The organism is Capnocytophaga canimorsus (assembly GCF_002302565.1).
GTDB classification, from domain to species: domain Bacteria; phylum Bacteroidota; class Bacteroidia; order Flavobacteriales; family Flavobacteriaceae; genus Capnocytophaga; species Capnocytophaga canimorsus.
The window spans coordinates 2,270,343-2,320,000 of record NZ_CP022382.1 but is presented as its reverse complement, the minus strand read 5'-3'; the positions used below and the strand labels follow the sequence as shown (position 1 = coordinate 2,320,000).

The window sequence follows — 49,658 nt, the reverse complement described above, 5'->3', positions numbered from 1 at the left end:
AATACCCTACAATTACTCCCATAAAGGTATTTCTCTAGAAAGGAGGTGTTCCAGCCGCACCTTCCGGTACGGCTACCTTGTTACGACTTAGCCCCAGTCACTAGTTTTACCCTAGGCAGCTCCTTGCGGCAACCGACTTCAGGTACCCCCAGCTTCCATGGCTTGACGGGCGGTGTGTACAAGGCCCGGGAACGTATTCACCGGATCATGGCTGATATCCGATTACTAGCGATTCCAGCTTCACGGAGTCGAGTTGCAGACTCCGATCCGAACTGTGACCGGCTTTATAGATTCGCTCCTGCTCACGCAGTGGCTGCTCGCTGTACCGGCCATTGTAGCACGTGTGTAGCCCAAGATGTAAGGGCCGTGATGATTTGACGTCATCCCCACCTTCCTCACGGTTTGCACCGGCAGTCCCGTTAGAGTGCTCGACTTGACTCGCTAGCAACTAACAGCAGGGGTTGCGCTCGTTATAGGACTTAACCTGACACCTCACGGCACGAGCTGACGACAACCATGCAGCACCTTGAAAAACGTCCGAAGAAATATCTATCTCTAGATACGTCGTTTCCCATTTAAACCTTGGTAAGGTTCCTCGCGTATCATCGAATTAAACCACATGCTCCACCGCTTGTGCGGGCCCCCGTCAATTCCTTTGAGTTTCACACTTGCGTGCGTACTCCCCAGGTGGGATACTTATCACTTTCGCTTAGCCACTCAAAATTACTTCCAAACAGCTAGTATCCATCGTTTACAGCGTGGACTACCAGGGTATCTAATCCTGTTCGCTCCCCACGCTTTCGTCCATCAGCGTCAATAATTTGTTAGTAACATGCCTTCGCAATCGGTGTTCTGTGTAATATCTATGCATTTCACCGCTACACTACACATTCCAGCTACTTCACAAACATTCAAGACCTACAGTTTCAAAGGCAGTTACTCAGTTGAGCTCAGTGCTTTCACCTCTGACTTATAAGCCCGCCTACGGACCCTTTAAACCCAATGATTCCGGATAACGCTCGCATCCTCCGTATTACCGCGGCTGCTGGCACGGAGTTAGCCGATGCTTATTCATACAGTACCGTCATCAATCTACTCGTAGACCTTATTCTTCCTGTATAAAAGCAGTTTACAACCCATAAGGCCGTCATCCTGCACGCGGCATGGCTGGATCAGTCTTCCGACCATTGTCCAATATTCCTCACTGCTGCCTCCCGTAGGAGTCTGGTCCGTGTCTCAGTACCAGTGTGGGGGACCTCCCTCTCAGGACCCCTACCCATCGTAGCCTTGGTATGCCGTTACCACACCAACTAGCTAATGGGACGCGTACTCATCTTTTGCCACCAGAGCTTTAATTATTCAGTGATGCCACCAAACAATACTATAAGGTATTAATCCAAATTTCTTCGGGCTATCCCTTAGCAAAAGGTAGATTGTACACGTGTTACGCACCCGTGCGCCGGTCTCAAGTGCCGAAGCACTCTACCCCTCGACTTGCATGTGTTAGGCCTGCCGCTAGCGTTCATCCTGAGCCAGGATCAAACTCTTCATCGTTAAAAATCTTTAATATCGCAACCTTTAACAAAAAAGTAATCGACTCTTAGGATAATTCTTTAAATCTTATTCTTGTGCTGTCAACAATATTTTCAATGAACTTCTCATTTCTTTTTTTCGCTCTCTAGCCTTACGCTTTCAAAAGCGAGGGCAAAGATAAAAACTTTTTCTTTACCAACAAAACTTTTTAAAGTTTTTTTTCAAAATATTTTTTTTGAACTTTTTCGCTTTATTACTAATCACTAATCTCTATTAACTAACGACTTTCTCAAAGCGGGTGCAAAAGTAATACTTTTTATTTAATCACCAAAACTTTTTAAAGTTTTTTTTTCAAAATATTTTTTGAGCTTTTCGCTTTTCATCTATTCACTAATCTCTATCAACTAATGACCTCCTCAAAAGCGGGTGCAAAAGTAATACCTTTTATTTAATCACCAAACTTTTTTAAAGTTTTTTCTAAAATATTTTTTATTAAACAAAATAAAATAATGAAAAACAAAAAGTTAAACCCAAAAAAACAATTCTGTCAAAATAATTCAAAAACAAATCCTTCCCCACAATAACAACAAAAGACTACTCATTCAAGTAGCCCCCTATACCTATATATACCTAATAAATAACATTACATATTCCCATTTGCAAAACTCAAAGACAAAAATACTTTCGCAACCTCATTTTCATCCTTTGTCTTCATCCTTATATTCTTTTACTTCTTAGTTTGACTCATATAATTGTTTGATAAATTTGTTAATAGAGTCCTTATAGTAACATCTTTCTTCGTCAAAAGAAAACATTTTATTGTGGTGGAAAATTTACCTTAGAAAATTTCTAACCAAATTTGTATTATCTTTACCTCCAAAATTGACAGGCAATGATGGTTAGTGAATATTTTTCAAAACTGGTGGAGCTCTCTACGGAGGAAAAAAATTTAATAGATAACAGCTTTGAACTGAAATCTTTTTCCAAAGGAGATTTTCCTTTGCGTTCGGGAGAGGTTTGTGAGTCTGAGTTTTTTGTAAAACAGGGCTGTCTTAAAAATTATTATATCGACTTTCAAGGCAATGAAATTATCTTGTCGTTTGCCATAGAGCATTGGTGGATTGGTGATTTTGAAAGTTTCAATCGTCGTACCCCGAGTAAAATGTTTGTAGAGGCTTTAGAAGATAGCGAAGTGTACACCATTTCCTACAACAAAAAACAACAGCTCCTCAAAGATATTCCGCAATTGGAACGAGCCTATCGCATACTTTTAGAACGACATCTGCAAAATTATCAGGAGCGAATTTATTCTGTATTGGCACTCTCCGCACAAGAACGCTACGAACGATTTTTAGAAAAATACGCCAAATTGGTACAATGCGTTCCGCAGTATTCCATCGCTTCCTTTTTGGGCGTAACTCCTGAAACGCTAAGCCGTATAAGAGCTAAACAAGCTAAGAAATAGAAAAATTCGTAGAAATAAGAACCACATAGAAATATAGGAAAAAATCTATGTTTCTATGTGGTTTAAAAATATAATTTCCGTTATTGTCCTATGTCAATGGTTGGGAATGAAAAATACGCTACTTTTGCATCATAGAACGATTAAAATCAAAAAAATATGTCAAACGTCGGAATTATATTAGAAGAAAAAGCAGCAGATATCGGCAACTTTTTGGTAGGAAGATTACTTCCTTTTCGCGAAAAACGAGCAGTAGGACCTTTCGTGTTCATCGACCATATGGGACCTGCCGACCTGAAAGATTATCAGAATTTGGATGTGGCACCGCATCCGCATATTGGGCTTTCTACGCTCACTTATTTGTTCGAGGGGTCTATTTTTCACAGAGATAGCATCGGTTCGCAAATGGAAATTCAGCCTGGAGCGGTCAATTGGATGACGGCAGGAAAAGGCGTAGTGCATTCCGAAAGAACACCTGATTACCTAAGAAATACGGAGAAAAAACTACACGGACTCCAAATTTGGGTGGCTCTACCGAAACATTTGGAAGATTGCGATCCAAGTTTTCATCACATCGAAGCGGAGGAGCTTCCGCATTGGGAGGAAAATGGCGTACAGGTAAAACTGGTTGCTGGAGAGGCTTTTGGGAAAAAATCGCCCGTCCCTGTACATAGCCCGTTGTTTTTCATTGAACTGAAAGCCAAGGAGAAAACAAAACTCCACATCGGCGAAGACCTCTATGGAGAAGCGGCAATGTATGTACTGGAAGGCACAGTGAACATTGAGGGGAACGACTATGGCTCTAAACAATTGTTGGTGGCTAAAAACAGTAAGTTATGCGAGTTTGAGATGAGTGAAAATTCGGTGGTGTATATTTTCGGTGGAGAGCCTTTTCCTGAAGAACGATTTATGTTTTGGAATTTCGTAAGCTCCGACAAAGAAAAAATAGAAAAAGCCAAACAAAACTGGAAAGAACAAAACCACGAAGCCTTCCCAAAAGTCATTGACGATGAAGACGATTTCGTGCCACTGCCTACTTATCCGTTGAAAAGCAAATAATTTTAATTAAAAACCGTCCTGAATAGGATGGTTTTTTGATTTTTTGGTGCATTTTATAATATTTAAGTTTTTTTGGTAAGGGAGTATATTTATTTTTGCAAAATCTATACACAAATCTATTATTCAGTAGGTAATGGTTTCGAAGTTATGAAAGTTTTTTTAATTTATTAATAAAAAATATATTATAATATGAAGAGAAATCATTGGATTATACATCAGGATTTATACATTCGTAAATAGTACTCCAATAATCGACCAACAAAGGATTGATAAAATGGAAAAAGTAATTGAGCCGAATGAGGTAAAAATATTCGGGTATTGAACATAATTTGATAATTCACATCCATTTTTCTTAAAACTTACGCCCATTTTTATATTCGTTAACAAGCTTTTGAAATTTGTATATCATATTGCTAAAGAACTTTCTTGACCCATATCAATGAAAAATCTAACGAAAAGAAGTACCTTTACACCCTGAAAAATTTAATATTAAAACAATGAAAATAGTAGCTTTTGCAGGAAGTACATCTTCTACTTCCATCAACAAAAAATTAGTAGAACACACCCTAACGCATTTCGGGGAAAGCGACATCAACTTGTTGGATTTGAACGACTATTCTATGCCGATTTACTCTTCCGATGAGGAGAAAAAAGGAACTCCGGAACAGGCACATAAATTTTTGCAGTGTATAGAAGAAGCTGATGCCATCGTTTGCTCGTTTGCAGAGCATAATTCAAATTTTGCCACGGCTTTCAAAAATGTTTTCGATTGGGCTTCGCGTATCAATAAGAGCGTTTTCCAAGATAAACCAATGCTGATTATGGCAACTTCACCGGGCGGATACGGCGGAAAAAATGTTTTAGATGTAGCTCAAAAAACGCTTCCTCACTACGGCGGAAATATCAAAGGGGTATTCTCTTTGCCGAAGTTCGGACAGAATTTCGATGCCAATGAAGGAATTACCAATCCTGAATTGAAACAAGAGCATATCAACACGATAGAAAACTTTAAACAACAAATCTCACAATAGTGAAACCCGAATTAGAACATTTACCACTGGTGAAAAACGATGAAAAAAATCGTTTTGAACTCGAAAACAACGGTCATCTTGCCTTTATCGATTTTGAGGAAAGAGATAGTTTCATTGCCCTGACACACACCGAAGTGGCAGCGGAATTGGCAGGAACGGGAACAGCTGCAGCATTGGTAGAAAAAACGCTACACTACATCGAAGAAAGCGGAAAACAACTGATGCCGTATTGCCCGTATGTGTTTGCATTCATCCAAAAACATCCCGAATGGAAACGCATCGTAAGTCCGAAATTCCCCGCTTACGATAAATTGTAGAAATAAATAAACCACATAGGTACATAGAAAAAAATAAAATCCTATGTTTTCTATGTGGTTCAAACCTTAAAAAAAACAACCTCATAAGTATAAAGTAATCTCTATGCCTATGCGGTTTGACCTAAAATCTAAACCAATCTCATAAGTACGTAATAATCTATGTTTCTATGTGGTTTAAGAAAAAATGAATTAGGTATTTAAAAAACATATGACGATTACCAAAACATATTTGGATAGTTTGACTTACGAAATTATCGGAAGTGCGATAGAAGTTCACAAAATAATGGGAAGCGGACTACTCGAAAGTGTGTATCATCAATGTATGCGTGAAGAACTGAAAATTAGGGGTATTGATTTTCTAACCGAAATGCGTATCCCTATTATTTATAAAGAAAAGTATTTGGATATAGATTTTCGGTGTGATTTATTAGTGAATCAATCAATTGTAGTAGAGTTGAAAGCCGTACAGGAGCTACTGCCTATACACGAAGCTCAATTGCTCACTTATATGAAATTGCTGAAATGTCCGAAAGGAATTTTAATAAATTTCAATTGTTCAAATATTTTTAAAGAAGGACAAAAAACATTCGTTAATGAATATTTTAGTCGATTACCAAGATAGCAAATAGTAGAAATGTAATAGGTACATAGAAAAAAATTAAAATCCTACGTTTTCTATGTGGTTCAAACCTTTAAAAAACAACCTCATAAGTATAAAGTAATCTCTATGCCTATGCGGTTTAACTTAAAATATAAACCAATCGCATAAGTACATAAAATAATCTATGTTTCTATGTGGTTCAAAATCTTAGAAAAATGAAAGCAAGTGTAAAAGCAACATTAGGAAAAACCAATTTCTATACGGAAATTGTAGCAGGCGAAAATAAGATAATTACCGACGAACCTGTAAGTTTGGGCGGACAAAACAAGGGTTTTAATCCGCTGGAAGTATTGGCGAGTTCATTGGCAAGTTGCACGGCTGCCACTTTGAAAATGTACATAGACCGCAAGGAATGGGAAGTGGAAAGCATTGAAATAGATGTAGATATAGAAAACAACACCACCGAACGCCAAGCGGTATTTACCCGAAAAATACATTTCAATGGCAATCTGGACGAAAAACAAATCGAAAGACTGCACAAAGTAGCAGAATCTTGCCCAATACACAAGCTACTTACCAATCAGATAGAAATACAAACCGAAATCGTATAAGTTTAGGTTTTCGTAAAGTTTATAAATTTAAAAGTCGGTCAAAAACCGACTTTTTTGTTTTTAAAACACCCCCTTGCATATAATCAATAAAACTTCTACATTTGCCTTGTTTATACAGATTTTGTTCTTTTAGATTGAATAAGTAATTGTTTATATTTCAACATATTAGAATACTGAGGGAATAAGTTATTTCAGAAGATATTCTTTCTTGATTTATATCAATGCTTGGCGGTGGATGTCCGTAGTATCTTTGCATCATCAATAACGAAGTATTAAAAAATTAAATCGATGCGAAAAATTTTACTATTTTTAAGTGTAGCTCTTTTGAGCAGTTACAGTTTCGGACAAAAAACAAAATCAAACAATAAAAACAACAAACAAATGAAAGCAGTTTATCATAAAGCAGACAGCAGAGGACACGCAAACCACGGATGGTTAAACAGTTATCACACTTTTAGCTTTGCAGAATATTACAATCCACAGAGAATGAACTTCGGTGTTCTTCGTGTATTAAATGACGATACCGTAAAAGGTGGAATGGGCTTCGGAACGCACCCACACCGTGATATGGAAATCATCAGTATTCCTTTGGAGGGCGACCTAAAACACGGCGATAGTATGGGTAATGAAGGTATCATCCGCAAAGGAGAAATCCAAGTGATGAGTGCCGGAACGGGAATCATGCACAGCGAAATGAACGGCAATCAAGGTGAAACTGTGAAATTCTTGCAAATTTGGGTTTTGCCTCGCCAAAGAGGAGTTAAACCTCGTTACGATCAAATCAATATCGAAAAAGATAAGAAAATCAACGATTTCCAACAAATTTTATCGCCTAACCCTGATGATGCAGGCGTATGGATTCACCAAGATGCGTGGTTCAATATGGCGAACTTTACCTCTGGAAACTCAAAAACATACAAACTAAACAAAGAAGGTAACGGAGTATATGTATTCGTTATCAAAGGGAAAGCAAAAATAGGCGACCAAGTATTAGACCAAAGAGATGGTTACGGAATTTATGATACTTCGGAATTTAATTTACAAGCTCTTGAAGATTCACAAGTTCTGTTGATGGAAGTGCCAATGCAATTGCCATAAAAAAATTAAAGTACAATGAACATATTTCAAAACAAAGATTTAGGACTTTTAATTCTTCGTCTGTCCGTAGGATTGCTAATGATTCCACACGGAATTCATAAATTACTGAACTCAGGAGCGTTGGGGTACATTCAGTCGCTTTTGGAAGCCAAAGGATTACCGGCATTTATCAGCTATGGTGTTTTTGTGGGAGAAATTATTGCACCGCTACTCATCGTAATTGGTTTCCGTACACGTATCTCGGCTTTGGTATTGGCAGCCACAGGTTTAATGATTCTGTTCTTAGGATACGACAACCTTTTTGCCCTCACGCAGCACGGCGGTTGGGTAGCAGAACTTGCAGGATTGTTCCTCTTCGGAGCCTTGGCATTAGCTTTTACGGGCGGTGGAAAATACGCTCTATCCACGAATAATCAGTGGGATTAAAAATAAATAAAATCAGAATTATAAACGCTCCATAATTGGAGCGTTTTTTGAATAATTTTATTGTATTTTGAAAAACATTGTACTTTTGTGAGAAAAACACTCCAACAATGAATTACCAAACTTTTGCTCCTCATAAAGATTTATCCGATTTTATAAAATGTTATTGGACGTTGGAAGTCCCCGCAGAGCCTAATCCCGAAAAGCAACGAGCCATTGCCGATGGATATATTGAAATGATTTTTCATCTTGCTGAAGACGTAAAATCTTATACTGATGAACAAGGTTATACGCTCCAACCTCGTGCAATGATATTGGGACATACTATAAAGCCCTTTTTCTTCGAGCCTACAGGAAATGTAGATACTTTTGCTGTGAAATTTTTCCCCTACGGATTTGCTAATATTATTCAATGTCCTCTGAAAGATTTAACAGATAAAGTGTTGCCTTTACATCAGATTTTCGACAAAAATTTCTCCCAAAAAGCAACACTACAAATCAACCAAGCGACCAATACTCAACAGCGAATATCCGTCATTGAAAGTCTTCTTTTCGAGATGCTTAGCCAAAAGAAAATTTCCGATTGTATTGTAAAAAATACGATTGATATGCTCTTTGCTACAAAAGGCAATAGTTCCGTTAGTTCACTATTGAAAGAAACCCCAAACTACCAACGTCAATTACAACGTAAGTTTTCACAAAAAATCGGGCTTACTCCCAAGCAGTTAGGAAAAATCATCAGACTACAAACCGCCTTGCGAATGCTTCTTAACAATCCCACTGACAAACTTTATCATATTGCTTACGATGCCGATTACTACGACCAAGCCCATTTTATTCGTGATTTTAAAGAATTCACAGGGATTTGTCCAAAAACTTTTTGGAAAGATACCTCGATGGAAGTTGCCTCATTGATGTATGCTAAGGAATAATTGTCGCATTTGTACAATTTTAATAATGACAAACCCGCTAATTTTGCATTCGAAATAATAAAAATTAGCATTTATGAAGAATTTAATTTCAATAGTAGAAATTCCAACAACAGATTTTTCTCGGGCAGTAACTTTTTACAAAGCACTTTTAAATATTGATATTGAGGAAATTGATATGGACGGAACCCAAATGGGAGTGTTGTTGAGTGAAAATGAAGGTGTAAATGTCAGTTTAATAAAAGACGAAAATGTACAGCCTTCCATCAATGGTACAATGGTTTATTTCAATGCCGAAACTGACTTACAACCTATTTTAGATAAGGTGGAACCCAATGGTGGAAAAATTATATTACCCAAAACAGAAATCAGCCCCGAAATGGGATTTTTTGCTCTGTTTTCAGATACTGAGGGAAATAAAATCGGATTACATTCTCAACAATAGTTGTTACTTCTATAAAATCACGATGATGGTTTTGAAAAATTATAACCAAACAATAGAGGGTATTTTTCAAATAATTTAGGATTAACATCTAAACTACAAAAAAATGGCACAATCAAGGAACAACATCGTAACCCACGGATTAACTTAAAACATACATAGTAAAAAGACACAAAAAACGCTCCTTAGTTGGGGCGTTTTGTGAATAATTCTAATCGTATTTTGAAAAACATTGTACTTTTGTGGGAAAAACACTCTAACAATGAATTACCAAACTTTTGCTCCTCATAAAGATTTATCTGATTTTATAAAATGTTATTGGACGTTGGAAGTCCCCGCAGAGCCTAATCCCAAAAAGCAACAAGCCTTTGTTGACGGATATGTTGAAAGTGGTATCACTGATGTATGCGAAAGAATGAAAACATTATCTATAAAACTGATTTTCAAACCCAAGAAACAATTAATAATAACGGAAAAGCTACTTTTATAAGTTGAATCTAAGCCATTTTATAACACCACAGTAATGAAATACAGAGAAATTAAACCGAATGGATTTTTGAACAACTTTGTGCAATGTTTTTGGTATTACGAAACTACTAACACAGCATTACAACACACCATTTTACCTGACGGCTACTTTGACTTAATTGCAGAGTTTGAAAACGAAACATTGACAACTGTTAAACTCACAGGAATTTGGACAAAACCAAAAGATATACAAATCTCTAAAAACACTAAATTTTTTGCGATTAGGTTTAAACTCTTAGCCATTGAATATATCTTCCAAAAAGAGATCAAATCAATTTTAGATTCAATCGTAAATTTACCTTTTTCATTTTGGAGCATTGACAAATATAAAACTGATGAATTTGAAAAATTTACTTATGAAATCTCGAATAATTTAGAGACCTCAATAAAGCATTTAAAGCAAATTGACAGTAGAAAATTAAAACTGTTCGACTTCGTTTATGAACAAAAAATTAAAACAGTTGCCGAAATTTCAAACAAAGTTTTTTGGAGTAGCCGACAAATAAACAGGTATTTTCAAACACGATTTGGAATTACTCTAAAAGAGTTTTTAAACATTGTGCGTTGCAACGCTACATACGAAGAAATTTCAAACGGCAATCTAAATCCAAATCCTGATTATTTTGACCAAGCTCATTTCATAAAAGAAATTAAGAAATATACTGGCGTAACTCCAAAAGAATTAAACCAAAATAAAAACGACCGATTTTTACAATTATCAAAGATGGATTGAAAGTAATTTTGTGACCTAATTTTAAATTCAAATAAAAATGAAAATTAGCAAACTTTCACCAAACTTTGAAGTATCCGACATCAAAAAAACGGTTGCTTTTTATGCAGAAAATTTCGGTTTTAACCTCATTATGGCAGTTCCCGAAACACAAGACAGAATTGAACAAACTTTTGCAAAAAACAAAGAATATGTTTACGCAATGATGCAAAAAGACAATGTAGAATTTATGTTTCAACGCTCAGACACATTTAAAAATGATGTTGTTTTTGCAAAAGGACAGACTATTGGAGCAACTGTTTCATTTTATATGGAAGTAGAAGGCATACAAGAATTCTATCAAGACCTGAAAAGTAAAAATATTGAATTAACCGAACTAAAAACGACTTGGTACGGAATGCAAGAGTTTTATGTAAAAGACTTAAACGGTTATATTCTTGGATTTGCGGAAAAAGCTGAATAATTATGAATATAGAAGAAGTAAGAAACTTTTGTTTGTCGTTAAAAGGAGCAGAAGAAAAAATGCCTTTTGACGATAAAACACTGGTATTTTCGGTAAAAGGAAAAATGTTTTGTGCCACTGACATTGAAACTTTTGAGTTTCTAAACTTAAAATGCGACCCAGAAGAAGCGATAACTTTAAGAGAAAAATATAGTGAGGTTACACCAGGTTACTATATGAACAAAAAACTTTGGAACAGCGTAAAAACGACAGGAAAAATTACCGACAAACAAATGAAAGAATGGATATTAAACTCTTATCATTTAGTTGTTGCTGGACTTCCAAAGAAAACACAAAAAGAACTGACCGAAGAATAAAAACGGCAGATAACATCGTTTTTGCAAAACCCAGCGAAGTGGTTCGGCGTAGCCAAACGCAAGAGAAGCCTAAGCGCACAATCCAATAAAAAGCCCCAATGATATAAGGAAGTTCAATAAATTTTAAATGCAAGACCACGCAAAAGATTTATTTTTTAGTCCAAAAGAGATATATTTGAAAACTATCAATAATAACGGAAAGTTGCTTTTACAAGTTGAATCTAAGAAACTATATTAATAACTAATATCAAAAAAATGGCACAATCAAAGAACAACATCGTAACCCACGGATTGAGTGGAAAAGTGGGAGATATTTTAGTCTTCTCGCAACGAAACGGAAAAACCATTGTTTCCAAAGCTCCCAAACGCAAAGCAGAATTTTCAGACAAACAAAAAGAGCATCATCAAAAATTCCAAAAAGCGGTCATTTACGCCAAAGGAGCATTGCAAAACCCTACCACCAAACAAATGTATGATGAGGCAGCCGCCAAAAAAGAAGGCTTAAATAGCTACAACATCGCCGTTGCCGACCTGATGAACGCTCCAAAAATTGAACAAATTGACCTTTCAGCATATACAGGGCAGGTGGGCGACCTTATCAAAATCAAGGCTTATGATGATTTTGCAGTAAAAGCAGTAACCGTTGAAATTCAAAATTCCGAAGGAACATTAGTCGAAAAAGGAAACGCTATTGACAATGGTTTGGAATGGATTTACACCGCAACGGTCAACAATCCCAATCTTTCAGGCGATAAAATTATCGTCCGTGCTACTGATAACCCTGACAATCTAACTGAAAAAGAAGTCCAGCTATAAATTTTTCAAACTACAAAAGAGATAGAGAAACGATAGAGACAGGATAGAGCCATAACCAAAAGATACACAAAAACGCCCTTATCAAGGAGCGTTTTTCTTTTTTAAACAATTCACACAAAACCAAATATTTTTAAGATTTAGCATAACTATAATAGGTACAAACACTTCTTCCCTGCTCAACAAGAAAAATTTCGTGTCAGTCTGAGCGAACTCGAAGACTCTTATCTCAGTAATTTTAAATTCAAAAATCGTATCCCACTTCAAAAAACCTTGTATTTTTGCACCAAAAAAGGATAATATGAAATACATACTTTTTGCCATTGCTTTATGGGGTGGAACTTGCCTTTACGCCCAAACCGATACTTCGGGGAGAACCCTTCACCGAGCGACTTCCGAAATGAAAACCAAACTCCAACATACCAAACTCAAAGTAGGCTTTAACTTTGAGAATCAAACCCTAAATGGTGAAGAATGGCTCACGGCTTCGCCTTATTTTTATGCTACCGATAGCCTAATTTTAGATGCCAAGTCGATGCTCATCCACGAGGTAAAACTCAATGACCAACCGCTGAAATATGCCTATGAAAACGATTTTCTGAAAATAAAATTGGATAAAATCTATCAGAAAAACGAAAACTACACCGTGTACATTCGCTATACGGCACAGCCTGAAAAAGTCATTGAAAAAGAGGGGGCAAGAAGTGATGCCAAAGGCTTGTATTTCATCAATCCGAAAGGAGAAATTCCTGATGTGCCTACCCAAATTTGGACGCAGGGCGAAACCGAATCTTCATCGTGCTGGTTTCCCACTATCGATAAGCCCAACCAAAAAACCACGCAGGAAATTTATATGACTGTTCCCGATAAATTCGTAACGCTGTCCAACGGGATTTTAAAATCTTCCGTAAAAGAAGCCAATCACCTACGCACAGACCATTGGGTGATGGATAAACCTCACGCTCCGTACCTCTTCTTTATGGGTGTGGGCGATTTTGCCGTAGTGAAAGACACACCGTGGCGAGGCACTATTCCCGTAGATTATTATGTGGAAAAAGAATACGAATCGGTGGCAAAGAAAATCTTTGGTCACACGGCGGAAATGATGGAGTTTTACTCTAAAAAATTCGGATACGATTTTCCTTGGCAGAAATACGCTCAAATGGTAGTTCGCGATTTTGTGGCAGGGGCAATGGAAAATACCACAGCGGTAAGTCACGCTGAGTCTGCTCATCAGTCGAGCGAAGTTTTGGCAGACGAAAACTATTGGGAAGCCATCATCGCTCACGAAATGGGGCATCATTGGTTTGGCGATTTGGTAACCACCGAAAGCTGGGCAAACCTCACCATCAATGAATCTTTTGCCAATTATTCCGAATATCTTTGGTACGAATACAAATACGGAAAAGATGCTGCCGACTATCACCTCAACAATAAAGTGGGACAATACCGCCACCGCTCAACGGATTTTCTGAAAAATTTGGTGCGTTTTGGGTACGATGACAAGGAAGATATGTTTGATTTGGTTTCGTACAACAAAGGCGGTGCGATTCTGCATATGCTTCGCGATTATTTGGGCGATGAGGCTTTTTTTCAAGGGATTACAGACTTCCTAAAAACTTATGAATTCGGCACAGGAGAAGCCCATCAGCTAAGACTTTCCTTTGAAAAAGTCAGTGGAAAAGACCTCAATTGGTTTTTCAATCAGTGGTTTTTCTCTCACGGGCATCCTTTCGTGGCTGTGGAAAAAAATTACGATGCAAAAACTCAGAAAGTTCATTTGAAAATCATTCAAAATCAGGAAGAAGATGTGCTTTTTGAGTTTCCTTTGGAAGTGGATATTTATGAAAACGGGAATTACCACCGACACCAAGTTTGGGTAAAAGCTCAAAAGGAAAACGAATTTTATTTCTCGGCGAAGAAAAACCCTAATTTGGTGAATGTCAATCCGAGAGGTGTTCTTATTTGGGTGGAAGCATCGTACAAAACCCCTGCTGAATACGCCTTTCAGTACCAACACGCCAAAGATTTCAAAAGCAGATGGCAAGCAGTAGAATTTGCAGAAGAAAATCAGGATAATCCATTGCTAATGAAAGCGATAAAAGACCCTTTCTATCAAGTTCGAATTAAAGCATTGAATGCTTTGGCAGGTCAGAAATTGAGCAAAAAAGAATTTGCAGAGATAGAAAAAATTGCCAAAACCGACCCTAAAAATTTGGTAAAATCGGCAGCAATGTGGACTTTGGCAGCAACCCAAAACCGAAAATATTTACCTGTTTTCGAAAACGCTTTGGGCGTACATTCGGCAGCCATACAAAATGCAGCACTCAACGGTATCGGCAAAATAGACCCTACACGAGCTAAAAACTTCCTATTAAAATCCGCTCCCGAAAATTTCACTTCAGACCAATTGGTTTGGGTATTTTCCGTAATCGTGGACAACAAAATGGAGAAATATTTACCAAAAGTGCTTCCGTACATTATTTATTATCCGTTCATAGAAAAGGACAACCCGAAACAAGCCGAAATTTTCCGCAAGGGCTACCTATGGGCAATGAGTTTAGACGATAAGGCTTTGGTAGAAATCATTGCCAAATCTTTCAGAGCGGCGGCTCCGTATTCCGACAAAGGTTCAGAAGCCAACAAAGCCACTATCAGAGTTTTAGACGAGGGCATCGCCGCCAAACGAAAACTCTCCCCAACCGCCTCCGTGCAACAACAGATACAGCTATTAGAAGAAGTAAAAGCCTTGTTTTAATCGGGAACTTCCTTTAGTAAAGGGATTTTGAAACAGGTTTAAAGAGATTTTGACAAGAGGTATAACTACAATTAAATATTTTTAGTCAGAAGTATTTGACATACAGAAAATTATTATAATTTTGTGGCTGGTATCGTGTTTTTTGAACTAACTCAACAAAAATTTATAAAATATAAATTATGTATCAAGATTATTCTAACTGGGAAACATTCGAATATAAATTAAGTTCTTTAAATCTTGATTTACAAAATCCTAGAATTAATTATTACGGAAAATCTCTAAACCAAAACCAGATTATGAAGTTTCTTATAGAAAATGAAGGAGTTTATGAATTGGCTAAAAAGATTTCAGAGGAAGGTTATTATGTCGGAGAAGACCCAATAATATGTATAGAGGGGGATAAGAAAATTGTGCTAGAAGGAAATAGAAGGGTGGCTGCGTTGAAGCTTTTGCAAAATCCTAAAAAATATTTACCAGAAACAAAAGCAAATATTTTATTAAAAAATATCTCAGATAATAATTTTTCAGTTAATTCAAAAAAATGTTATATTGCTCCCAATAGAATTTTGGCTAACCCAATTATTTATAGCCGACATAGAGGAGAAACTTTGAAAAAATGGAAGACAGGAAATCAATATTCCTTTGTCGCAGATATGTATTACACAGGTGGATTAAGTTTAAATGACATATGCGAGTTGTTAAATGAGACACCTAGTAGGGTTAAAAAATATTTGAAAGCATATAATTTATTTTTTGAGGCTCAACAATTATATTTAGAAGAAAATGGAGAGTTTATAGAGATTTCAAATTTTGATATAACTAACCTTGAAAGATTTTATGACTATAAAGAAGGCCAAGAATTTTTAGGTATAGATTTTTCGGAAGAAGATGGAAGTTTGAATATTAAAATTCCTGTTGAAGAGTTTAATAAGAGACTATTATATATTTTTGAAGAGTTATTAACTAGTGCTGGTTTTTCAAGAGAATTTAACAATGAAAGTCAAAAAAAGGAATATATAGAAAGTTTAAGACAAAATCCTTTATTTGATTTTGGGGTAGGTAATAATCAAAACACAAAAAAAGGTAAAACATCCGAGAATAGAAAAAACTTGGAGGAAGAAAAAAAGAAAACCAACCCAAGACGAAAAACTAGAACAAGCTCCAATACACCAAAACGCATTATTCCTCGTGATTGCTATATTTATTTTGAAAATGAAAAATTGAATTCATTGTTTTATGAATTAAAATCTTTGCCAATTGAAAGAGAATATTCTTTTGCTATTTTATTAAGAACATATTTAGAGCAAGTTCTATACCATTACATCGAAAAAAAGAATTTAACTGAAGATTTTCAGAGAAAAATAATCGAAGAAAGAAGAAAAAATACAGAAGCAAAAATTAATACTCTTACCAAATATTTAAAAGGCACATACGGCATAAATGAAGAAATAGATACTAAAAAAATAATGGAAATACTCAAATTTAATGATAATAAGGAGTATATAAACAATAGCTTAAAAACAATGTTAGATTATATAAAAAAACAACATTTAGCAAAACTGATTTGTGATACTAGTAAATTAAAAAGTATCAGTGACTATCTTGAAAATGTAAAACAAGGCTTAGATTTAGCTGTACACAACATTGATTACATTATTGATTTTAATGTAAATAAAAGAGCTTGGAATACTCTGGAACCGTTATTTGTATCTCTTTCTGATAATTTAAATAATGAATGATGCATTATTCACCTTTGAGATATCCTGGCGGAAAAAATAAGCTGTCCGCATTTATAGCAAAAATCTGTATCGATAATGATATTAATGGGCATTATGTGGAACCCTATTCGGGTGGTGCCTCGGTGGCTCTATTCTTATTAATGGAAGGATATGTATCCAAAATAACAATCAATGATAAAGATAGGTCAATATATGCATTTTGGCATTCTGTTTTGAATAATACAGAACAGTTTTGCCATTTAATTGAACAAGCGGAATTCTCCATCGAAGAATGGAGAAAACAGAAATCTATTCAGAGTAGAAAAGAAAAAGCCGATTTATTAGAACTAGGTTTTTCTACTTTTTATTTAAACAGAACCAATAGATCTGGGATAATTAATGCAGGAGTCATAGGAGGAATAAGGCAAAACGGAAACTACCTTATGGATTGTAGGTTTAATAAAGTTGATCTTATTAATCGAGTGAAAAAGATTGCAAAAAGGAAAAAAAATATTCGCCTGTATAATGAAGATGCTGTAAATCTCATCGATAAAATTCAGAAAGAAACTAAAGATAATAATACTATATTTTATTTTGACCCTCCTTATTACTTAAAAGCCAGTACATTGTATATGAATCATTATCAATATGGAGATCACAAACAAGTAAGTGAAAAAATAAAAAATATTCAAAATATACATTGGATTGTTTCTTACGATAATGTACCTGAGATTAAAGAGCTTTATAAAGAATTTTCAAAAAAAGAATACTCATTTAAGCACACTGCATATGATTCTAGGGATGGAAAGGAAATTTTATTTTTTTCCAACAAACTGAAACAGCCACAAGAAGAAGATTGGAATCCTTTAAATTATAAATTGTTCAATAAGAAAATAATGTATAAGGAAAAATAAAAATAAATCCAAATTAAGAACAGCTAATCGAAAAATGAATCTCCATACGATTTTTACGGAAAACTTTTCCTTGGAAAAAGAAATCGTTATCCAAAGAGGAGCGTTTTTAAAAACTCCTGATACGAAAGACACGCATATTTATCTTGTGAAAGAAGGGAGTTTGAAAATCGGATTTTTTACCGAAAATGAAGATAAAATACTGAGGTTCGGGTACGAGAATGATGTAATCACGGCATTGGATTCTTTTATCACAGAACAGAAATCCAAATTGTATATTCAGGCAATCAAAAAATGTCGTTTGACGGTGGTTTCTAAGTCGGATTTTATGGTATTTGCACAAAAATCTTCTGAAAACTTGTGGATTTATACCAAAATTTTAGAAAAACTACTTGTTGACCAATTGGAACGCGAACAAGATTTGCTCTTATCCTCGCCCAGAGAACGCTACCAGCGAATTTTGAAACGCAACCCTAAACTTTTTCAGCAAATTCCGCACAGGCATATCGCCGTGTATTTGGGAATGACCGAAGAGACGCTTTCCAGACTCAAAAAAACATTGACGCCAATCAAGATTTAGCACCTCCATTTTGCTGACCTTTGCCCCAAAAAAGATGGACAGAAAACAATTGTTAGACACGCTTACCCAAATAACGCTTGAAAATAAAACCTTTGCAGAAGCGCTGCTACTAAAATCCGAAATAGAACTCAGCCATAGCCCCAATGATGATACTTGGAGTATTTTGGAATGTATCGAACACCTGAATTTGTACGGAAATTTTTATCTGCCCGAAATAGCTTCGTGTATAGCAAAAGCTGATGAAAGCAACCGTAATCTGTTCAAAAGCGGATTTTTAGGCAATTATTTTGTGAAACTTATTCAGCCCAAACCTCGGCTCAATAAAATGAAAACCGCCACTAAAATGAATCCCAAAGGGTGTAGGCTTACAAAGAATTGTTTGCAAGTTTTTATCCGTCAGCAAAACCAACTCCTTGATTTACTACAAAAAGCCCACACTACGGATTTGACTCAACTAAAAACCAAAATTTCCATTTCCAGATTCCTCCGTCTTCGATTGGGCGATACTTTGCAGTTTGTGGTTTACCACAATCAGCGACATATGAAGCAGGTGCGGGATATTTTGGAAACAAATAAAAAAAAACACACTTGAAATCCGAGGATATTCAAAAGCTTAGCTCATTTCATACACCATTAAAAGCCCTAAAAGACTAATGCCTATCCATAGTAAAACGGAAAAAATCAGAGGTTTTACACCTACATTTCGTAGGGTTTCATAAGAGAGTGTACTGCCTATAAGAAATAGCGTAAGATGCAATCCTGCTTTTGCTGTGAGGGTAATGGTATTTGTAATCACCTCGGGAATAGGAAGGTAAGTATTTACCAATATGGCTAATACAAAACCACCTATAAACCAAGGAATTTTTATTCGGTTACTTTTGCCCTTAAATAGCCACATCGTCAGTAAACTCAGCGGAATAATCCAAAGGGCTCGGGCTAATTTTACCGTTGTAGCGATTTTTAGGGCTTCTTCGCCATAATTATTAGCGGCACCCACTACCGAACTCGTATCGTGAATCCCTATGGCACACCACAACCCGAATTGTTCCTGACTCAGTCCAAGCAAATGCCCCACAGGAGGATAAATGAAAAGAGCAATGGAATTGAGCGTAAAAATAACCGCTAAAGCCACCGAAATTTGCTTGCCATTGGCTTTAATAATGGGCGAAATAGCTGCAATGGCACTACCTCCACAAATGGCCGTCCCCACACCGATGAGGTAGCTGAGTATTTTATCGAGTTTTAATATTTTACCCAACAATCCGCCCAGTATCAGTACAAAACCAATACTTATAATGGTAATCAAAAATCCGTTTTGCCCTGCTTTGAGTGCTTCATTGAGTTGCAATCCAAAACCTAATCCTATGATGGAAAACTTTAACAATCGATGAATGACTGGATTGATTTTAGGCAGCGGAAATGGTGTTTTCAGTGCAAAAGCAAAAGCAATTCCTAACGCCAAAGCAATGGGCGAAGACACCCAAGGAGATAATGAAAATACAGCGAGCATCAAGAAAAGGAATTTTCGCAGGGTGCTATTTTTCATAAATGAATATTTTTTTATCGGCTATATTAGTCCGTCCTCAAGAATATTGTAGCGCAAATTTCAGCAGTTTTTTATTATTAACCAAATGAGCAAGAAACTATTTGCTGTGCTACATTTTCCCTAAAGTACAACTTATTTCAGTCCCATCATAAAAAACAAAAAAATCACTTCTTGACTTACATCAATGACCGAGTGCAAAAAACCGACTACCTTTGCCCCGAATTTAAAACTAAAGAAAATATGTCAACAGTAAAATGGTCATTAGATACCGCTCACAGTGAATTGAATTTCAAGGTAAAACACCTTATGATTTCTAATGTAAAAGGAAGTTTCAAAGATTTTTCAGTGGAAATTCTTGGCGAAGATTTCGCTACTTCAAAAGTAAATGCACAGGTAAAAACTACTTCTATTTTTACTAACAACGAAGACAGAGACAACCACTTGCGTAGTGCTGATTTCTTCGATGTAGAAAACTTCCCAGAAATGAAATTTGAAGGAACTTCTCTTACCAAAAAATCAGATGACGAGTTCACTTTGGTAGGAAACCTTACCATAAAAGATGTTACCAAAGAAGTGGCTTTGGCAGTAGATTTCGGAGGAGTGAGCAAAGACCCTTGGGGAAATGAAAAATTAGGTTTCTCTGTAAAAGGAAAAATCAACAGAAAAGATTTCGGGCTGAACTGGAATGCTGCTTTGGAAACAGGAGGTGTTTTGGTAAGCGAAGAGGTGAAAATAGAAGGGGAATTACAGTTTGCTAAACAAAACTAAATAAAACTCCATCACTAACTCATATCAGGGCTTTTACAATGATTGTAGAAGCTCTGATTTTTTTTATGCCATTGCTGTTAGGAATATAAAACTTTAGTAAGTCAAATTTAAAATCACACAGTAGCATTGTACCCTCCTCTATGTCTTTAAGTGGTTTTAGTTTTCATTGTTATTAGAATGGTGTTTTTTATGTTTTTGCCTAATTATTCATAAAAAAATCTTTTCTTATGGAATTTTTTTATATTTTTACACTATTCGAAGACGGTCTTTTATTTATCTTAACCCTCCTACACAGGTAGGAAATTATTTTACATCTGTAGGGAACGCTCCTACACTTTGGGGAAACCCTCCTACATCTGTAGGGAATACTCCTACACTTTGGGGAAACCTTCCTACATCTGTAGGGAATGCTCCTACACTTTGGGGAAACCCTCCTACATCTGTAGGGAACGCTCCTACACTTTGGGGAAACCCTCCTACATATTATAAATAAAAATTTACACCAAAATCATTGTTTAATCTTTAAAAATTGAGTCTTATGAGTAGTTCAAAACCTAAAAAAAGCTATGCGGAAACTATTTCCCAAGCACAGGTAATGGCAACAGGACTTACTAACCAAGCCACAGAAGTTGCCAAAAGAGGAATTGATTCTGATTTTATTCAAAAATTAGAACGCACACGCACCGAAGCCATCGCTCTAAACGATGAGCAGGAACGCCTAAAAGCTGAGCTAAAAACCAAAACAGAGGAACTAGACGGAAAAATGAAAGCACTTACAGCAATGCTTAGCGAGGCGAAGAAAATAGTGAAAATAGCTATGCCACAAGCCGGCTGGCGAGAATTTGGTATTGAAGACAAAAGATAACCCTTAAAAAAGGAACGCTTTTGTTATTCTTGAAGAGTAATTTTTATATAAAGAAAAACCACCTTTGGGGTGGTTTTTCTAATTTACAACTCAAAATATAACTATGGAATTTGTTACAAAAGTAATTCTGATAAAGAAAATGACTTAAGCTCTTTTGCACCAAAAAAGCCTAAATCATTTCTGCAAATCGTTAATATACTCTTTGTTTTTCTAACTCTAACGTTAGTATCAGTCTATCTGTTTTATCTTTGATTTTGAGGGCATTTCCTCCTTCTTTATCATACATATTTCTTTTTTCATTTGTTGCTTTTTCAGCTTGGTTAACTAACTCGTCAAAAGAAGGCAGTTCAAATATGAATTCCTCATTTAATTCATCTTTAGCATCTCTACGATCAAAGATGAAAACGATTTTTTCTCCTTTTTCAAGGGCTTGAATATTTTTAATAATATGTACATCTGTTGAATTCCAGAATTTAACTTCCTCTCTAAGCCCTTGTGCTGTACTTTTAGCACTTTTACGCTCTATATATGATTTTCCTAAACGAGTTACTACATTTCCTGTAGCTGTAGTCAAGTCTTGTCTACCAAAGAATATTGTAAAATCTAATTTTTTCAAGCTATTAGGAGAGCTATCTGTTTTCAAATATTTAGAGTAAATCACTGTTTTGAAAGGAAGATTGGTGCCTAATTCTCTCATTTTGTAAGAAATTGGAATACCAGGGTTTTGTCTGCTAAAAGAAGCGCCATCTTCCAAGAATTTTTTAACTTGTTCGATATTACTAATTGTTTGTCCGGCTAAAGCGGAGTTACCACCTAATACACGACCTTTAATGCTTGACTTTTGGCTCAATTCTTTAAATGCCGCTTCAGCTTCAGCGGTTATTTTACCTCCTAAGAATGAAGCATTTAATTTTGCTTCAACATCTGTTTTTGATAGTGTACTTTCAATACCTAAAAGTAACACACGTCCCATTTTAATTGATGAAATGAACAAAGGTTTTTCCTTTTCATTGGCAAGATATTGCGAATAATCAAAATTATCAGGGAAGAAGTCTGATGGTTTTTCAGGCAAATCCAAATCCAAAGTATAGAAAACTTGTTGGATTTTTACCACGTAACGCGTCTTTTTATCTTCTTTATTGAAAGAAAAATTTCCTTTAACGCTTGTAGAAGTACCATTATACCCGGCTCCTAAAGCTATTTTTAGATGCGATTCGCTATGAACCTCTTCATACGAGTAAGTGATATTAGCCGCAGGAGTATCGAAGCTTCGAGTAAGTAATGAGCTAATGCCATCACGAACGGTTGAAAGTCTTGGGTTTTCTACAGTGAAAGAAGTTTTATCGCCAATTAATGAAGTAGAAATTGTTAAAGGCTTACGAGGCGTTACAATCGGAGCGTAAGAACCTTCAACCACAGTTTTAGCTTTTAGTAAAGCACCAGGGTAAAAAATTTCCTGATCTTCTGAGAAAAGTAATTGCTCTTCTACTTGCAAAGCCTGTTCGTACTCTTTTTCTCCTCCACTTACTAAAATTGGGTCAGAAGCCAATCTACCAAATTGATTTCTGCCTTGCGGTGAAGCAACTAATCTCTCGGAAAAAGGCTCAATTTGTTTTACAGAAGGTAATGCAGAAACAAATGCATTAAGGTTCGAGCTTGAATCATTTACGTTGTCTAATTCCTTTTGACAAGAGAAAAGTACTGTTGATGACAAAGCAAGTAAAGCTGCTTTTACTGAAATTTGTGTTTGCATATAATATAATTTAATTATTAATTTTCTTTGTTTTTTACAACTTGTAATCGTTGTAAAGTGAGTTATTAGAATGTTAGTATATATAAGTTGTGAACGTTTTTAGGTTTATATGCGAAACCACAGCGTAATTTAGTAAAAGTAATAATGAGTTTATCTTCCTACAGAAAATCGTAATCCGAAATTCAAATGAAAATTAAATGGTCTGTCTTGATAAATTGTTTTTATAGGTGTGCTGTTGCTAAAGTAATAACTTATACTAGGTTCAGCGTAAATGCCAATCAATGATGAAAAGTTATACTGAAATCCAAAAGATGCATTAGCTGACCATTGTAAAGGATTGATTTTGATGTTTTCTCGTTCTCCTTTCATCATATTACCATCAAAATAATGTGTTTTATGTAGTGTTCCCGACACATTTTTCTCGGCAAGTATTCCCGCAGAAGAGTACAATTCAAAACCTCTCCAAGAAAATAGCTGATACTTTAAGTTGATAGGCAACCCTACGTAGTGCAATTTCTGCTCACTGGTGAAATAATTGGCTTTGCTTCCTTCTCGTAAATCAGAAATCAAACGGGTGTAAGTTATCCCACTTTCCAAAGCAAAACGATTACTAAAATGATAAGCGAATAAAATTCCTGTTCGGATAGGTAATCGATGTTTGGCCTCGGTTTCTACTTGTTCTTCACTGCTAAAAACAAGTGTGCCGAGCAGTGGGCTATCTTTCCACATTGTTGCTTCTTCATCTTCAGTGTCTAAAATGACAAAATCACTTGTTGATTCAGTTTTATTACTTAGAGAAGACCCCATTCCGCCAGAAGTGAAAATCCCAAAGGACAGACGATTATGTCGAGGTTTATTATCAACTTCTGCAATTGCTTCCAAAGGAAGTTCCTCAGTGGATACGATTTCCTCTTGATTTTTTTTAGGTTGAGGCACCACAGCCCAAGTATTTTCTTTTGTTTTTGTTTCAGACTGATTGTCAGTCTTATCCTCATTTATTGCGATGAAAAATTCATCAGCGACCTCTTCAGTTGAAACTTTTCTATTCTTAACAAAAGTGATATTTTGTAATCCGTTTGATTTTTTGATTTTCTCAATGGTTAAAATCTCACTTTCCTCTTCGATTGGAAAAATTGGCGATTTATGGTCAATAATTTTTATTTCTTCATCAGAAATTTCTGTTACAGTAACGTTGGATAATTCCTTTTCATTGTTGAAATAATGATTTAAAGTCAGCACAAAAGCGATTATAGCAGCTGCGGCAGCAAAACGTTTTGTCCACAAGAACAAAACAGCTCGTGAGCGTTTTTTATTTTTTTGCAACATTTTCGCTTGTATGCTTTCCCACAAACCTTCGGGCTCATCGGTTTGATAGTCAGCCATTCGCTGCTGTATGTCTTTTAACCATTTTTCTTTCATAACGAAGCAGAATTAAGAGTTCTGTACTGTTTAATTTTGTCAGCCAACAAAAGTTTGGCTCTGTGAAACTGAGATGCAGAGGAGTTCTCTTTAATATTCAACAACGCTGCAATTTCCTTATGGCTTTTTTCTTCAATCACATAAAGGTTGAAGATGGTGCGATAGCCATCGGGTAACTCTCGTATCATTTGATGAATAACATCCGATGGAATTCCTGAAGTATCAGGCTCTTCGTCGATGCTATCCATTTTTTCTTGTTTAAGCTCAACAAACATCGTTTGGCTGTTTCGTTTCATAAATTTTAGTGTTTCATTAACTACAATTTTTGTCATCCAGCCTTTTAGTGAGCCTACGCCACGATATTCAAACGAATGTACAGATGAAAATATTTTCAAGAAAGCCTCTTGGAGCACATCTTTTACGTCTTCTTCATCTTGTAAATAACGAAAACAAACAGCAGTAAGATACCTTACGTAATGGTGGTATATCTCTCTCATTGCTTGCTCACTACCTTTTTGTAATTCCAGCAGGAGCTTTTGTTCATTATCGTTATCGTTATCGTTTGACGCCATTTTTTACAATTATTCCTTTTCTGGGTGGAGAAATGGAGTGGATTTCTATGGCTAAATTCCACTCCATTTTTAACCAAAAGGGAACATTATTTTACCATCGTTAAATTCACTTACCAAAGGAATTTGAGCAAATTGTCTTTAAGGACGAAGTTGTAAATCAAATTCCGTAGTTTTTTCACCACTATACGATTTCCATTTCAGCTTTACTTTCACCTTTTTAGAATCCCCTACTCGAGGTAATTCATTCAAATTGAATGCAATAAGCGCTTCTCCCATTGGACCACCAACATCGCCTTTTGCATCGTGACGCAACTCCAAATCAAAAGCATTTCTAGAAGCGGTATTGGTTAGCAAATTAATATTATGCTTTACCTTAGCGTGGCTCCATTGAGTACGAATTCGTAAGGTTAAGTAACCATCTTCAGCTACAGTAAGCCAATCTTTTACCACTTCAATAGCATCGTTTCCGTATTTGGCATCGTTTTCTGCCCCTAAATCAGGTACAGGTTTTTTAGTTCGGATACTATCTATCCAATTGATGCGCACATCCTGAGATTTGCTTTTTGTATTGCTATTTTCTTTGGTGTAATTTACCAATGCCCGTACCTCTTTGTTTCCAAAAGGAGATTTTTTCATATTGGTAGGGGTCAGTTTGGTAACATCATCAAGTTGCAGGAAAAAACTTCCGTCAGCTTGTGGTCGCACAGTAACTACTGCTGTGGGACGTAAATCAATCATATTGTCATCTTTGATGCAAGACTGCAAAGTAAGAGCAGCCATCAAAAGCCCTAAGGCATACTTTGAAAATCTAAACGTGTTCATTGCAATTTGTTTTGATGTTAATTCATCATAGTAAATCCCATAATTAGGAAATCTTGCATTGGAAATTAAATTTTAACTAAATTTCACGTTTAGACTATATAAGTTTGGGTAAGTTTTTACAACAAAAAAACACTAAAAATCAATAATTTAAAGCGATTTTTGCTTTTTATTCAAAATATAGTTTAAATTTTAGATTTGTATTTACATCATTCTCAAAAAACTTTCTTTAAAAACAAAGTAAACAAAAATCATTTATGACTTTCCTCTATAGAAGTAACTTAAAAAGTATGACACAAAAAAACAAACAATTCCTATTAGGTTGAGCGAAATTGAAGCCTTAATTATGAGGGGTCATCTACATACTCGCTTTCGCGACTTTGCTTAGCCTGATAGTAAAATCATTATCATACTTTTAGAATACAACCTCTTCTATTTTGAGGGTATATCATATTTATATAAGTTGATAATTGGTTACACTTCTTGAAATTTGTAGCTTAACAAATTTCAACAATTTTGATACAAGGATTGCAACAGCACTTGTATTAAAGGCTGCAATCTTCATCAATGTTTTATTTAAATTAAGGATACTTATACAATTCTCTCTGATAGCCAAGGAGAAAACCCATAACAATCCTATAAGAATTGCCATATTCTAAAGTATAAGTAGCTATGCTTAGCGGGTGGTATTGGGCTTTAAAGTTACTTTGGTTTGGTGTACGATATCTGTAGTTTAAGGCGTTTTTCAGCAGGTACACTTGAGCTATTTCCGTAAATAACAGTACTTAGCGGAGTAGTTATCGTGGTTCTTTTGGTTAATTTCTTCTTGCTGTTGGCGTCAAAATAAATAATAGGTGCATCTTCAGTTAAAGCTCCATCTCTTGACGAAATAGACAGATTAACATTTGAAGCCACTGCAATACCTACCTTAACGTTCTTAGCATTATTACGAACGATATCAGCCACGTGTTGCGTAATTCGTAATCTGTAATAAACACCCTTTTTATTCTCCTTTTGTAATTTTCCTAAGTGTGAAAGCATTGAACTGCTGTTTGAAGAAGCGTTTTGAGTAGCATCTAAAGCATAGTCTGCCAAAACAAGCCCAGTTTCAGCATTGTAAATGTAAAGCCTTTCTGGTTCTTTCTCATAGGTCACCGATTGGTCTACGAAAAGTAACAAACTAGCATCATTGATAATCCATTGTTCTTCACGCATACGTTTCAAATCGGCATCGGAAAGTAGCGTAAGCTCAGCCACTTGCCCCAATGTACCACTTAAATAAATGTTTTTAACATCATTGTTATTAGCAAAAGTAGGAATATTCTCCCCTGTATTTTCAAATACATTTACTCGAATGCCCGAAAGTTTCATTTCGTAGCGATCTTTGAGCTGTTGTTCTTTATCTTGTACTTTAGCCTTATAGGAATAAACTAGCTCTATTTTAGCTTCATTAAGATTGAGAAGCATCATCAAGTTTTTCGACAGATTTTCTACGGATATGTGTACGCCTCTAAAATATTTAACAAAATTTTGCGATGTAGACAGTGCTACATCTCCTTCTTTATCAAATAGTTTATGTTGAAAAAAATCAGGATTTAAAGCAATGCGTAAACCAGGAGCTAATTCATCCAATTCGTTTTTTGATTCATCTTCCGTAGTACTCGGATTATCAAAATGAAAACGCTTAATACCCTCATTTTTAATGGCAAGATGATTTGCCTCACCTATGGTTGTCCCCAGTTGTGAGCTAACATTAAGATTAGAATAGTAAACTTGATTGACGCTAAATCCAGCGTTAGGGTCAATATCCCTTAAAAAATAGTTTGATTCTTTTACTTGAACATCAAAAGTAGCATCGTTTTTACCATAAATGGAATCCAATGCATAATTATTAACCTGTTGGTTTTGACTATTTATATTGGTAGTTTTACGGCTAAAGAACGGAATGTACAAATAAGCCTCGAGAACCTTTTCTTGTTCGTCAAATTTATCAGAATCTTCACTGGCTTTGGTTTTTCTTCCAAAAACAGCAGGTGTACTGGGTAAACTCACTTGTGAGAGTATTTTAGCCTTTTTCGTTCCGAAAGGATTTTGAGTATAATGCCCTAACAACAAGCTACTTGAAGCATCAGTTTGTATTTTCTCTTCCGATTTGTTTTCTACAAGCAAATCAGGGGAATACGTACCCGAAGTGAAATTTACATCGCCCAGCAAATCACTCTCGATATTTTTAAAATCGTCATCATTACAAGCTTGTAGCAACAATGCCACAACACCTACTGACAGTGTATATAGTGTGTTTTTCATAGCGTTTTCAAAAAACGAATTATTTTAAAATTTCAGTGTATAAGTCTTTGTATTGTTCTTGAAAAGTTTCCTTATCGCTCAAAAATAGCGTAGGTTTTTCCAGCTTTTGTATGTATTGGGTTAAATCATCAGGCAGATTTTCTCCTACCACAATAGTTGCATCAGAATTTTTAGCTGCAACTCGCATCAAATTAAAATAATCGGGTTGCTTTAACGGCGCAATATCATCTTCACCCACTCCGTCGAAAGCAATTTTACTTGCCATTTCTTTATCCAAATAACCTTCAAAATCTTTATCATAGATTGAAGTCACAATCTTACTTTCAGAAAATATAGGTTCGTCTTTATAGTAAGTCTTTAAGTATAAAGGCAATAGCGAAGCCATCCAACCGTGAACGTGTATAATATCAGGAAGCCAATTGAGTTTTTTTACGGTTTCAACCACCCCTTTGGCAAAGAAAATACAGCGTTCATCATTATCAGGGAAAAGATGCCCATCTTCATCTGTAAAGGTAGCTTTTCTTTTGAAATACTCGTCATTATCAATAAAATAGACCTGAATTCGCTCTTTGGGAATGGAAGCAACCTTTATAATTAGTGGTACATCAATATCATTAATCACAATATTCATTCCCGAAAGGCGAATAACCTCGTGCAACTGATGCCTACGTTCGTTAATGTTGCCAAATCGGGGCATAAAGATGCGAATCTGTCCGCCCGCTCCATTGACCATTCTGGGAGTCTCGAACGACATTTTTGATATCTCTGTTTCAGCCAGATAAGGTATGACTTCCGATGAAACAAAAAGTACTTTTTTGCCTGTCATAAAAACGAAATTCGGTTTTTTCATTAGTAAATGGACTGCAAAAGTACAAAAAAATATGCAGATTTCAACAGAAAGTGATAAGTTTGCACCCTTAAATATTTCAAAAATGAAAATTTATACCCATCAAAACGAGCTTAAACAAGCTATCGGTAGTTATAAAAAATCAGGAAAAACGATAGGTTTCGTACCTACTATGGGAGCCTTGCACCAAGGGCATTTACAATTGATAGAAAATGCTTCGCAAGAAAATGATATCACTGTGGTAAGCATTTTCGTCAACCCAACGCAGTTTAACAATACCGAAGATTTGGAAAAATACCCCAGAACTTTACAAGCCGATGCTGAAAAAATTGAAAATTTGAACCCTAATGTGCTTGTATATGCTCCGGAGGCAAAGGATATTTATGGAGAAAACATCGCTTCCGATAAATTTGATTTTGAAGGTTTAGACGCTGTTATGGAAGGGGCTTTTCGTCCTGGTCATTTTGATGGCGTAGGCACCGTAGTGAAAAAACTTTTTGAAATTGTAACTCCCAACAAAGCTTATTTTGGAGAAAAGGATTATCAACAACTACTCATTATCAAAAAGATGGTGCAACAAACTGGACTTAACGTACAAATTGTGCCCTGCCCTATCGTTCGAGATAAAAATGGCTTAGCATTAAGCTCAAGGAATCAACGACTTAGCAGCCCAATGCTTACAAAAGCACCCTTTATTTATCAGACTTTGCTTCAAGCTAAAGTAATGTTTGCCACTCAAAGCCCCACAGAGGTAAAACAATGGGTAGAAGAGCGGTTTAAAAATCAACCCGATTTTGAATTGGAATATTTTATCATCGCTGATGCTGATACTTTACAAAGTTTTGACTATAAAGAAGAAAACAAAAAATATCGTGCCTTTATCGCGGTTTATGCTGAAGGAGTTCGGCTTATTGATAACATTCTCTTTTAGAAGAGAAAGAGGATTGAATTTATTTTTCTACTTTTGCAACCAATTGCTTTTTAGAAAAAGTAACGAAATCAGAAAGCTAAAATGAATATAGAAGTACTAAAGTCAAAAATACATCGGGTTTCGGTTACAGGTGCCGACTTGGATTACATAGGCAGCATTACGGTAGATGAGGCTTTGCTTGATGCGGCCAATATGATTGAAGGCGAAAAAGTAGCCATTGTAAATGTAAATAATGGCGAACGCTTTGAGACCTACATTATTAAAGGAAAACGCAATTCAGGCGAAATCACCTTGAACGGACCAGCAGCCCGACGTGTACAACGTGGCGATATTATCATCATTATTTCTTACGCCACAATGGATTTTGAAGCTGCAAAGACTTTCAAACCTTGGATTGTTTTTCCTGATGAAAAAACAAATCGTATTGCATAAGTGAGTAAAGCCATTAAAATATTAAAGTTATTTTTTCCGTTGGCTTTAGGGGTTTTCTTGTGTTGGTACACCTATAGTCAATTTAGTGAAGAACAACTTTCCGAAATTAAACAAAAGTTTCTACAAGCCGATTATTTTTATATTGGCTTATCGGTTTTCTTTGGATTTTTAAGTAATGTATCTCGTGCGCTTCGTTGGCAATTATTATTGGCTCCCTTAGGGTATTCGACCCGATGGAGTAATCGGATAATGGCTGTTTTTTCAGGCTATCTGATAAATATTACCATTCCGCGTTCGGGTGAAATTTCTCGTGCCTTAGTAATCAATCGGTATGATGGAGTACCTTTTGATAAGGCATTTGGTACCATTATTTCGGAACGGGTTATTGATTTACTATTATTACTTTTTTTTACATTATTAGCCTTTTTAATTCAATTTGATGTTATTAGCCATTTTTTATTGGATAAAATTCCGTTTACCAAATTGATTATTGTCTCTTTGATACTCATTGTAGGGGGAATTTTTTTAGTCCGATGGGTATTCCGGTCGAATAGTCGTTGGGTTGGGAAATTTCGATATTTTTTAAACGGACTTAAAGAAGGCATTCTTGTTATAGGCAAACTTCAAAAACGAAAATGGTTTATTTTTCACACATTGTTCATCTGGTTGATGTATCTGTTGATGTTTTATGTAGCATTTTTTGCATTACCCGAAACGACTGATGTTGCGTTTTCTACGGTAATAACTGCCTTTGTAGTAGGGAGTTTTGCAATTGCTTTTACCAACGGCGGATTTGGCTCATATCCTTTCTTTATTGCAGAAATTTTATCCCTTTTCGGAATTGCTTTAGTAGCAGGCACTGCCTTTGGTTGGATTGTTTGGGCTTCACAGTTTTTTATGATCTTGTGCTTTGGTGGACTTTCCTTTGTACTTCTTCCTTGGACAAATCGCTCAAATAACAAAAAGTAAATTTATTCGTAGTAAGATAGTCGTTTTTTATGAGGATTTTTTAGCTCACGTAAAGTTTTATAAAAAAACTCCGCAATTCTTAAAACTGCGGAGTTGGATTAACAAAATATCAACAATTAAGGGAATACGCCTCTTTCTTTATAAACTTGCTCTAATCTTTCCAAAGCAACGATATAAGCCCCTGTTCGGTAATCGGCGTCATATTTTTCAGCACAAGCCACCACATTATCAAAAGCCGTTTCAATTTTATCTTGAATTTTATCAAGAACCTCTTCTATTTTCCAGATTTCGGCACGCTTGTTTTGCAACCACTCATAGTAAGAACCGATAACTCCTCCGCTATTACAAAGAATATCTGGGATAATTGCTATTCCTTTTTTCAAAAGTACCTCTTCAGCGGCAGCATCAGTAGGTCCGTTAGCCCCTTCAGCAATGAGCGATGCCTTGATATCATTTACATTATTTGTTGTAATTTGATTACCCAAAGCAGCAGGAATCAAAATATCACAAGCCGTTTTCCAAAAATCAGCATTTTCAATTTTTTGAGCATTCGCAAAACCTGCTACACCTCCTTTATTATTTTTAGTATGCCCTAACAAAGCCTCAGGATCAATACCTTTGGATTCAGAAATAGAACCAGTATGGTCTTGAACAGCAATAAGTTTAGCACCTTCTTTACTTAAAAAATGAGCTGCCCAATACCCTACATTACCAAAACCTTGAACAATATAGGTTTTTCCTTTTAAATCAACATTATTTTTCTTTGCCCATTTTTTAATGGCTGTAACTACCCCAAAGCCCGTTGCTCGGTCTCTACCAGCCAATCCACCCGAAACAACAGGTTTTCCAGTAACAACGTGCAGATTATTGGAACGCTCAGCAGGTGATTTTGAAGAAGCATACGTATCTGAAATCCAAGCCATAATTTGAGCATTGGTGTTTACATCAGGAGCAGGAATATCATAATCAGGACCGATATTATCCCCTAAGGCATAGGTAAAACGACGTGTAATTCGCTCCAACTCTCCTTTTGAGTATTTGGTTGGGTCAATCTGTATTCCTCCTTTTCCACCTCCATAAGGCAATCCAGCAATGGCTGATTTCCAAGTCATCCAAGTAGCCAAAGCCCTTGCTGCATCAATATCTACTGTGGGGTGATAACGCAACCCTCCTTTATAAGGGCCTAAAGCGTTGTTGTGTTGTACACGATACCCTGTAAATACTTCAATAGACCCATCATCCATCTTTACTGGAAAGTGAACTACGATTTCATTTTGTGTAGCAGCTAAAATTTTACGAACTCCCGCATCCAAATTCATTTTATCGGCAGCTTTGTTGAATTCATGCATGACATTTTCGTACATGCCTGTCCTTTTAGTTTCGTTTTTTTGATTGCTCATAATTTGTAATAAATTAAAAAGGTAAAATTATATAATATATCTGAATAAACAAACAATCCTTTTATTTTTTAAAATCCTTTAGCAAAAACAGAACATTACTTCATTATTAACAAAAAATTTACATTTAAAAACGAAAAATAGAACTTAAAAATACAAATTCCAACTCATTTCATTAGGATTTTTTCATTTTGAAAAACAAAATAATAAAACACTAAAAATAAGATACTTAAAAACAATTCAATACTTGGGTTAATCATTTCTCATAGCAAATTAAAATCGAAAACAAACGAAATTGACCGAAATAAAACGAAAAAGAATCTCAAGAATGATAATACATCTGCAAAATCTGATTTAGTAGCTTACAAATAACAAAATAATGAATCAAAAACAGAACACCCCTACCTTAAACCTTAAAAAAGTCATTTTTATACCTAATTTTACAATAACACCCCTTAAAAATAAGGGGTACATTTTGCAATTTATCTATTTTTATTACTTTTGCACCTAAAAAAATACATCACAATATGCCCACTTTAAGATTTCACGCCTTACGGGAAATAGGAAAAAGAAAACCCGTAGTAATTACTGAGAAAGGACGTCGCTCCGAACTATTTGGCAAAAATGTTTTTAACGAAGAAGCAATGCGTCAGTTTATGACCGATGAAGCTTTCAATAGTGTAATGAACGCTATCCGTTACGGAACTAAAATCGACCGAAAAGTAGCCGACCAAGTAGCGGCTGCTATGCGCGATTGGGCTATTTCAAAAGGTGCTACACATTACACCCATTGGTTTCAACCCCTAACAGGTACAACGGCAGAAAAGCACGATGCTTTTTTCGACCCCACAGGTAGAAGCAGAGCCATTGAAAAATTCGGTGGCGGACAATTGGTACAACAAGAGCCCGACGCTTCAAGTTTCCCCAATGGAGGTATCCGAAACACCTTTGAAGCTCGAGGTTATACCGCTTGGGACCCCACCTCTCCTGCCTTCATTTGCGGAACAGCGCTTTGTATCCCTACCATATTTATATCCTACACCGGAGAAGCTCTCGACAATAAAACTCCGCTACTTAAAGCATTACAAGCCATTGACCAAGCAGCAACCGAGGTGGCTAAATATTTTGATAAAAACGTTACAAAAGTCACCGCCACCTTAGGCTGGGAACAAGAATATTTCTTGATTGACAGAGCCTTAGCAAGTACTCGACCCGACTTGATGCTCGCCGGAAGAACCCTACTCGGTCACGCCCCTGCCAAAGGGCAACAGCTTGATGACCACTATTTTGGCTCAATACCAGGAAGAGTACTTAGCTATATGCGTGACTTAGAACAAGAATGTTTACTTTTAGGAATACCCGTAAAGACACGCCATAACGAGGTAGCACCCAATCAGTTTGAATTGGCTCCTATTTTTGAGGAAACCAACCTTGCCGTTGACCAAAACTCATTGTTGATGGACATTATGAATAAAGTTGCTGAACGGCACGAATTTGTAGTACTCTTCCACGAAAAACCCTTCGCAGGAATTAACGGCTCGGGTAAGCACAATAACTGGTCACTGGCAACCGATACGGGCGTAAACCTACTTGCACCAGGCAAAACCCCAATGAAAAACCTACAATTTTTAACTTTTTTCATCTGTGCGATAAAAGCCGTAGCCGAATACGAAGAATTGCTTAGGGCTTCGGTAGCTTCAGCAAGTAACGACCATCGTTTAGGGGCACACGAAGCACCACCAGCCATTGTTTCCGTATTCATCGGTGAGCAATTGACTAAGGTATTGGACGAATTGGAAGGTGTTTCGCACGGAAAACTATCTCCAGAGGAAAAAACCGATTTAAAACTCAATGTAGTTGGAAAAATACCCGATGTGCTTTTAGATAATACTGACAGAAACCGAACCTCATCTTTCGCATTTACAGGTAATAAATTCGAGTTCAGAGCCGTAGGTTCAAAAGCAAATTGCGGCAAACCTATGACGGTACTTAATACCATTATGGCAAAACAACTCATCGAATTTAAAAAGGAAGTTGATGTTTTAATCGAAGAAAAGAACTTTAAAAAAGATGAAGCCATTTTCAATGTACTTCGTGAATATATCAAAACCTCGAAAAAAATTCGTTTTGAAGGCGACGGATATAGTGAGGCTTGGGAAAAAGAAGCCGAAAAACGCGGATTAAGCAACAATAAAACTACTCCAGAAGCTCTTAAAGCGAATATATCTAAAAAAGCAATTGATTTATTTGAGGAGTTAGGGGTTATGACCCGCGTAGAAATTCAAGCTCGATACGAAATTGAGTTAGAAGAATACGCTAAAAATATTCAAATTGAAGGACGATTATTAGGAGATATTGCTCGAAATCACGTAGTTCCAACAGCTGTGAAATACCAAAATACACTTATTGAAAATGTAAAGGGACTTAAAGAGATTTTCGGTGAAAATTACGAAGAAGTAGCCGCCGAGCAAATCGATTTAATCAAACGTATTTCAAAACATATAAAATTGATTCACAGCAAAATAAATCAAATGATTGAAGCTCGTAAAAAAGCTAATAAATTGGAGTCCGCCCACGATTTAGCTACGGCATATTGCCACGAGGTAAAACCTTATTTTGATGAAATTCGTTATCATTGCGATAAACTTGAAATTATGGTAGATGATGAGCTTTGGACACTCACTAAATACCGCGAAATGCTTTTTACACACTAAAAAGCATATCATATGTAATATAAACAACAGAAGAATACAAGTGTAAGTATTCTTCTGTTATTTGTTTTCTTATCCAAAAACTCGGTTTAACTATTTTAATCTTTTTAAGATTTTCAATTCAGCTCCATAAAAATCAATATAGTTATACAAATAGTTAAATTATGACTTAAAAATGGAGCCATAAAACAGGGAGTTTATCCGCCTCGAAATAAAAAATTAAGCTAAAAGTATGTTTTTCACAGAAAAATTTGTAATATTGCATCGCGCTTTAGTCAATTATTCCCAATGTTCTTGTTCTGGGAGTTGTTTTGTTACTTCAATATAGGCAAAACTTGTTCATAACCAACTTCGTAGGCTAAAGCATCCTAAAAACTAACAACATCATTATTTATTAAATGTTTGAAATTATTGACCTCAAATCAATGCGACTTTCTGAATTACAGGAAATCGCACAAAAAATGAAGATTTCGAAATTCCGAAGTTTTAACAAATTGGACTTAATCTATCAAATCTTAGATCATCAGGCAGCAAATCCTGATACATTAAAAACAGAAAACAAAGCGGTTACTCCTACAACTTCTGAAAAAAATTCAGAAGCTCAACCTCCTGGTAAAGCTCCAAAAAAACGAGAAAATTTTGAAAAGAAAACCGAGGAAAACAAAACCCTAACAAAAACAGATGAACACTTGGAAAAACCCAAACGCGGGCGAAAACCTAAAAAAATTACCGAGACACCCCTCCCTACTCCAACGGTTGTAAATTCTCAAAAAGAAACAACCAAAAATGTAAATCCTTCGGAAAACACGGAAAAAATAGAAAACAAAGAACCTGAAAATAAACCTTTTAATGATAATCCTCAAAAGGAGAATAAAGAAAATAAGGATAACAAAACCAATAAAAAATTCCAAAAGAAAAATTTTCAAGGAAAAAATAACGGAAAGAACAACTCCAATAACAACACATCTAACACACAAAATCAAACAGAGAACTTCGACAAAGAAAAGAAAAATCGTTATCGTTCGCCTGATTTTGAATTCGATAGCATCGTAGAATGTGAAGGTGTTTTGGATATTATGCAAGACGGATATGGTTTTTTACGCTCCTCGGATTACAACTACTTGAGCTCGCCTGATGATATCTATGTTTCGCAATCTCAAATCCGACTTTTTGGGCTACATACTGGTGACACGGTCTTAGGTACTGTTCGCCCACCTAAAGAAGGGGAAAAATATTTCCCTTTAATTAAAGTCATCAAAATCAACGGACACGACCCACAAATTGTTCGTGACCGAGTTTCCTTTGAGCACCTAACACCGCTTTTCCCTAACGAAAAATTCAAGTTAGCCGAACAAAATAGCACCATATCCACCCGAATCATTGACCTATTTTCACCCATTGGCAAGGGACAACGAGGTATGATTGTTGCCCAACCCAAAACGGGAAAAACAATGCTATTGAAAGATATTGCCAATGCCATATCACGAAATCACCCCGAAGTTTACCTTATGGTGTTACTCATTGACGAACGTCCTGAAGAAGTTACCGATATGCAGCGTAGCGTAAGGGGAGAAATCATTGCTTCCACTTTCGACAAAGAAGCCTCCGAACACGTACGTATTGCCAACATTGTGTTGGAAAAAGCAAAAAGACTGGTAGAATGCGGACACGATGTGGTAATTCTGTTGGACTCTATCACACGATTGGCTCGAGCTTACAATACGGTACAACCTGCCTCTGGGAAAGTGCTCACTGGTGGGGTTGATGCTAACGCACTACACAAGCCCAAACGCTTCTTTGGAGCCGCTCGAAATATTGAAAACGGAGGTTCATTAACCATCATTGCTACAGCGCTAACCGAAACAGGTTCAAAAATGGATGAAGTGATTTTTGAAGAATTCAAAGGAACTGGAAATATGGAATTGCAGCTTGACAGGCGTATTGCCAATCGTCGTATTTTCCCTGCTATTGACCTAATTTCTTCTTCTACTCGTCGTGATGATTTACTTCTTGATGAAAAAACATTACAACGGATGTGGATAATGCGCAAATATTTAGCCGATATGAATCCTGTAGAGGCTATGGAATTTATGGAAAACCGCATCAAACAAACCAAAAATAATGAAGAATTTTTAATCACGATGAATCAGTAAAAACAATACTATTACATTAAAAATAGGTATGTAGATTACTATCAAATTACAGACAGCTCAATGTTATTCTTTGAGCTGTTTTTTTATTCCAAAATCTGTAACTAAATCATAATCGGATACCATATTTTTTGTTACCTTTGGCATAGTTTTTACAAAAATCAAAATCAACAATGAGCATTATCACCCTTACAACCGATTTTGGAGAGCGGGATTTTTCGGTGGGCGCACTAAAAGGAGCACTTTATCGGCTGATTCCCGAAGCTCGTATTGTTGATATTTCACACCTGATTACACCTTTCGATATTTTACAAACAGCCTACATTTTAAAAAGTGCTTATCCGCATTTTCCTAAAGGGAGTATTCATCTTATTGGGGTTGATGCAGAACCGACCCCCGATAAAAAACATCTTGTAATGCAATTAAATGGACATTTTTTTATAGGTGCTGACACTGGAATTTTCCACCTGCTAAGTGGAGAAGATTCCGATGCCGTTATTTACCAATTAGAGACAAGCCCTATTAACAATTGTTTTTCTGTACTTTACGATTTTCCGAAAATCATTTCAAAAATCTATGCAAAAACTCCTTTAGATAAAATAGGAAAAAAAACAGAAAATCACTTCCGAATGAAGCATTATGTTCCTGAAATTGCAGCAGATAAATCGGCAATCTATGGTAAAGTTATCTATATCGACCACTACGGAAATGTAGTTAGTAACATTACACAAACACTTTTCAATGAGGTAGGACAAGGACGAAAATTTGAAGCTATTTTTAGTAGCTACAAACTCGAAAATATACAAAAAAGCTATGCAAGTATTGTTAATTACAATCTCCCTAAGCATCAAAGAAAAAATATGGATGGTGAAAAGTTGATGCTTTTCAATAGTAACGGACTTTTAGAATTAGCCCTATACAAAAGTAATCTGAAAACCGTTGGTGGTGCATCTACCCTAATGGGAATTACGTATTTAGACCAAGTAACAATTATTTTTAAAAACAACAATAACAAATAAAAACATATTAAATATGACTTTAATTAAATCAATATCAGGTATTAGAGGCACCATAGGTGGTGTCCCTGAGCAAAATCTGACCCCCATTGATGCCGTAAAATTCGCTGCCGCTTATGGCACTTGGCTCAAGTCACAATCGAATCAAGAAAAAATTAAAGTGGTTGTTGGGCGTGATGCACGTCTTTCAGGGGAAATGATTCAAAATTTGGTTACTTATACCTTAGTAGGATTGGGAATCGACGTAATAGACCTCGGGCTAAGTACCACCCCAACGGTAGAGGTTGCCGTTCCTATGGAAAAAGCCAATGGTGGAATCATTTTAACCGCCAGTCACAATCCTAAACAATGGAATGCTTTAAAACTATTAAATGAAAAAGGTGAGTTTTTAAGCGGAAAAGAAGGAGAAAAAATACTAAAAATAGCTGAAGCCAATGACTTTAACTTCGCTGAAGTAGATCATTTAGGCAAAATTCAAAAAGACGATTCGTATATTGAAAAACATATCCAAGCCGTTTTAGAGCTTCCTATTTTAGACCTTGAAGCCATAAAAAAACGTAAATTCAAAGTAGTCGTTGATGCTGTAAATTCCACAGGAGGAATTGCCATTCCGCAACTTTTGGAAAAATTAGGCGTAAACATAATAAAATTGTACTGCGAGCCTAATGGGCATTTCCCACACAACCCAGAACCTCTAAAGGAACACCTTTCGGATATTTCTCAAAAAGTAGTTGAGGAAAAGGCCGATTTCGGTATTGTGGTAGACCCCGATGTTGACCGATTGGCTCTCATTTGTGAAGATGGCGAAATGTTTGGAGAGGAATATACTTTGGTGGCTTGTGCCGACTATGTGCTAGGAAAAACCTCTGGTAACACGGCCTCAAATTTATCTTCCTCACGTGCCTTACGAGACATCACAGAAAAACGCGGAGCAAATTATTTTGCATCGGCTGTAGGCGAAGTGAATGTGGTAGAAATAATGAAAAAACATCAAGTCATCATTGGAGGAGAAGGCAACGGAGGAATTATCTATCCTGAGCTCCATTACGGACGTGATGCACTTGTGGGCGTAGCCTTGTTCTTATCACTATTGGCTACCCGAAATGTGTCTTCAGTAAAAGAACTCCGAGAGAGTTACCCTGCCTATTTTATGAGCAAAAACAAAATTGAGCTTACTCCTGAGGTAAATGTTGATGCTATTTTGATACAAATGGCAGAAAAATATAGTAATGAAAACGTAAATACCATTGACGGAGTAAAGATTGATTTTGCAGACAGTTGGGTACATTTAAGAAAATCAAATACTGAACCTATTATCCGCATCTATACAGAGGCAAAAACTCAAAAACAAGCAGATGAATTAGCTCAAAAAATCAAATCCGAAATCGAAAATTTTGGCGTAACCCACAAAAATTAGCTCTTCTGACGCTCTAATTTAAAAAAGATATTGATTTTAAGAATCTTCCTTATACTAAACCAAAAACACGGCTTTTAAGCCGTGTTTTTTATGATTTTTTTTAAAAATTATGATAGTGTTATATTCTGTATATCAATACACTACATTAGTATTTGGCAGTCTTTTCCATCGGTGCAAAGTTTTATCTTTTTACCTAAAATGAAAGCACGATTATCGTGAATATGTCCTGAAGGTACATCAAAAACAATAGGAAAATCATAATCCTTAGTATTTTCCAAGATAATTTCGGCAACTGTTTTTCCGTACGGACAAGCATTGTCGTGCATTTTGGTAAAACTCCCTACCAATAGTGCTTTTAGTTTTTTTAACTTCCCATTACGTTTCAAATTGAGCATCATTCTATCAATATGATACAGATATTCATCCAAATCTTCCAAAAGTAAAATTTTTCCGTTAGTATCAATATCCGAAGGAGAACCTAATAAACTATATAATACGGATAAATTCCCTCCCACAACAATACCTTCCAATTCTTGTTTAGTATGCGTGGATTGGGTATCTTCCCATTGATAATGATTGGGTTGACCGCAAAGTACGTTAAGCAAAGAAGATAATGCTTGTGGCGTATTTTCCAAAATATTGATGGGCATTGTAGCGTGGAGGGTAGCCAACCCTATATTGTGTATGTGGCTATGTAAGGCAGTAACATCAGAATAGCCAATAACCCACTTCGGATTTTTTCTCAAAGGGGAAAAGTCAATCTGATCAAGTATTTGTGCGGTGCCATATCCACCTCTGGCACACCAAATAGCTTTTATATTGGTTTTTTCTAACATTCTTTGAAAATCTTCAGCTCGTTGCTCAGCAGTACCTGCAAATTGCCCATCAGTCAATGTGAGTGTACGCCCTAAAACAGCATTAAATCCTTGTTTTTCAATCCATTTAATAGCTGGATTAAGCTCATCAACGGTAATCTTTCGGGCGGTGGAAAGTATCCCTATGACATCTCCTTGTTGTAGATTTTTAGGAATTTGATATGTTTTCATTAACATATATCTCTCTTTAATTTTTTATTTTTGCTAAAATAATAACTAATTCAATAATCAAATGAAAAAAATTATTTTATTTTTCGGCTTTTTAGCCACAATTACAGTAGCCTCAGCACAAGGTACTTTAGAGAAAGGAGCTACTCAGTTAAATGCGGGATTTGGTTTTTCCAGTTGGGGAATTCCTGTTTATGTGGGCTTGGATTACGGCATTGCCGATGACATTACCATAGGCGGTGAAATTTCTTTCAGAACTGATTCAAAGCGTTATCACGAAACAAAAGTCACTTACAATGGTTTAGGGATTGGCGCCAATGGAAATTACCACTTCAATCGATTGTTAAATTTACCCAACGAATTTGATTTTTATGCTGGAGTAAACTTAACCTACTATAATTGGACAAGCAATGTTTCTGGTGGAAGTTATTCAGGAAGCTGGGCTTACGATTCTGGGTTAGGCTGGGGATTGCAAACTGGTGGACGCTACTTTTTTAGCAATACCTTCGGAGTAAATTTAGAATTTGGCCTAGCAGGAGCATCAGGAGCCACTGGTTCTGGCGGAAAAATAGGTATCACTTACAAATTCTAAAATACAAAAGGGAAGTTTTACTTCCCTTTTTTTATATGTTCTTTATTAAGTAAATCGGCTACCGTTTCCAATTCAGCATACCATTCTTTGCCAAACTTACGGATAAGCGCCTCTTTCACAAATTTATAAACAGGCACTTGAAGTTCCTTACCCAAAGTACAAGCATCGCTACAAATATGCCATCGGTTATAATTTACTGCTGTAAACGAAGTATATTGCTGTAAACGAATAGGATACAAGTGACAAGAAATGGGTTTTTTCCACGAAATATCACCCGCATTATACGCCTTTTCAATGCCACATAACGCCCAACCTTGCTCATTGCGAATGACGTAGGCACACTCGCCTCCATCTATCAAAGGTGTTTCCCAATCTCCATCTTCTCCTTTTATGTAAACTCCTTGTTGCTCAATAGCTTTTCTACCGGATTCTGTGAGATAAGGAGCTACACTAGGGTAAACCGACTCCATTATTTGAAGTTCGTTAGCTTCAATAGGAGCTCCTGCATCTCCCTCAATACAACAAGCGCCTTTACAAGCATTCAAATTACATACAAACTCATTATCAAGAATTTCCTCCGAAACAATTGCTTCGCCAACCTGTATCATCTGCTTTATTTTTTGAAAAATACACCATCGAAAGTGATATAAAAGTATAAACAACTAAAAAACCGTTTCTGTCAAGGCGAGAAAAACAGGTATGTGAACAAAACTTAATTAACTAAGACTTCTACTTCGCTCAGCTTAACATTAAAAGTTACCATCATACTTTTTGCACCACAACCAATAATGCTTTTTTGACATTTTTAATTTTTTACAACACACTGTTTTAACTCAAGAAAATCATATTTTCTTCAAAATATGGATAAAATCATCCACCAAAGTATTTCCTTTGTCTTGATTATACCATTTTTGTAAATCTTCCTTAAACTCAGCTGTTAATGAACCGTGTTCTGCTTTAAAATCTTCTACCATTTGAGTAGCCACGGAAGGGCGAGAACCCCAGTGTACCAATACATTACCGGCTTCATCTAAAAATACAACTATCGGAATTGCCTTTCCTCCATTAGTCAAAAATAAATTCATTAAAGCCTCATTTTCATCTCGGAATACCAATTTGAAAGTAAATTTTTCATTAAGCTCAGCAATTTTATTTACCACAGGAAGGCTTTGTGCTGCATCTCCGCACCAGAATTCAGTAATGGCTAAAAAGGTAATTTTTTTGTCAAATGTTTGAAAGAATTGAGCCTTTTCTTGTGAAATTTTTATGGTTTTATCCAAACGTTTGCTACGCTGCTCGTTCATAGCTGTGTACTTAGCCAAATTTTCATCATTAGGAACAGGTCCGCTTGTTTTTTTTTCTGCAACCAAATTAGCAGATAAGTCACGATAATCACTGTAAGCGATTGCTTTTGTTAAGCTCTGTTTTACAATATCTTGCATCATTATATCCTTTTAATAATTCTCACGCAAAGATACAAAACAAAATCAATTGCTATATACTTCTCTTTTAGGAATATTTCTCAAGAAGATTCAAAAAAGTACTACGAGGAATTTCTTCAGCCCCCATACTTGCTAAATACTCAGTATATACTTGACAATCTATTAGTTTAATATTCGGATGGTCTTTAATAAAGGTGATAAATCCGTATTGAGAAGCATTACTTTTTAAGCTAAACATACTTTCACCACAAAATACCTGGTTTAAAGTAACCCCATAAAGCCCACCTACCAATTTATTTTGCTGCCAAACCTCAACCGAATGTGCGTGCCCTAGATGATGTAGTGCAATGTAAGCCGATATCATTTGAGGTAAAATCCAAGTGTCATCTTGTCCCCTTCGCTTTACGGAAGCACATTGCTTAATAACTTGCTCAAAACATTGATTGTAAGTAACATCAAAAGGCTTTTTCCGTAAATGTTTCTGCATATTTTTAGAAATATGAAGACGCTCAGGAAAAAGTACCATTCGTGGATTAGGTGACCACCATATTATAGGGTCATTGGCATTAAACCAAGGAAAAATACCTTTACGATAAGCCTCTATGAGTCGCTCAGTGGAAAGTTCCCCACCTAAAGCAACAATCCCTTCTACTGAAGCCATTTCAGCAGGAGGGAGAGGCATATTTTCATATAGAATTTTCAATATTACTTAAAAAGGCAAATCGTCAAAGTCGTTATTCCCATAATTATTAGTAGGCTCGAAAGCATCTGCTGGAGGCGCGGGTGGAATAGGTGGCGGTGTTTGCATACCCATATTCTGATTTTGAGCTACTTCCATATTTTCAATGCGCCAACCTTGCAACGAGTTAAAATACTTAGCTTCTCCTTGCGGATTTATCCATTCACGACCACGTACGTTGAAACTTATCTTGACCAATTGCCCAATTCTATAATTATCCAATAAGGCACATTTGTCTTGAGTAAACTCAAAAACAACGTGTTGCGGGTATTGCTCCTCTGTAGTTATCACAATTTCACGCTTTTGAAAACCATTGTTACCAAAGGTTTGCACTGCAGTGATGAGTTTTATGCGTCCTTGTAAATCCATACTTTTAATTTTTTGCTTTTTGTGTGGCAACAAAAATAATATTTTTAATTGATATGTTTGACATTTATTTTGATTTTTTAAGCGCTTCCTTTTAGCATTTGGGTTAGCTTAAATAATGTTCTAAAAGTCAAAAAAATGATTCCTATCAAAATATTTCATCGGCGGTAATATTTTTTATTTGTATTTTTACCTCCGAATTATTTTCAAATGGAAACGTATTTATCACTATTAAACGAAGCGCAACAAGCTCCTGTACTTCAAAAAGATGGTCCAATGATGGTTATCGCTGGGGCAGGTTCAGGGAAGACTCGTGTTTTAACTTATCGGATTGCAAACTTGATGCACTTGGGAGTTGATGCTTTCAACATTTTGGCACTCACCTTCACCAACAAAGCTGCAAACGAAATGAAAAAGCGTATTGCGGAAATTGTAGGTGGCAGTGAAGCTAAAAATTTATGGATGGGCACTTTTCACTCCATATTCGCTAAAATTTTACGTATTGAAGCCGATAAATTGGGCTATCCGCAAAATTTCACCATTTATGATACGCAAGATTCTCAAAGGCTTATCGGTGCTATCATTAAAGAAATGGGGCTGGACAAAGACATTTACAATCACAAAAAAATACATTCGCGTATTTCCTCTTACAAAAATAGCCTCATAACTGTGCGTGCCTATTTCAACAATCCTGAATTGCAAGAAGCCGATGCTATGGCAAAACGTCCGCGTACGGGTGATATTTATAAAAATTATGTGGAACGTTGTTTCAAATCGGGAGCTATGGATTTTGATGATTTATTACTGAAAACCAACGAGCTACTAACCCTTTTCCCTGATGTATTATCAAAATATCAAAATCGTTTCCGATATATTTTAGTAGATGAGTATCAAGACACCAATCACTCGCAATATCTTATCGTAAAGGCACTTGCTGATAAGTTCCAAAACATTTGCGTTGTGGGTGATGATGCACAAAGCATTTACGCCTTCCGTGGGGCAAATATCAATAATATCTTCAATTTTCAAAAAGATTACAATAACGTAAAGGTATATCGTTTGGAACAAAACTATCGCTCCACCAAAAACATTGTAGAAGCAGCAAATTCCATTATTGAACACAACAAAACCCGATTGGATAAAGTAGTTTGGACTGCCAATGACTCAGGCGAACGCATAAAAGTACATCGTAGCCTTACTGATGCCGATGAAGGACGTTTTGTAGCGAGTTCCATTTTTGAAAATAAGATGCAACATCAACTCCCTAACGGACATTTTGCCGTACTTTATCGTACCAATTCGCAGTCACGCTCCATAGAAGATGCTTTAAGAAGACGAGATATTCCCTACAAGATATTTGGAGGGTTGTCTTTCTACCAACGAAAAGAGATAAAAGACGTGTTGGCTTACTTACGCCTAATTGTCAATCCGAACGATGAAGAAGCGCTAATCCGTATCATCAATTTTCCAGCACGGGGTATCGGAAAAACAACCATAGAACGCCTTACACTTATGGCGAATCATTACAAACGCTCTATTTTTGAGGTAATGAGTAAAATCGAACATATTACTGACTCACATATCAACAATTCCACCAAGCGCAAGTTATTGGATTTTGTAACGATGATTCAAAATTTTCAACTACTAAGCACACAAACCGATGCCTTTTCAGTAGCCGAACAAGTAGCTCGAAAAACAGGCTTATTACTTGAATTCAAAAAGGACGGAACCCCTGAAGGAATCGCTAAAATGGAAAACGTTGAAGAGATGCTTAATGGTATCAAAGATTTTGTACAAGGTCAAGAAGAAGTTGCCGAAAGTACAGGAAGCCTAACCGAATATCTGGAAGATGTTTCCTTAGCTACCGATATGGATAAAGCTGTAGAAGATGATGATCGTGTGGCATTAATGACCATTCATTTGGCAAAAGGATTAGAATTTCCTTACGTATATATAGTAGGAATGGAAGAAGATTTGTTCCCCTCGGCAATGAGCATCAATACCCGAGCCGAATTAGAAGAAGAACGTCGCCTGTTTTACGTAGCACTAACCCGTGCCGAAAAACAAGCGTATTTAACCTATGCCGAAAACCGTTACCGCTGGGGAAAGCTCATCGACACAGAGCCTAGCAGATTTATTGAAGAAATTGATAGTCAATATTTGGAATTCTTAACTCCAATGCTTCAAAATCCGAATTATCGTTATAAACCCTTAATCAACAAAGATATTTTTGGGGAAGTTGACAAAAGTAAACTTAGGTTACAGAAACCCATCAACTCTATACCCCCGTCAAATTCAGAGCCTTCAGAGGTACAATTGAGAAAGTTACGCCGTTTGAAGCCCGAAGGAGAAAGCACTATTCCCGATGATGTTTCAAACAACAATACTTTAAGTATTGGAATGACCATAATGCACGAACGTTTCGGCAAAGGAATAATTAAAACTTTAGAAGGCGCAGGTAACGACCGTAAAGCCGAGATTATTTTTGAAACGGGAGGTATCAAAAAATTATTACTCCGTTTTGCAAGACTAAAAATCATACAAGAATAAAAAAGAGGGATTAAAAAATCCCTCTTTTTTATTAAATTTGTTTTTTATTGTTTGGCTTGTGCCTCAGCTTCGGCTTTCATTTGTTCATTCGGAACAATAACCACATTTACACGACGATTTTTGGCTCTTCCTTCTGGAGTTGCATTGTCGTACTCAGGTTTTTCTTCTCCAAACCACTGTGTAGTAAAACGTTGTTGTTGTAATCCCTTACTTATAAAAAAGTTAGTTACTGATTTAGCCCTTTTTTCGGAAAGCGTCATATTATACTTGTTGCTCCCTGTACTATCGGTATGCCCAACGATAACCACATTGGTTTGCGGATATTCATTAAGAACCCCCACCAATTTATTCAAAATTTCTTGTGAAGGTGCATTGACTTCTGATTTGTTAGTGTCAAAATATACTCCGCTATTTTCATCAAATGTAACAATAATTCCCTCATCTACTCGCTTAACTTCTGCACCAGGTATTTCTTCTTCAATTTTCTTGGCCTGCTTATCCATTTGATTTCCAATAATTGAACCAGCAGCTCCTCCGATAGCGGCCCCTAAAACAGCGCCCACTTCGCTATTTCCGCCTTCACCCATATTATTACCTAAAATAGCACCTAACAAAGCACCACCAGCAATCCCAATAGCGGCACCGCGTTGCGTTTTATTAGAATTATTGTAAGTGTCACAACTCACCAAGATTAGCGCTGACAACAAAATTATACTTATTTTTTTCATATTTTTTGGTTTATATTATTTTACAAAATTCATTGAAATTACAAAAGGTTTACCATCTACGCGAAGAGTTTGCTCCCAAGTCATTTGATTATCCGATAGATATGCCAATTGGAAACGTATTCCTTGATTAGTTTCTGATTGATACTTCTCATCAGTAGGTTTTAGCATAAAATCATAGTAACCTGTTTTGCTATCTACCTCTTGTACCGTAAAAATAAAATTGCGCTGCCCTACCGAACAATCACTTTTCATAATGGTGTATGTCCCCCGATAGTTGTTGGGAACGAACTTCCAAACACTTCCTTCAAAACATTCTTTTGAAGTATCATTAAGTAAAGTCACATCATATTTACCTGTTTGATTGTAGGTTACTGAGGCAAGAGTCCACTCGCCTTTGATACTTTTGTTAGCCACACGTGTTTCTTTTGGTTTTGAAATTTTAGCTCCAGTACCACAACTCACCAATAGAATGGTAAACAATAAAATTGTAATTTTTTTCATATTTAATATTTTTTATTTTTCTGCAAATATATATGATTTTCTTCAAATCATCACTAAGATTAACCAATAATAAAGAAAACGAAAAGAATTTTAACTATTTTATTAACAAATTTAGATTATAAAACCATTTTTAGTATTATTCTTTAATGCAAAATCTTTGTCTGTTTCTATGTTTTATAAGATGTAATAAATACGATATCCTTAATGTTTAATTATTAAATCAAAATATCATTACAAAATTTTTACAGCCAATTTTTATAATGCTATTTATCATCTATGAAAAAAGGAGAGTTATCAGAAAACAACCCTCCTTTTTAGTGCTATGTTTTTCTAAAAAACTATTTCAATTCAAAAGTAGCTCTACGTGCAATTTGACGTGCTCTTGGAGATTTCTTGTTTACAGAAGTATCCTCTCCTCTACCTTCAGTAGTAATTCTAGAGGCATCAATTCCTGTATCAATTAACAAGCGTTTAACTGCTTCTGCTCTACTCAATGAAAGCGATTGATTATAGTTTACTCCTCCTAATTCATCAGCATATCCTACAATGTGTACAGATGCACCTTTATTCTCTGTCAAATATTTAGAGATAAAATCAGCCGCCCAAGTAGAAGAAATTTGAGGTTGAGATGAATTAAAATCAAAATAAACACTAATGTAACCCTTTTTAATCAAATCACTAGCAATGTCTTTCGATGTCATCGCAGTAGAAACCTGTCCATTCTTAGCAAAGTTATCATTCAAGTAGTTTTCGATTTCATCAGGAACATTATTTCCATTAGCATCGTTCATTTTGTTTTGTTTAGCAGCAACTTGATCTTTCAAGTCTGATAAGTTATTCTCAATACCAGCAATTTGTTCTTGGATATCTTTCACTTTGCTCTCTTCCGAATACCAATCAGCGTGTTTACCGTGCTTACCAAGAGCGATGCTCAAACCGATTGTTCCAGTAAACTTAACTCCTTGAATACCTCTTCGAGATGTTCTTGAAAAACCATCAAAAGTATTTTGTTGTCTTGCATTCAAATACACAGAAGCATCACCAAACAAGGTTACTCGGTTAGAGATACGCAATTGAGGAGTCAATCCTGCCACTCCAAAAGCCACTTGATCAGCACTTGAAAAAGCATCGCTTCTTAATTGACCATACCCAACACCTGCGTGAGCTAACAATCCTAAATCACTTGTCCAAGTTTCAAAGCTTAAAGCACGTCCTATGTTAGCAACAGCTTGTAAATTGATGTTCCAAAGATTAGAATCAAACTTACGGCTATTGTCACCTCCTTGGAAATTATCATAACCTCCTCCTAAACGAAGACCAAACTTATTATTGAACATATAACGAACGCCCAAGTCAGCAGTCCAAAAACTTGGCGTTGATGTAGCGTATCCTGCTGACATCTCGGCAACAGGCTT

Annotated in this window: 48 protein-coding genes and 1 rRNA gene (1 of these 49 only partly in view); 32 read left to right on the top strand and 17 right to left on the bottom strand. The window is 36.1% G+C overall.

The features are described from left to right. Nucleotides 1–38: 38 nt before the first annotated feature. Nucleotides 39–1,554: ribosomal RNA gene (locus CGC47_RS10270) — 16S ribosomal RNA — on the bottom strand. An 871-nt stretch (nt 1,555–2,425) separates the two neighbouring features. Here CGC47_RS10270 and CGC47_RS10265 point away from each other — a divergent pair. The 20 genes from CGC47_RS10265 to CGC47_RS10165 all read left to right on the top strand — a co-directional run bounded on the left by CGC47_RS10265 (nt 2,426) and on the right by CGC47_RS10165 (nt 18,955). Then, the gene (locus CGC47_RS10265) at nt 2,426–2,998 is read left to right on the top strand and encodes a Crp/Fnr family transcriptional regulator (RefSeq protein WP_041913514.1); all 573 of its coding nucleotides are present in this window, start codon (nt 2,426–2,428) and stop codon (nt 2,996–2,998) included. A 156-nt stretch (nt 2,999–3,154) separates the two neighbouring features. Further along, nucleotides 3,155–4,054, top strand: coding sequence for a pirin family protein (locus tag CGC47_RS10260; protein ID WP_095900315.1), 900 nt, complete (start codon nt 3,155–3,157; stop codon nt 4,052–4,054). Between the two features lie 497 nt (nt 4,055–4,551). Then, nucleotides 4,552–5,085: an NADPH-dependent FMN reductase gene (locus CGC47_RS10255; RefSeq protein WP_041999095.1), complete on the top strand. Its 534-nt coding sequence runs from the start codon at nt 4,552–4,554 to the stop codon at nt 5,083–5,085. Continuing rightward, nucleotides 5,085–5,402 carry a GNAT family N-acetyltransferase gene (locus CGC47_RS10250; protein WP_041999098.1) on the top strand — a complete coding sequence of 106 codons (318 nt, stop codon included), beginning with the start codon at nt 5,085–5,087 and terminating at the stop codon, nt 5,400–5,402. Before CGC47_RS10255 ends, CGC47_RS10250 begins: the two co-directional genes overlap by 1 nt. Before the next feature lie 208 nt (nt 5,403–5,610). Further along, on the top strand, nt 5,611–6,024 hold the full coding sequence (locus CGC47_RS10245; protein ID WP_095900314.1) for a GxxExxY protein: 414 nt from the start codon (nt 5,611–5,613) through the stop codon (nt 6,022–6,024). Nucleotides 6,025–6,218: 194 nt separating this feature from the next. Continuing rightward, entirely contained in the window at nt 6,219–6,614 is a 396-nt protein-coding gene (locus CGC47_RS10240; RefSeq protein ID WP_013996602.1) for an OsmC family protein, read from the top strand. A gap of 381 nt (nt 6,615–6,995) precedes the next feature. Next, nucleotides 6,996–7,712, top strand: coding sequence for a pirin family protein (locus tag CGC47_RS10235; RefSeq protein ID WP_026193694.1), 717 nt, complete (start codon nt 6,996–6,998; stop codon nt 7,710–7,712). A gap of 15 nt (nt 7,713–7,727) precedes the next feature. After that, nucleotides 7,728–8,138, top strand: coding sequence for a DoxX family protein (locus tag CGC47_RS10230; protein WP_041999106.1), 411 nt, complete (start codon nt 7,728–7,730; stop codon nt 8,136–8,138). A 107-nt stretch (nt 8,139–8,245) separates the two neighbouring features. Beyond that, nucleotides 8,246–9,067, top strand: coding sequence for an AraC family transcriptional regulator (locus tag CGC47_RS10225; RefSeq protein ID WP_041999109.1), 822 nt, complete (start codon nt 8,246–8,248; stop codon nt 9,065–9,067). A 73-nt stretch (nt 9,068–9,140) separates the two neighbouring features. Continuing rightward, nucleotides 9,141–9,509 (top strand): VOC family protein, encoded by a 369-nt coding sequence (locus tag CGC47_RS10220; protein WP_041999112.1) that lies wholly within the window; start codon nt 9,141–9,143, stop codon nt 9,507–9,509. Nucleotides 9,510–9,768: 259 nt separating this feature from the next. Continuing rightward, entirely contained in the window at nt 9,769–9,996 is a 228-nt protein-coding gene (locus CGC47_RS10215) for a DUF6597 domain-containing transcriptional factor (RefSeq protein ID WP_041999115.1), read from the top strand. A gap of 33 nt (nt 9,997–10,029) precedes the next feature. Beyond that, nucleotides 10,030–10,767: a DUF6597 domain-containing transcriptional factor gene (locus CGC47_RS10210; RefSeq protein WP_095900313.1), complete on the top strand. Its 738-nt coding sequence runs from the start codon at nt 10,030–10,032 to the stop codon at nt 10,765–10,767. Nucleotides 10,768–10,804: 37 nt separating this feature from the next. Further along, on the top strand, nt 10,805–11,227 hold the full coding sequence (locus CGC47_RS10205; protein ID WP_041999118.1) for a VOC family protein: 423 nt from the start codon (nt 10,805–10,807) through the stop codon (nt 11,225–11,227). Nucleotides 11,228–11,229: 2 nt separating this feature from the next. Next, entirely contained in the window at nt 11,230–11,583 is a 354-nt protein-coding gene (locus tag CGC47_RS10200) for an MmcQ/YjbR family DNA-binding protein (RefSeq protein WP_041999121.1), read from the top strand. 255 nt (nt 11,584–11,838) lie between these two features. Continuing rightward, nucleotides 11,839–12,399: a hypothetical protein gene (locus CGC47_RS10195; RefSeq protein WP_041999124.1), complete on the top strand. Its 561-nt coding sequence runs from the start codon at nt 11,839–11,841 to the stop codon at nt 12,397–12,399. 298 nt (nt 12,400–12,697) lie between these two features. Further along, nucleotides 12,698–15,154 (top strand): M1 family metallopeptidase, encoded by a 2,457-nt coding sequence (locus tag CGC47_RS10185; RefSeq protein WP_095900312.1) that lies wholly within the window; start codon nt 12,698–12,700, stop codon nt 15,152–15,154. A gap of 179 nt (nt 15,155–15,333) precedes the next feature. Beyond that, complete coding sequence (locus CGC47_RS10180) at nt 15,334–16,893, top strand: ParB N-terminal domain-containing protein (protein WP_041999129.1); 1,560 nt, start codon at nt 15,334–15,336, stop codon at nt 16,891–16,893. Further along, complete coding sequence (locus CGC47_RS10175; protein ID WP_169922920.1) at nt 16,890–17,786, top strand: DNA adenine methylase; 897 nt, start codon at nt 16,890–16,892, stop codon at nt 17,784–17,786. Before CGC47_RS10180 ends, CGC47_RS10175 begins: the two co-directional genes overlap by 4 nt. Nucleotides 17,787–17,820: 34 nt before the next feature. After that, a complete protein-coding gene (locus tag CGC47_RS10170; RefSeq protein WP_041999132.1) occupies nt 17,821–18,363 on the top strand; it encodes a Crp/Fnr family transcriptional regulator in 543 nt (180 codons plus the stop codon). Between the two features lie 34 nt (nt 18,364–18,397). Beyond that, nucleotides 18,398–18,955, top strand: coding sequence for a DinB family protein (locus CGC47_RS10165; protein WP_041999135.1), 558 nt, complete (start codon nt 18,398–18,400; stop codon nt 18,953–18,955). Nucleotides 18,956–18,976: 21 nt separating this feature from the next. Here the strand turns inward: CGC47_RS10165 and CGC47_RS10160 are convergent, their stop codons facing one another. Continuing rightward, complete coding sequence (locus tag CGC47_RS10160) at nt 18,977–19,909, bottom strand: YeiH family protein (protein WP_041999138.1); 933 nt, start codon at nt 19,907–19,909, stop codon at nt 18,977–18,979. 240 nt (nt 19,910–20,149) lie between these two features. On the opposite strand from CGC47_RS10160, the gene CGC47_RS10155 reads away from it, so the two are divergent. Continuing rightward, the gene (locus CGC47_RS10155) at nt 20,150–20,677 is read left to right on the top strand and encodes a YceI family protein (protein ID WP_041984631.1); all 528 of its coding nucleotides are present in this window, start codon (nt 20,150–20,152) and stop codon (nt 20,675–20,677) included. A gap of 538 nt (nt 20,678–21,215) precedes the next feature. After that, the gene (locus CGC47_RS10145; RefSeq protein WP_013996774.1) at nt 21,216–21,542 is read left to right on the top strand and encodes a hypothetical protein; all 327 of its coding nucleotides are present in this window, start codon (nt 21,216–21,218) and stop codon (nt 21,540–21,542) included. Nucleotides 21,543–21,732: 190 nt separating this feature from the next. Here the strand turns inward: CGC47_RS10145 and CGC47_RS10140 are convergent, their stop codons facing one another. From CGC47_RS10140 to CGC47_RS10130, 3 genes are all read right to left on the bottom strand, one after another. Next, entirely contained in the window at nt 21,733–23,295 is a 1,563-nt protein-coding gene (locus CGC47_RS10140; protein ID WP_052456112.1) for a thiol-activated cytolysin family protein, read from the bottom strand. Nucleotides 23,296–23,445: 150 nt separating this feature from the next. Then, nucleotides 23,446–24,714, bottom strand: a complete 1,269-nt coding sequence (locus CGC47_RS10135; RefSeq protein ID WP_041999794.1) for an outer membrane beta-barrel protein — start codon at nt 24,712–24,714, stop codon at nt 23,446–23,448. Continuing rightward, nucleotides 24,711–25,211 (bottom strand): RNA polymerase sigma factor, encoded by a 501-nt coding sequence (locus CGC47_RS10130; protein ID WP_232779662.1) that lies wholly within the window; start codon nt 25,209–25,211, stop codon nt 24,711–24,713. Before CGC47_RS10130 ends, CGC47_RS10135 begins: the two co-directional genes overlap by 4 nt. On the opposite strand from CGC47_RS10130, the gene CGC47_RS10835 reads away from it, so the two are divergent. Next, nucleotides 25,211–25,390 (top strand): hypothetical protein, encoded by a 180-nt coding sequence (locus tag CGC47_RS10835; protein ID WP_172458705.1) that lies wholly within the window; start codon nt 25,211–25,213, stop codon nt 25,388–25,390. The genes CGC47_RS10130 and CGC47_RS10835 overlap by 1 nt on opposite strands. A gap of 34 nt (nt 25,391–25,424) precedes the next feature. On the opposite strand, the gene CGC47_RS10125 is transcribed toward CGC47_RS10835, so the two are convergent. The 3 genes from CGC47_RS10125 to CGC47_RS10115 all read right to left on the bottom strand — a co-directional run bounded on the left by CGC47_RS10125 (nt 25,425) and on the right by CGC47_RS10115 (nt 29,238). Then, the gene (locus CGC47_RS10125; RefSeq protein WP_013996769.1) at nt 25,425–26,108 is read right to left on the bottom strand and encodes a NigD1/NigD2 family lipoprotein; all 684 of its coding nucleotides are present in this window, start codon (nt 26,106–26,108) and stop codon (nt 25,425–25,427) included. A gap of 699 nt (nt 26,109–26,807) precedes the next feature. Then, nucleotides 26,808–28,412 carry a DUF4270 domain-containing protein gene (locus tag CGC47_RS10120; protein ID WP_041999788.1) on the bottom strand — a complete coding sequence of 535 codons (1,605 nt, stop codon included), beginning with the start codon at nt 28,410–28,412 and terminating at the stop codon, nt 26,808–26,810. 19 nt (nt 28,413–28,431) lie between these two features. Continuing rightward, nucleotides 28,432–29,238, bottom strand: a complete 807-nt coding sequence (locus tag CGC47_RS10115) for a glycogen/starch synthase (protein WP_041913789.1) — start codon at nt 29,236–29,238, stop codon at nt 28,432–28,434. A 55-nt stretch (nt 29,239–29,293) separates the two neighbouring features. On the opposite strand from CGC47_RS10115, the gene panC reads away from it, so the two are divergent. From panC to CGC47_RS10100, 3 genes are all read left to right on the top strand, one after another. Next, nucleotides 29,294–30,190 carry a pantoate--beta-alanine ligase gene (panC, locus tag CGC47_RS10110; RefSeq protein ID WP_082025289.1) on the top strand — a complete coding sequence of 299 codons (897 nt, stop codon included), beginning with the start codon at nt 29,294–29,296 and terminating at the stop codon, nt 30,188–30,190. A gap of 81 nt (nt 30,191–30,271) precedes the next feature. Beyond that, entirely contained in the window at nt 30,272–30,622 is a 351-nt protein-coding gene (panD, locus tag CGC47_RS10105) for an aspartate 1-decarboxylase (RefSeq protein WP_013996765.1), read from the top strand. Next, a complete protein-coding gene (locus tag CGC47_RS10100) occupies nt 30,623–31,591 on the top strand; it encodes a lysylphosphatidylglycerol synthase transmembrane domain-containing protein (RefSeq protein ID WP_095900311.1) in 969 nt (322 codons plus the stop codon). Between the two features lie 116 nt (nt 31,592–31,707). Here the strand turns inward: CGC47_RS10100 and CGC47_RS10095 are convergent, their stop codons facing one another. Next, nucleotides 31,708–32,991 (bottom strand): Glu/Leu/Phe/Val family dehydrogenase, encoded by a 1,284-nt coding sequence (locus CGC47_RS10095; RefSeq protein WP_041999785.1) that lies wholly within the window; start codon nt 32,989–32,991, stop codon nt 31,708–31,710. Nucleotides 32,992–33,515: 524 nt separating this feature from the next. Between CGC47_RS10095 and CGC47_RS10090 the strand changes: the two genes are divergently transcribed. The 4 genes from CGC47_RS10090 to glmM all read left to right on the top strand — a co-directional run bounded on the left by CGC47_RS10090 (nt 33,516) and on the right by glmM (nt 40,282). Then, the gene (locus CGC47_RS10090) at nt 33,516–35,702 is read left to right on the top strand and encodes a glutamine synthetase III family protein (protein ID WP_095900310.1); all 2,187 of its coding nucleotides are present in this window, start codon (nt 33,516–33,518) and stop codon (nt 35,700–35,702) included. A 395-nt stretch (nt 35,703–36,097) separates the two neighbouring features. Beyond that, on the top strand, nt 36,098–37,852 hold the full coding sequence (gene rho / locus CGC47_RS10085; protein ID WP_095900309.1) for a transcription termination factor Rho: 1,755 nt from the start codon (nt 36,098–36,100) through the stop codon (nt 37,850–37,852). A gap of 170 nt (nt 37,853–38,022) precedes the next feature. Further along, a complete protein-coding gene (locus tag CGC47_RS10080; protein WP_041999782.1) occupies nt 38,023–38,868 on the top strand; it encodes an SAM hydrolase/SAM-dependent halogenase family protein in 846 nt (281 codons plus the stop codon). Nucleotides 38,869–38,881: 13 nt separating this feature from the next. After that, on the top strand, nt 38,882–40,282 hold the full coding sequence (glmM, locus tag CGC47_RS10075) for a phosphoglucosamine mutase (protein WP_041999779.1): 1,401 nt from the start codon (nt 38,882–38,884) through the stop codon (nt 40,280–40,282). 140 nt (nt 40,283–40,422) lie between these two features. On the opposite strand, the gene CGC47_RS10070 is transcribed toward glmM, so the two are convergent. Continuing rightward, nucleotides 40,423–41,328 (bottom strand): S66 peptidase family protein, encoded by a 906-nt coding sequence (locus CGC47_RS10070; protein ID WP_095900308.1) that lies wholly within the window; start codon nt 41,326–41,328, stop codon nt 40,423–40,425. A gap of 61 nt (nt 41,329–41,389) precedes the next feature. On the opposite strand from CGC47_RS10070, the gene CGC47_RS10065 reads away from it, so the two are divergent. Then, a complete protein-coding gene (locus tag CGC47_RS10065; protein WP_041999776.1) occupies nt 41,390–41,917 on the top strand; it encodes a porin family protein in 528 nt (175 codons plus the stop codon). A gap of 17 nt (nt 41,918–41,934) precedes the next feature. Here CGC47_RS10065 and CGC47_RS10060 read toward each other — a convergent pair whose 3' ends face one another. From CGC47_RS10060 to CGC47_RS10045, 4 genes are all read right to left on the bottom strand, one after another. Next, nucleotides 41,935–42,525 (bottom strand): DUF3109 family protein, encoded by a 591-nt coding sequence (locus CGC47_RS10060; protein ID WP_041999773.1) that lies wholly within the window; start codon nt 42,523–42,525, stop codon nt 41,935–41,937. A gap of 234 nt (nt 42,526–42,759) precedes the next feature. Further along, nucleotides 42,760–43,362, bottom strand: a complete 603-nt coding sequence (locus CGC47_RS10055; RefSeq protein ID WP_095900307.1) for a thioredoxin family protein — start codon at nt 43,360–43,362, stop codon at nt 42,760–42,762. 64 nt (nt 43,363–43,426) lie between these two features. Then, a complete protein-coding gene (gene aat / locus CGC47_RS10050) occupies nt 43,427–44,041 on the bottom strand; it encodes a leucyl/phenylalanyl-tRNA--protein transferase (RefSeq protein WP_041999770.1) in 615 nt (204 codons plus the stop codon). 27 nt (nt 44,042–44,068) lie between these two features. Beyond that, nucleotides 44,069–44,467 carry a DUF3127 domain-containing protein gene (locus tag CGC47_RS10045; RefSeq protein ID WP_041999767.1) on the bottom strand — a complete coding sequence of 133 codons (399 nt, stop codon included), beginning with the start codon at nt 44,465–44,467 and terminating at the stop codon, nt 44,069–44,071. A 207-nt stretch (nt 44,468–44,674) separates the two neighbouring features. Here CGC47_RS10045 and CGC47_RS10040 point away from each other — a divergent pair, with 207 nt between their 5' ends. Then, on the top strand, nt 44,675–47,014 hold the full coding sequence (locus tag CGC47_RS10040; RefSeq protein ID WP_041999763.1) for an ATP-dependent helicase: 2,340 nt from the start codon (nt 44,675–44,677) through the stop codon (nt 47,012–47,014). 44 nt (nt 47,015–47,058) lie between these two features. Here the strand turns inward: CGC47_RS10040 and CGC47_RS10035 are convergent, their stop codons facing one another. From CGC47_RS10035 to CGC47_RS10025, 3 genes are all read right to left on the bottom strand, one after another. Continuing rightward, the gene (locus CGC47_RS10035; RefSeq protein WP_013996751.1) at nt 47,059–47,742 is read right to left on the bottom strand and encodes an OmpA family protein; all 684 of its coding nucleotides are present in this window, start codon (nt 47,740–47,742) and stop codon (nt 47,059–47,061) included. A 15-nt stretch (nt 47,743–47,757) separates the two neighbouring features. Next, entirely contained in the window at nt 47,758–48,243 is a 486-nt protein-coding gene (locus CGC47_RS10030; protein ID WP_013996750.1) for a lipocalin family protein, read from the bottom strand. A 338-nt stretch (nt 48,244–48,581) separates the two neighbouring features. Next, nucleotides 48,582–49,658, bottom strand: the 3' portion of a protein-coding gene (locus tag CGC47_RS10025; protein WP_041999759.1) for an OmpA family protein. 102 nt of this gene lie beyond the right edge of the window; only the last 1,077 of its 1,179 coding nucleotides appear in the window; the start codon falls outside the window, past its right edge — the gene reads right to left on this strand; the stop codon is at nt 48,582–48,584.

Bases quoted from the DNA above. Each gene is read 5' to 3' on its own strand.
- CGC47_RS10265 (WP_041913514.1), top strand. From the start codon at position 2,426: ATGATGGTTAGTGAATATTTTTCAAAACTGGTGGAGCTCTCTACGGAG.
- CGC47_RS10260 (WP_095900315.1), top strand. From the start codon at position 3,155: ATGTCAAACGTCGGAATTATATTAGAAGAAAAAGCAGCAGATATCGGC.
- CGC47_RS10255 (WP_041999095.1), top strand. From the start codon at position 4,552: ATGAAAATAGTAGCTTTTGCAGGAAGTACATCTTCTACTTCCATCAAC.
- CGC47_RS10245 (WP_095900314.1), top strand. From the start codon at position 5,611: ATGACGATTACCAAAACATATTTGGATAGTTTGACTTACGAAATTATC.
- CGC47_RS10240 (WP_013996602.1), top strand. From the start codon at position 6,219: ATGAAAGCAAGTGTAAAAGCAACATTAGGAAAAACCAATTTCTATACG.
- CGC47_RS10235 (WP_026193694.1), top strand. From the start codon at position 6,996: ATGAAAGCAGTTTATCATAAAGCAGACAGCAGAGGACACGCAAACCAC.
- CGC47_RS10230 (WP_041999106.1), top strand. From the start codon at position 7,728: ATGAACATATTTCAAAACAAAGATTTAGGACTTTTAATTCTTCGTCTG.
- CGC47_RS10225 (WP_041999109.1), top strand. From the start codon at position 8,246: ATGAATTACCAAACTTTTGCTCCTCATAAAGATTTATCCGATTTTATA.
- CGC47_RS10220 (WP_041999112.1), top strand. From the start codon at position 9,141: ATGAAGAATTTAATTTCAATAGTAGAAATTCCAACAACAGATTTTTCT.
- CGC47_RS10215 (WP_041999115.1), top strand. From the start codon at position 9,769: ATGAATTACCAAACTTTTGCTCCTCATAAAGATTTATCTGATTTTATA.
- CGC47_RS10210 (WP_095900313.1), top strand. From the start codon at position 10,030: ATGAAATACAGAGAAATTAAACCGAATGGATTTTTGAACAACTTTGTG.
- CGC47_RS10205 (WP_041999118.1), top strand. From the start codon at position 10,805: ATGAAAATTAGCAAACTTTCACCAAACTTTGAAGTATCCGACATCAAA.
- CGC47_RS10200 (WP_041999121.1), top strand. From the start codon at position 11,230: ATGAATATAGAAGAAGTAAGAAACTTTTGTTTGTCGTTAAAAGGAGCA.
- CGC47_RS10195 (WP_041999124.1), top strand. From the start codon at position 11,839: ATGGCACAATCAAAGAACAACATCGTAACCCACGGATTGAGTGGAAAA.
- CGC47_RS10185 (WP_095900312.1), top strand. From the start codon at position 12,698: ATGAAATACATACTTTTTGCCATTGCTTTATGGGGTGGAACTTGCCTT.
- CGC47_RS10180 (WP_041999129.1), top strand. From the start codon at position 15,334: ATGTATCAAGATTATTCTAACTGGGAAACATTCGAATATAAATTAAGT.
- CGC47_RS10175 (WP_169922920.1), top strand. From the start codon at position 16,890: ATGATGCATTATTCACCTTTGAGATATCCTGGCGGAAAAAATAAGCTG.
- CGC47_RS10170 (WP_041999132.1), top strand. From the start codon at position 17,821: ATGAATCTCCATACGATTTTTACGGAAAACTTTTCCTTGGAAAAAGAA.
- CGC47_RS10165 (WP_041999135.1), top strand. From the start codon at position 18,398: ATGGACAGAAAACAATTGTTAGACACGCTTACCCAAATAACGCTTGAA.
- CGC47_RS10160 (WP_041999138.1), bottom strand. From the start codon at position 19,909: ATGAAAAATAGCACCCTGCGAAAATTCCTTTTCTTGATGCTCGCTGTA.
- CGC47_RS10155 (WP_041984631.1), top strand. From the start codon at position 20,150: ATGTCAACAGTAAAATGGTCATTAGATACCGCTCACAGTGAATTGAAT.
- CGC47_RS10145 (WP_013996774.1), top strand. From the start codon at position 21,216: ATGAGTAGTTCAAAACCTAAAAAAAGCTATGCGGAAACTATTTCCCAA.
- CGC47_RS10140 (WP_052456112.1), bottom strand. From the start codon at position 23,295: ATGCAAACACAAATTTCAGTAAAAGCAGCTTTACTTGCTTTGTCATCA.
- CGC47_RS10135 (WP_041999794.1), bottom strand. From the start codon at position 24,714: ATGAAAGAAAAATGGTTAAAAGACATACAGCAGCGAATGGCTGACTAT.
- CGC47_RS10130 (WP_232779662.1), bottom strand. From the start codon at position 25,211: ATGAGAGAGATATACCACCATTACGTAAGGTATCTTACTGCTGTTTGT.
- CGC47_RS10125 (WP_013996769.1), bottom strand. From the start codon at position 26,108: ATGAACACGTTTAGATTTTCAAAGTATGCCTTAGGGCTTTTGATGGCT.
- CGC47_RS10120 (WP_041999788.1), bottom strand. From the start codon at position 28,412: ATGAAAAACACACTATATACACTGTCAGTAGGTGTTGTGGCATTGTTG.
- CGC47_RS10115 (WP_041913789.1), bottom strand. From the start codon at position 29,238: ATGACAGGCAAAAAAGTACTTTTTGTTTCATCGGAAGTCATACCTTAT.
- panC (WP_082025289.1), top strand. From the start codon at position 29,294: ATGCAGATTTCAACAGAAAGTGATAAGTTTGCACCCTTAAATATTTCA.
- panD (WP_013996765.1), top strand. From the start codon at position 30,272: ATGAATATAGAAGTACTAAAGTCAAAAATACATCGGGTTTCGGTTACA.
- CGC47_RS10095 (WP_041999785.1), bottom strand. From the start codon at position 32,991: ATGAGCAATCAAAAAAACGAAACTAAAAGGACAGGCATGTACGAAAAT.
- CGC47_RS10090 (WP_095900310.1), top strand. From the start codon at position 33,516: ATGCCCACTTTAAGATTTCACGCCTTACGGGAAATAGGAAAAAGAAAA.
- rho (WP_095900309.1), top strand. From the start codon at position 36,098: ATGTTTGAAATTATTGACCTCAAATCAATGCGACTTTCTGAATTACAG.
- CGC47_RS10080 (WP_041999782.1), top strand. From the start codon at position 38,023: ATGAGCATTATCACCCTTACAACCGATTTTGGAGAGCGGGATTTTTCG.
- glmM (WP_041999779.1), top strand. From the start codon at position 38,882: ATGACTTTAATTAAATCAATATCAGGTATTAGAGGCACCATAGGTGGT.
- CGC47_RS10070 (WP_095900308.1), bottom strand. From the start codon at position 41,328: ATGAAAACATATCAAATTCCTAAAAATCTACAACAAGGAGATGTCATA.
- CGC47_RS10065 (WP_041999776.1), top strand. From the start codon at position 41,390: ATGAAAAAAATTATTTTATTTTTCGGCTTTTTAGCCACAATTACAGTA.
- CGC47_RS10060 (WP_041999773.1), bottom strand. From the start codon at position 42,525: ATGATACAGGTTGGCGAAGCAATTGTTTCGGAGGAAATTCTTGATAAT.
- CGC47_RS10055 (WP_095900307.1), bottom strand. From the start codon at position 43,362: ATGATGCAAGATATTGTAAAACAGAGCTTAACAAAAGCAATCGCTTAC.
- aat (WP_041999770.1), bottom strand. From the start codon at position 44,041: ATGCCTCTCCCTCCTGCTGAAATGGCTTCAGTAGAAGGGATTGTTGCT.
- CGC47_RS10045 (WP_041999767.1), bottom strand. From the start codon at position 44,467: ATGGATTTACAAGGACGCATAAAACTCATCACTGCAGTGCAAACCTTT.
- CGC47_RS10040 (WP_041999763.1), top strand. From the start codon at position 44,675: ATGGAAACGTATTTATCACTATTAAACGAAGCGCAACAAGCTCCTGTA.
- CGC47_RS10035 (WP_013996751.1), bottom strand. From the start codon at position 47,742: ATGAAAAAAATAAGTATAATTTTGTTGTCAGCGCTAATCTTGGTGAGT.
- CGC47_RS10030 (WP_013996750.1), bottom strand. From the start codon at position 48,243: ATGAAAAAAATTACAATTTTATTGTTTACCATTCTATTGGTGAGTTGT.